This window comes from Rhizobium sp. PAMB 3174, assembly GCF_052908375.1.
On sequence record NZ_CM128608.1, the window covers coordinates 611,362 to 669,032 of the forward strand.

At 63.1% G+C, this 57,671-nt stretch carries 47 protein-coding genes (2 of these 47 only partly in view); 16 read left to right on the plus strand and 31 right to left on the minus strand.

What is annotated here, in order from left to right; genetic code table 11:
- The 6 genes from ACU5AY_RS02900 to ACU5AY_RS02925 form a co-directional block, all read right to left on the minus strand.
- Positions 1-1,094 carry the 5' portion of an extracellular solute-binding protein gene (locus ACU5AY_RS02900; RefSeq protein ID WP_446828928.1) on the minus strand. It extends 181 nt beyond the left edge of the window, so the window shows 1,094 of its 1,275 coding nt (coding positions 1-1,094); its start codon is at positions 1,092-1,094; its stop codon lies beyond the left edge, outside the window.
- Positions 1,095-1,169: 75 nt separating this feature from the next.
- Complete coding sequence (locus ACU5AY_RS02905) at positions 1,170-2,240, minus strand: ABC transporter ATP-binding protein (RefSeq protein ID WP_446827931.1); 1,071 nt, start codon at positions 2,238-2,240, stop codon at positions 1,170-1,172.
- 9 nt (positions 2,241-2,249) lie between these two features.
- Entirely contained in the window at positions 2,250-3,761 is a 1,512-nt protein-coding gene (gene arfA / locus ACU5AY_RS02910) for an arabinosylfuranosidase ArfA (RefSeq protein WP_446827932.1), read from the minus strand.
- A 126-nt stretch (positions 3,762-3,887) separates the two neighbouring features.
- Positions 3,888-4,817, minus strand: a complete 930-nt coding sequence (locus ACU5AY_RS02915; protein WP_446827933.1) for an ArsR/SmtB family transcription factor — start codon at positions 4,815-4,817, stop codon at positions 3,888-3,890.
- Positions 4,818-4,935: 118 nt separating this feature from the next.
- Entirely contained in the window at positions 4,936-5,685 is a 750-nt protein-coding gene (hutC, locus tag ACU5AY_RS02920) for a histidine utilization repressor (protein WP_446827934.1), read from the minus strand.
- Positions 5,678-7,021: a formimidoylglutamate deiminase gene (locus tag ACU5AY_RS02925; RefSeq protein ID WP_446827935.1), complete on the minus strand. Its 1,344-nt coding sequence runs from the start codon at positions 7,019-7,021 to the stop codon at positions 5,678-5,680. Before ACU5AY_RS02925 ends, hutC begins: the two co-directional genes overlap by 8 nt.
- 167 nt (positions 7,022-7,188) lie before the next feature.
- Between ACU5AY_RS02925 and hutI the strand changes: the two genes are divergently transcribed.
- The 6 genes from hutI to recQ all read left to right on the plus strand — a co-directional run bounded on the left by hutI (position 7,189) and on the right by recQ (position 15,015).
- Complete coding sequence (gene hutI, locus ACU5AY_RS02930; RefSeq protein WP_446827936.1) at positions 7,189-8,400, plus strand: imidazolonepropionase; 1,212 nt, start codon at positions 7,189-7,191, stop codon at positions 8,398-8,400.
- A complete protein-coding gene (gene hutH, locus ACU5AY_RS02935) occupies positions 8,397-9,932 on the plus strand; it encodes a histidine ammonia-lyase (protein ID WP_446827937.1) in 1,536 nt (511 codons plus the stop codon). The genes hutI and hutH overlap by 4 nt, the downstream gene beginning before the upstream one ends.
- Position 9,933: 1 nt before the next feature.
- Positions 9,934-10,734 (plus strand): N-formylglutamate deformylase, encoded by an 801-nt coding sequence (hutG, locus tag ACU5AY_RS02940; protein ID WP_446827938.1) that lies wholly within the window; start codon positions 9,934-9,936, stop codon positions 10,732-10,734.
- A gap of 10 nt (positions 10,735-10,744) precedes the next feature.
- Positions 10,745-12,418, plus strand: a complete 1,674-nt coding sequence (gene hutU, locus ACU5AY_RS02945; RefSeq protein ID WP_446827939.1) for a urocanate hydratase — start codon at positions 10,745-10,747, stop codon at positions 12,416-12,418.
- Positions 12,419-12,475: 57 nt separating this feature from the next.
- Positions 12,476-13,072, plus strand: a complete 597-nt coding sequence (locus ACU5AY_RS02950; protein WP_446827940.1) for a HutD/Ves family protein — start codon at positions 12,476-12,478, stop codon at positions 13,070-13,072.
- Between the two features lie 89 nt (positions 13,073-13,161).
- The gene (recQ, locus tag ACU5AY_RS02955; RefSeq protein ID WP_446827941.1) at positions 13,162-15,015 is read left to right on the plus strand and encodes a DNA helicase RecQ; all 1,854 of its coding nucleotides are present in this window, start codon (positions 13,162-13,164) and stop codon (positions 15,013-15,015) included.
- 22 nt (positions 15,016-15,037) lie between these two features.
- On the opposite strand, the gene ACU5AY_RS02960 is transcribed toward recQ, so the two are convergent.
- Complete coding sequence (locus tag ACU5AY_RS02960; protein WP_446827942.1) at positions 15,038-16,528, minus strand: NAD-dependent succinate-semialdehyde dehydrogenase; 1,491 nt, start codon at positions 16,526-16,528, stop codon at positions 15,038-15,040.
- Positions 16,529-16,832: 304 nt separating this feature from the next.
- Between ACU5AY_RS02960 and ACU5AY_RS02965 the strand changes: the two genes are divergently transcribed.
- A complete protein-coding gene (locus tag ACU5AY_RS02965) occupies positions 16,833-19,880 on the plus strand; it encodes a M10 family metallopeptidase C-terminal domain-containing protein (RefSeq protein ID WP_446827943.1) in 3,048 nt (1,015 codons plus the stop codon).
- 90 nt (positions 19,881-19,970) lie between these two features.
- Here the strand turns inward: ACU5AY_RS02965 and ACU5AY_RS02970 are convergent, their stop codons facing one another.
- Positions 19,971-22,532, minus strand: coding sequence for a GcvT family protein (locus tag ACU5AY_RS02970; protein ID WP_446827944.1), 2,562 nt, complete (start codon positions 22,530-22,532; stop codon positions 19,971-19,973).
- Positions 22,533-23,010: 478 nt separating this feature from the next.
- On the minus strand, positions 23,011-24,285 hold the full coding sequence (locus ACU5AY_RS02975; RefSeq protein WP_446827945.1) for an MgtC/SapB family protein: 1,275 nt from the start codon (positions 24,283-24,285) through the stop codon (positions 23,011-23,013).
- Between the two features lie 268 nt (positions 24,286-24,553).
- On the opposite strand from ACU5AY_RS02975, the gene ACU5AY_RS02980 reads away from it, so the two are divergent.
- A complete protein-coding gene (locus ACU5AY_RS02980) occupies positions 24,554-25,582 on the plus strand; it encodes a glycoside hydrolase family 25 protein (RefSeq protein ID WP_446827946.1) in 1,029 nt (342 codons plus the stop codon).
- Between the two features lie 19 nt (positions 25,583-25,601).
- Here ACU5AY_RS02980 and ACU5AY_RS02985 read toward each other — a convergent pair whose 3' ends face one another.
- Genes ACU5AY_RS02985 through ACU5AY_RS03000 form a run of 4 tightly spaced genes read right to left on the minus strand, consistent with a single transcriptional unit; the run spans position 25,602 to position 29,753 of the window.
- Positions 25,602-26,663: a LacI family DNA-binding transcriptional regulator gene (locus ACU5AY_RS02985; protein ID WP_446827947.1), complete on the minus strand. Its 1,062-nt coding sequence runs from the start codon at positions 26,661-26,663 to the stop codon at positions 25,602-25,604.
- 45 nt (positions 26,664-26,708) lie between these two features.
- On the minus strand, positions 26,709-28,205 hold the full coding sequence (locus ACU5AY_RS02990; protein ID WP_446827948.1) for a tripartite tricarboxylate transporter permease: 1,497 nt from the start codon (positions 28,203-28,205) through the stop codon (positions 26,709-26,711).
- Between the two features lie 25 nt (positions 28,206-28,230).
- On the minus strand, positions 28,231-28,650 hold the full coding sequence (locus ACU5AY_RS02995; protein ID WP_446827949.1) for a tripartite tricarboxylate transporter TctB family protein: 420 nt from the start codon (positions 28,648-28,650) through the stop codon (positions 28,231-28,233).
- A gap of 59 nt (positions 28,651-28,709) precedes the next feature.
- Complete coding sequence (locus tag ACU5AY_RS03000) at positions 28,710-29,753, minus strand: Bug family tripartite tricarboxylate transporter substrate binding protein (RefSeq protein WP_446827950.1); 1,044 nt, start codon at positions 29,751-29,753, stop codon at positions 28,710-28,712.
- 223 nt (positions 29,754-29,976) lie between these two features.
- Between ACU5AY_RS03000 and araD the strand changes: the two genes are divergently transcribed.
- The 3 genes from araD to ACU5AY_RS03015 are packed head-to-tail and all read left to right on the plus strand — an operon-like array spanning position 29,977 to position 33,365.
- The gene (gene araD / locus ACU5AY_RS03005; protein WP_446827951.1) at positions 29,977-31,713 is read left to right on the plus strand and encodes an L-arabinonate dehydratase; all 1,737 of its coding nucleotides are present in this window, start codon (positions 29,977-29,979) and stop codon (positions 31,711-31,713) included.
- An 18-nt stretch (positions 31,714-31,731) separates the two neighbouring features.
- Positions 31,732-32,631, plus strand: a complete 900-nt coding sequence (locus tag ACU5AY_RS03010; RefSeq protein ID WP_446827952.1) for a dihydrodipicolinate synthase family protein — start codon at positions 31,732-31,734, stop codon at positions 32,629-32,631.
- A gap of 23 nt (positions 32,632-32,654) precedes the next feature.
- Positions 32,655-33,365, plus strand: coding sequence for a ribonuclease activity regulator RraA (locus tag ACU5AY_RS03015; protein ID WP_446827953.1), 711 nt, complete (start codon positions 32,655-32,657; stop codon positions 33,363-33,365).
- A 30-nt stretch (positions 33,366-33,395) separates the two neighbouring features.
- Here the strand turns inward: ACU5AY_RS03015 and ACU5AY_RS03020 are convergent, their stop codons facing one another.
- From ACU5AY_RS03020 to ACU5AY_RS03050, 7 genes are all read right to left on the minus strand, one after another.
- On the minus strand, positions 33,396-34,484 hold the full coding sequence (locus ACU5AY_RS03020; protein ID WP_446827954.1) for an enoyl-CoA hydratase/isomerase family protein: 1,089 nt from the start codon (positions 34,482-34,484) through the stop codon (positions 33,396-33,398).
- A complete protein-coding gene (gene lpdA / locus ACU5AY_RS03025) occupies positions 34,468-35,859 on the minus strand; it encodes a dihydrolipoyl dehydrogenase (RefSeq protein ID WP_446827955.1) in 1,392 nt (463 codons plus the stop codon). The genes ACU5AY_RS03020 and lpdA overlap by 17 nt, the downstream gene beginning before the upstream one ends.
- A gap of 4 nt (positions 35,860-35,863) precedes the next feature.
- The gene (locus ACU5AY_RS03030; protein WP_446827956.1) at positions 35,864-37,129 is read right to left on the minus strand and encodes a dihydrolipoamide acetyltransferase family protein; all 1,266 of its coding nucleotides are present in this window, start codon (positions 37,127-37,129) and stop codon (positions 35,864-35,866) included.
- A 3-nt stretch (positions 37,130-37,132) separates the two neighbouring features.
- Entirely contained in the window at positions 37,133-38,146 is a 1,014-nt protein-coding gene (locus ACU5AY_RS03035; RefSeq protein WP_446827957.1) for an alpha-ketoacid dehydrogenase subunit beta, read from the minus strand.
- A gap of 2 nt (positions 38,147-38,148) precedes the next feature.
- Positions 38,149-39,381: a thiamine pyrophosphate-dependent enzyme gene (locus ACU5AY_RS03040; protein WP_446827958.1), complete on the minus strand. Its 1,233-nt coding sequence runs from the start codon at positions 39,379-39,381 to the stop codon at positions 38,149-38,151.
- Positions 39,382-39,452: 71 nt separating this feature from the next.
- The gene (locus tag ACU5AY_RS03045; RefSeq protein ID WP_446827959.1) at positions 39,453-40,580 is read right to left on the minus strand and encodes an acyl-CoA dehydrogenase family protein; all 1,128 of its coding nucleotides are present in this window, start codon (positions 40,578-40,580) and stop codon (positions 39,453-39,455) included.
- A gap of 25 nt (positions 40,581-40,605) precedes the next feature.
- Positions 40,606-41,796 carry an acetyl-CoA C-acyltransferase gene (locus ACU5AY_RS03050; protein WP_446827960.1) on the minus strand — a complete coding sequence of 397 codons (1,191 nt, stop codon included), beginning with the start codon at positions 41,794-41,796 and terminating at the stop codon, positions 40,606-40,608.
- Positions 41,797-41,939: 143 nt separating this feature from the next.
- On the opposite strand from ACU5AY_RS03050, the gene ACU5AY_RS03055 reads away from it, so the two are divergent.
- Entirely contained in the window at positions 41,940-42,398 is a 459-nt protein-coding gene (locus ACU5AY_RS03055; protein ID WP_446827961.1) for an Lrp/AsnC family transcriptional regulator, read from the plus strand.
- Positions 42,399-42,408: 10 nt separating this feature from the next.
- Here ACU5AY_RS03055 and argE read toward each other — a convergent pair whose 3' ends face one another.
- The 8 genes from argE to cyoA form a co-directional block, all read right to left on the minus strand.
- Complete coding sequence (gene argE / locus ACU5AY_RS03060) at positions 42,409-43,533, minus strand: acetylornithine deacetylase (RefSeq protein ID WP_446828929.1); 1,125 nt, start codon at positions 43,531-43,533, stop codon at positions 42,409-42,411.
- A 47-nt stretch (positions 43,534-43,580) separates the two neighbouring features.
- On the minus strand, positions 43,581-43,889 hold the full coding sequence (locus ACU5AY_RS03065; protein ID WP_446823319.1) for an ArsR/SmtB family transcription factor: 309 nt from the start codon (positions 43,887-43,889) through the stop codon (positions 43,581-43,583).
- Positions 43,886-44,959 (minus strand): cation diffusion facilitator family transporter, encoded by a 1,074-nt coding sequence (locus tag ACU5AY_RS03070; protein ID WP_446827962.1) that lies wholly within the window; start codon positions 44,957-44,959, stop codon positions 43,886-43,888. Before ACU5AY_RS03070 ends, ACU5AY_RS03065 begins: the two co-directional genes overlap by 4 nt.
- Positions 44,960-45,048: 89 nt before the next feature.
- Positions 45,049-45,813, minus strand: a complete 765-nt coding sequence (locus tag ACU5AY_RS03075; RefSeq protein WP_446827963.1) for an SURF1 family protein — start codon at positions 45,811-45,813, stop codon at positions 45,049-45,051.
- A 52-nt stretch (positions 45,814-45,865) separates the two neighbouring features.
- Positions 45,866-46,252, minus strand: a complete 387-nt coding sequence (gene cyoD, locus ACU5AY_RS03080) for a cytochrome o ubiquinol oxidase subunit IV (protein WP_446823322.1) — start codon at positions 46,250-46,252, stop codon at positions 45,866-45,868.
- Positions 46,252-46,881, minus strand: a complete 630-nt coding sequence (gene cyoC / locus ACU5AY_RS03085; protein ID WP_446823323.1) for a cytochrome o ubiquinol oxidase subunit III — start codon at positions 46,879-46,881, stop codon at positions 46,252-46,254. The genes cyoD and cyoC overlap by 1 nt, the downstream gene beginning before the upstream one ends.
- A gap of 3 nt (positions 46,882-46,884) precedes the next feature.
- Positions 46,885-48,891, minus strand: coding sequence for a cytochrome o ubiquinol oxidase subunit I (cyoB, locus tag ACU5AY_RS03090; protein WP_446827964.1), 2,007 nt, complete (start codon positions 48,889-48,891; stop codon positions 46,885-46,887).
- 101 nt (positions 48,892-48,992) lie between these two features.
- Positions 48,993-49,898, minus strand: a complete 906-nt coding sequence (gene cyoA / locus ACU5AY_RS03095; RefSeq protein WP_446827965.1) for a ubiquinol oxidase subunit II — start codon at positions 49,896-49,898, stop codon at positions 48,993-48,995.
- A 384-nt stretch (positions 49,899-50,282) separates the two neighbouring features.
- Between cyoA and ACU5AY_RS03100 the strand changes: the two genes are divergently transcribed.
- Positions 50,283-51,620, plus strand: coding sequence for an MFS transporter (locus ACU5AY_RS03100; protein ID WP_446827966.1), 1,338 nt, complete (start codon positions 50,283-50,285; stop codon positions 51,618-51,620).
- An 89-nt stretch (positions 51,621-51,709) separates the two neighbouring features.
- Here the strand turns inward: ACU5AY_RS03100 and ACU5AY_RS03105 are convergent, their stop codons facing one another.
- The 3 genes from ACU5AY_RS03105 to ACU5AY_RS03115 all read right to left on the minus strand — a co-directional run bounded on the left by ACU5AY_RS03105 (position 51,710) and on the right by ACU5AY_RS03115 (position 54,774).
- Positions 51,710-53,251 carry a tripartite tricarboxylate transporter permease gene (locus ACU5AY_RS03105; protein WP_446827967.1) on the minus strand — a complete coding sequence of 514 codons (1,542 nt, stop codon included), beginning with the start codon at positions 53,249-53,251 and terminating at the stop codon, positions 51,710-51,712.
- Between the two features lie 14 nt (positions 53,252-53,265).
- On the minus strand, positions 53,266-53,697 hold the full coding sequence (locus ACU5AY_RS03110) for a tripartite tricarboxylate transporter TctB family protein (protein ID WP_446823328.1): 432 nt from the start codon (positions 53,695-53,697) through the stop codon (positions 53,266-53,268).
- A 93-nt stretch (positions 53,698-53,790) separates the two neighbouring features.
- Positions 53,791-54,774 (minus strand): Bug family tripartite tricarboxylate transporter substrate binding protein, encoded by a 984-nt coding sequence (locus tag ACU5AY_RS03115; RefSeq protein WP_446827968.1) that lies wholly within the window; start codon positions 54,772-54,774, stop codon positions 53,791-53,793.
- A gap of 130 nt (positions 54,775-54,904) precedes the next feature.
- On the opposite strand from ACU5AY_RS03115, the gene ACU5AY_RS03120 reads away from it, so the two are divergent.
- The 3 genes in view from ACU5AY_RS03120 to ACU5AY_RS03130 are tightly spaced (each overlapping or abutting the next) and all read left to right on the plus strand, a layout consistent with a single transcriptional unit that may run on beyond the window.
- Entirely contained in the window at positions 54,905-55,588 is a 684-nt protein-coding gene (locus ACU5AY_RS03120) for a response regulator (protein ID WP_446823330.1), read from the plus strand.
- A complete protein-coding gene (locus tag ACU5AY_RS03125; RefSeq protein ID WP_446827969.1) occupies positions 55,585-56,997 on the plus strand; it encodes a sensor histidine kinase in 1,413 nt (470 codons plus the stop codon). The genes ACU5AY_RS03120 and ACU5AY_RS03125 overlap by 4 nt, the downstream gene beginning before the upstream one ends.
- Positions 56,994-57,671: the 5' portion of an ABC transporter substrate-binding protein gene (locus tag ACU5AY_RS03130; RefSeq protein ID WP_446827970.1), read on the plus strand. Its footprint extends 408 nt past the window's final position; the window shows 678 of its 1,086 coding nt (coding positions 1-678); the start codon lies at positions 56,994-56,996; the stop codon falls past the right edge of the window. Before ACU5AY_RS03125 ends, ACU5AY_RS03130 begins: the two co-directional genes overlap by 4 nt.

Below are 57,671 nucleotides of genomic sequence, written 5' to 3' on the forward strand. Positions count from 1 at the left end.
TTCGGTTCCATGCCCTTGTACTCGTCGCTTTCGGTGACGGGCTTGTAGGCCGGGATGTGGCCGGCTGAGGCCCACTTGATGGCATGCTTCTCCATCCAGCCGATCACTTCCATGACCGCCTTGCGCTTTTCGCCGGAAATCGTCTTGTCGCCCTCGTTCGGAATGGCGAAGGCGTGAGAATCCGCCCAGGTCGCGGGCTCGCCCATCAGCGGCGGGATTTCGACCGCGCCCCACTTGAAGCCGAGCTTGCCGCTGGATTCGAGGTCGTTGAAGGTCGGGACTTCCCAGACGCCGTTCAGCTGGAAGGCGGACTTGCCGGACGAAAACAGCGCGACGGAGGCTTCGTATTCGGCCTGCTGCGGCGCCCAGCCTTCCTGCTGCCAATGAGTCATGGTCTCGATCGCCTTGGCGGCCTTGGCGGCGTTGTCGCCCGGAAGGACTTGACCGTCGGCGATGAACTCGCCGCCCTGCTGCTTGAGAAGCGTATAGAAGACGCGCCAGACGCCGCCATCGCCACCGGTCTGGTAGGTCAGCGGCGTTTCCATGCCGTTGTCCTTCAGCCACTTCAGCGCGCCTTCGAAGTCGGCGAGCGTCTTGATGCCGGTCAGCTTGCCGTTGTCGTCGAGATAGGGCGAACCTTTCAGTGCGTCGGCATTGTAGTAGAGAATGATTGCGTGGATATCGAACGGCACGGCGTAGAGCTTGCCGTCATAGGTCGCCGCCTTGATCGGGGCTTCGAAGAAGTCGCTGCGGCTGAGGCCGGCATTCTTAAGGTCCTCGTCGGTGATCTCGCTCAAGACGCCTTCCTCGAGGCCGAGCGTTGCACGCGACAGGTGGTAGGTCATGATGTCCGGACCTTCGCCGACGGCAACGGATGTGCGGACCTTGGTATAGAAGGGGACGCCCCATTCCAGCGTCGTGCCGCTGATCTGGATGTCGGGATGCTCCTTGTTGAAGCCGTCGATCAGGGCTTTCATGCGCACGCCGTCGCCGCCGCTCAGGAAATCCCACCAGACGATGTTTTCCTGAGCCAGTGCCGGCAGCGCCGTCAGGCCGATGACGCTCGTCATCAAAAGTGCCTTCAGATATTTCATCATGCTTTCCTCCCTTGTTGTGACAAACCGCCAATCGCTCCCTCTGGCGGCTCCTGGTAATGAAACGAAAACGCGCTAGCGCAGCCGGCTGCCGTCTCTGGCAAACAGCATCAGGTTCTCCGGTTTGCAGGTGAGATGGATCGTCTCGCCGCTGCTCGCATCGCGCCGACCGCGGCGCTCGACCACGATTTCGCGGCCATCCTTCAGCCGGGTGTGGAGATAGGAGACGCCGCCGAGGTCCTCGGCCATCTCGATATTTGCGGCAAAGCCGCCGTCGCCGATGTTCAGGTGCTCCGGACGCATGCCGGCCGTCAGCTGCGTGCCGACGGCGAGATCGCCCGTGACGGCCGCACTCATGACGGCGCCGGTGCCATCCAGTTCGACCTTCAGGCCGGTTTCATCCCGTCCGCGCACCGTCGCTGACAGAAAGTTCATGGCCGGCGAACCGATGAAGCCGCCGACGAACTGGTTGTCGGGATCGTCGTAGAGCTGGAGCGGCCTGCCGGATTGCTGCAGAACGCCTTTTTTGAGCACGAAGATCTGGTCGGCGAGCGTCATCGCCTCGACCTGGTCATGCGTCACATAGATCATGGTGGCGCCGATCTGCTTGTGCAGGCGGGCAAGCTCGAGGCGCATCTGCACGCGCAGTTCCGCATCGAGGTTCGACAGCGGTTCGTCGAACAGGAACACCTTCGGCTGGCGGACGATCGCCCGGCCGATGGCAACGCGCTGGCGCTGGCCGCCGGAAAGCTGCGACGGCTTCTTCTGCAACTCCTCCTCGAGCTGCAGAATGCGGGCCGCCTCGTGCACCATCTCCTGCACCTCGGCCTTCGGCGCCCGCCTCAGCCGCAATGAGAAGGCCATGTTCTCGAAGACGGAGAGATGCGGATAGAGCGCATAGGACTGGAACACCATGGCGACGCCGCGGTCAGCGGGTTCCACATTGGTCACATCCTTGCCTTCGATCATGATCGACCCGCCGGAGGTTTCCTCCAGCCCGGCGATCATTCTCAGAAGCGTCGACTTTCCGCAGCCCGACGGTCCGACGAACACGGCGAAATCGCCTTTCGGGATTTCCAGCGACACGTCATGAATGACGCCGAGGCTCCCGTAGCTCTTCTTCACATTGCGAAGCTGAATGCTCATGATCCCGCCTCAGCTGACCTTGAGGCGCAGGACGTGGTAGGACAGAGGCGCAAGCGAACCCTTGAGCTTGCCGTCCTCCATGCCGACGCCCGAACCGTTGGTCGGCTTGACGTGATCCTGGCGGTCCGGGCCGTTGGTTTCCTCAAGGCCGTAGCCCTGCATGGCGAAGTGCTCGGCGAGCGACGGACTGGCAAAGCCGGTCAGCGAGACGTCGAGATCGGCCTTCTCCGTCAGGTGGCGGTTGACGATGAACAGCGTCAGCATGCCGCCTTCCTTGTCGTGGACCGCGGAAACGTCGAGATAATTGACGTCGTCGGCGACGCGGCAGTCATAGGTCGGACCGCTGACGGCGACGTTCAGCGCATCGCCGCGGCCATAGAGCGAGGCCATCTGGTAGGGATAGTAGATCGTCTGGCGCCAGGCCGGCCCGCCCTTTTCGGCGCGGATCGGGGCGATGACGTTGACCAGCTGGGCAATGCAGGCGATGCGGACGCGGTCGGAGCGGCGGATGAACTCGTTGAGGAGGCCGGCGACGAAGAGTGCGTCCTCGAAATTGTAGTCTTCCTCCAGCAGGGCGGGGGCTTCCGGCCAGTCCCACTGCTTGATGCGGCGACCGTCTTCCTCGCGGATGTGGTACCAGACGTTCCATTCATCAAAGCAGATATGGACGTCGTTCTTGGCGCGCTTCTTCGACTTCACGTAGTCGATGGTGCCGGCGATCGTCTGGATATATCGGCCGGTTTCGTCGATCTTGCCGAAGTAGTTCAGCGTGTCCTTGCTGTTGTTGCCGAAATATTTGTGCAGCGAGATGTAGTCGACGTTCTCGTAGCATTCCTCGAGAACCTGACGTTCCCATTCCGGATAGGTAGGCATGCCGTCGTTGGAACTGCCGCAGACGATCGCCTCAATGGTCGGATCGAAGCCCTTGAAGGCCTTGGCGGTCTCGTTGGCGAGGCGGCCGTATTCGGTGGCGACCTTGTGGCCGATCTGCCAGGGGCCGTCCATCTCGTTGCCCAGGCACCACATCTTGACGCCGTAGGGATCGTTGCGGCCGTTGGCGCGGCGGCGATCGCTCAAGGTCGTGCCGCCCGGGAAATTGACGTATTCGAGGAAGTTGCGGGCGTCTTCCAGTCCTCGTGAACCGAGGTTGACGGCGAGCATCATGTCGATGCCGGCCATTTCCGCCCAGATGGCGAAATCATCAATGCCGACCTGGTTGGTTTCCTTCGAGCGCCAGGCGAGATCGAGGCGGACCGGACGCTTGTCCTTCGGGCCGAGGCCGTCTTCCCAATTGTAGGCGGAGACGAAGTTTCCGCCCGGATAGCGGATCGCCGGGATCTTCAGATCCTGGACGAATTTCAGCACGTCCTTGCGGAAGCCGTTGGCATCGGCTTCGGGGTGCCCGGGCTCGTAGATGCCGCTGTAGATCGCCCGACCCATATGCTCGATGAACGCGGAATACAGTCGGTTGTCGATCGTACTGACACGAAAATCCCGATGGACAGCAACGCGTGCTTCCATTCTATCCTCCCAATTTGTATATCGATTAATCAGATATGCATCTGAATTGACGATAAACTCATGGCAAGCCGGCTTTTTGTCAACAGGCTTAATGTGCTGCAGCGCACAGAGGGGAAGGCGTTTCCGCTAAGCAACTGTATTCAGGCGCAAAATTATGTCCTGGTCGTAGTTGCCGAACCCGCGGCCGAAGATGTTGACGCCGCCCGGATGACGGCCGTCGGCCTTGACCTCGATCTTCAGCCGTATCGAACGGTGATTGTCGATATCGAGGTCGGCGATGACGACGTCGGAGATCTTCTGGCCGTCGACATAGGTTCCGTCCGGCCCGACCATCCAGGTCTTCAGCATGCCGTATTGCGAGCCCTTGAGCTTCCACCAGGTGGGGGTGAGCAGGCCGCGATGATCGCCGAAATCGCCGGGCGAGGTCCAGACGCCGATCTCCTTGCCGTTGATCGAGAGGAGGATGTCGGACGGCCAGTTGCTTAAGGTTCCCGGCACTTCCGAACTGATTTCCATAACGACTTCAAGGCTTTCGACGCCGACTCCCTTGAGCTTGGCATTGTTGGGGAACTGATATTCGATGAAGCCGCTGGTAAACCACAAAAGGTTCGCCCGCATCCGTTCCGGGTCCATGAAGGTGTCGGGAACGTCGAGCAGGCCGATGATGCCTTCGGTCGAACAGATGCCGCAGGGGCCGGTGACGGTGCTGCCGGTATAGAGCCCGAGCGGCATCGATACCTCGATCCGGTTCGGCATGATCTTGGTGGGCGATGGATTGAACGCCAGCACGAGTTCGTCATAGACGACATAGCAGACCTTCTGGCTGCCCTTGCGGGCCTTCTTCACTTCCGTGCGGATAAGCCCTGCGCTTTCAAGGCTCTGGAGGTGAGAGGAGGCGGAAGACTGCGGCAATCCGGCGGCCTCGGCAAGCTCGTTCACATTCATGCCCGGGTTCTTGGCCAGTTCCTGCATGAGCTGCAGGCGGGGCAGGGAGGCGACGGCCTTCAACAGGACGGCGTCCTTTTCCGGGTCGATGACGAGAAATTTCGGATTCATGCCGGCGTCCTGGCGTATTGATCGGATTCCCATGTCTATATCGTATTTTTCGATATTTACAAATCAATACAGGCTAGGCGCCGGAAATGCCTTTCGCCGCAGAGCTGGCCGGATATCCTCAGCCGGCGACCGGGGCGAAGGTCGCGGCGATGACGTGCTTTTCACCGGGATAGGTGAAGCGGACGAAGGTGACCGGGCCGACCTCGCTCCAGGTGCGGCGCTGGATCAGCAGGCAGGCAGTCCTTGCCGGAACCTGCAGGTGCCGGGCAGTCTCCGTCGAGGCGTTGACGGCGAAGATCTTGTGTTCGGCGGTGCTCCAGGGCACCTGCTTCAAAAGCCAGGCGCCGGATGGTCCATCGGCGAAGGTGGCTCCCTCGGCATCCGGCACGGTATCAAGGTTGATCAGCCGTTCCTCCATGCAGAAGGGTTCGCCGCCGGCCATGTGCAGGCCGCGTATCTCGATGAGGCCGGTTCCCTTGCGGACCTCGAGGGCGGCGGCGTCCGCTGCCGTCGCTCCGCGCTGGGTCCTGGACAAGAGCCGGTAGGCGTAGGGGAGTTTCATGGCGCGAACTTCGGCCTCGACGTCGGTGATCTCCAGTATTGCCGATTGCCCGCGCGGCTGGGCGACGAAGCTGCCCGACTTCCGGCGACGCTCGATGAGGCCCGATTTGGCCAGCTGCGTCATGACCTTGTTCATGGTCATGCGTGAGACATCGTAGGAGGCGGCAAGGTCGACCTCGAACGGCAGACGATGGCCGGGTGGCCATTCGCCGGAGACGATCTTGCGCTCCAGATCCCCCAGGATTGTCTTGTGGAGGGATGAGCGGGCGGGATCGTTCTTGCCGGTCGTGTCCGTCCTGTCAGCCATCGATCAGCTCTCTCATGGTGTTGCGGAATCGATCGGCGATGCGACGGCGGTCGATGTGCTGGCCGCCTGTTACACATTTGCGGCCGCTTGCCCAGACGCTGTCGACGGAGACGCCATCGGCGAAGATCCAGTGGTCGAGCAGCTGGTCATCCGTGCGCACGAACACAGTCTCCGCGTCAAGTGATACCAGGTCGGCGGGCGCTCCCGCGATCAATCCGGTTCCGCTTGCGAGTGCCTTCGCCCCGCCGGCAAGGGCCCCGTCGAAGAGCCGCCGCCCGGTGGACTGGCCGGCTGCGGCAATGACATTGCGGGCGCGCAGGCCGAGCCGCTCGGAATATTCGAGCTGGCGCAGTTCATGGGCGACCGAAATCGAGATATTGGAATCCGAACCGACCCCGAATTGGCCGCCATTCTGAAGAAAGGCCTCGACCGGAAAAATACCGTCGCCGAGATTGGCCTCGGTGATCGGGCAGAGGCCGGCGATCGCCCCACGCTTTGCCATCCCGGACGTTTCCGCATCGGTCATGTGGGTGGCGTGGATGAAACACCAGCGCTGGTCGACCGGGGCGTTGGCGAGCAGCCATTCGACCGGCCGCGCACCCGACCAGGTGACGCAATCCTCGACTTCCTTCACTTGCTCGGCGACATGGATGTGGATCGGTCCGTCGCCATGCGCCTTCACCAGTGTCTGCAGTTCATCCGGCGTCACGGCTCTCAAGCTGTGCAAGGCGAGGCCTAGCTCGCCGCCGTCCAGCCCGGCGGTCACCTTGCCGCTTGCTTCCATCAGCCTTGCAAAGCTGTCCAGTGAATTGACGAAACGCCGCTGGCCGTCAATCGGCGGCTGGCCGCCAAAGTTCGAGTGCGCGTAGAAGACGGGCAGGAGGGTGAGGTTGATGCCGGCGGTGGCGCTGGCCGCGCCGATCCGTTCGGCATGCTCGGCGATATTGGCGTAGGGCCGACCATCCTTCTGGTGGTGCAGATAATGGAATTCGCCGACGCGGGTGAAGCCCGCCTCCAGCATTTCCATGTAGAGCTGGGCCGCGACCGCTTCGATCTGGTCCGGTGTCATGGACAGTGCGAAGTCGTACATCACGGTCCGCCAGCTCCAGAAGCTGTCGCTTGCCGGGCCGCGCACTTCGGCGAGGCCGGCCATGGCGCGCTGGAAGGCGTGGCTATGGAGATTCGGCATGCCGGGAACGACTATGGCATGACGCTCGTCGCCGGCCTGCGGCGTCGCATCCGGTGTCACGGAGCCGATCAAGCGGCCGTCGAACGTGATGCGGACATTTTTTCTCCAGCCTTCGGCCAGCAGGGCCTTTTCGGCGAACACAGCCATTCGTGAGCCTCCTTGCGGTCCGGTGCCGGTAAAACTCAGCATCCGGGTTTCTCAAAATTCGCTTGCAATGCGATTTTTATGTATATACATATTTAGCACAAAGAAAAGCGAAAATGCGAGGCAACCCTCAGTCATGGGGCGTCTTGTAAGGCTGAAGAGGTGGAGAGATGTTGCTCAGGAATGCGCGGATCGCGACGCTTGACGATGCCGATGGTGGCCTCGGCGTGATCGACAAGGGAGCAGTCCTTTTGCGTGACGGCCGGATTGCCTGGGTGGGCGAAGAAAGCCAATTGCCGGACGGTGCTGCGGCCGATGTCGAGGTGAGGGACCTCGGCGAACGCTGGGTCACCCCGGCGCTGATCGACTGCCACACGCACATCATTTACGGCGGCAATCGCGCCCGCGAATTCGAAATGCGGCTCGACGGCGCGACCTATGAGGAAATCGCCCGTGCCGGCGGCGGCATCGTCTCCTCTGTCAACGCCACGCGTGCGCTCGACGTCGACGGTCTCGTTGAAACCTCGCTTGCCCGCCTCGATACGCTGCTTGCCGAAGGCGTTGCCACCATCGAGATCAAGTCGGGCTATGGCCTCAGCATAGAGGCGGAGCTCAACATGCTGCGCGCGGCCCGCGCCATCGAGAAAATCCGGCCGGTCCGCGTTGTGACCTCATTCCTTGGCGCGCATGCCACTCCGGCCGAATACAAGGGCCGCAACGGCGATTACATCACCGACGTCGTTCTGCCGGCGCTCCGTCAGGCGCACGCCGAAGGGCTGGTCGATGCCGTTGACGGATTCTGCGAAGGAATCGCCTTCCAGCCGGACGAGATCGCCCGGGTCTTCGATCTGGCAGTCTCGCTCGGCCTCCCGGTCAAGCTGCATGCCGAGCAGCTCACCAATCTCGGCGGCGCCAGGCTTGCCGCCTCCTATGGCGCACTGTCCGCCGATCACCTCGAATATCTCGATGCCGGCGGCGCCAAGGCCATGGCCGAGGCGGGGACGGTTGCCGTCCTGCTTCCGGGCGCCTTCTATGCGCTCAATGAAAAGCAGAAGCCGCCGGTGCAGGCGCTTCGGGATGCCGGAACCCGCATCGCGATTGCGACGGACAGCAATCCGGGCACTTCGCCGCTGACCTCGCTGCTTCTGACCATGAACATGTCGGCGACGCTCTTCGGACTGACTGTCGGCGAATGCATCGCCGGTGCCACCCGGGAGGCGGCCCGCGCGCTCGGCCTGCAGTCCGAGACCGGCACGATTGCGCCGGGCAAGTCCGCCGATCTCGCCATCTGGGACATCGATAGCCCGGCGGAGCTGGTCTACCGCATCGGCTTCAACCCGCTTCACGCAAGGATCTTCAACGGAGAATGGATCGCAAGATGACCATCGTTCTGAAACCCGGTCATGTCGCTCTCAGCGAGCTAGAAACGATCTACTGGACGGGCGAGCCCGCCCGGATCGAGCCGTCCTATCACGCCGGCATAGAGAAGGCGGCGGCGCGCATCGCCGAAATCGCCGCCGGCAACGAGCCGGTCTACGGCATCAACACCGGCTTTGGCAAACTCGCCTCGATCAAGATCGATGCCGCCGACGTTGCCACGCTGCAGCGCAACCTGATCCTGTCGCATTGCTGCGGCGTCGGTGCGCCGCTTGCGGAAAACATCGTCCGGTTGATCATGTCGCTGAAGCTCATCTCGCTCGGTCGCGGGGCTTCCGGCGTGCGCATGGTCGTCGTTCGGCTGATCGAGGACATGCTGGAGAAGGGCGTCATTCCGGTGATCCCGGAAAAGGGGTCCGTCGGTGCGTCCGGCGATCTGGCGCCACTTGCCCACATGGCCGCCGCAATGATGGGCCATGGCGAGGCATTCTTTGCCGGCGAGCGCATGAAGGCTGCCGCCGCGCTTGAAAAGGCCGGCCTGCAGCCCGTCGAGCTTGCCGCCAAGGAAGGCCTGGCGCTGATCAACGGCACGCAGACCTCGACCGCGTTGGCGCTTGCCGGTCTCTTCCGCGCCCACCGGGCCGCCAGCAGCGCGCTGGTCACCGGCGCGCTGTCGACCGACGCCGCAATGGGGTCCTCGGCGCCGTTCCATCCGGACATTCACACGCTTCGCGGCCACAAGGGCCAGATCGACGCCGGCAGCGCGCTGCGCAACCTGCTCGAAGGTTCGGTCATCCGCGAAAGCCACATCCAGGGTGACGAGCGCGTTCAGGATCCCTATTGCATCCGCTGCCAGCCGCAGGTCGACGGCGCCTGCCTCGACCTTCTGCGCATGGCGGCCCGTACGCTGGAAATTGAGGCGAATGCGGTCACCGACAACCCGCTGGTGCTCTCGGACAACTCTGTCGTTTCGGGTGGTAATTTCCATGCCGAGCCGGTGGCGTTCGCCGCCGACCAGATCGCCATTGCGGTTTCGGAAATAGGAGCGATCGCACAACGGCGTATCGCCCTTCTGGTCGATCCGGCGCTTTCCTACGGATTGCCGGCCTTCCTCGCCAAGAAGCCCGGCCTGAATTCCGGTCTGATGATCGCCGAAGTGACGTCCGCGGCGCTGATGAGCGAAAACAAGCAGATGACGCATCCGGCCTCCGTCGATTCCACGCCGACCTCGGCCAACCAGGAAGACCATGTCTCCATGGCCTGCCACGGCGCACGGCGGCTCCTGCAGATGACGGAAAACCTGTTCTCTATCATCGGTATCGAGGCGCTCACCGCCGTGCAGGGCGTCGAGTTCCGAGGTCCTCTGACGACCAGCCCGGAACTGATGAAAGCGATGAAGGTGGTGCGCGACGCGGTCGCGTCGCTCGAGGTCGACCGCTACATGGCTGACGATCTCGCCGCCGCCACCGATCTGGTTGCCACCGGCGCGCTGAACGCCGCGATCAGCCCCGGCATCCTGCCGGTTCTGGAGGCGTAAGATGGCTGTCGTCGACATCAAGCAGGGCACTTCGCCCGTCATCCTGGGCCTGCCGCATACCGGCACCGACGTTCCGGAAGCGATCTGGAACCGGCTGAACGACAATGGTCGGCTGCTCGCCGATACCGACTGGCATATCCATGATCTCTATGACGGGCTGCTTGCCGACGCGACGAGCGTCCGGGCGACCTTTCATCGCTACGTGATCGACGCCAACCGTGATCCGGCGGGAGGCAGTCTCTACCCGGGCCAGAACACCACGGAACTCGTGCCGACGACGGATTTTGACGGCAAGCCGATCTGGAAGACCGGGCAGGAGCCGACAGAGGCCGATATCGCCGAACGCGTCGCCGCCTTCCACGCGCCGTATCATGCGGCACTCGCTGCTGAAATCGAGCGGGTGAAGTCGATCCACGGCATCGCCGTCCTCTACGACTGCCATTCGATCCGCTCGGTGATCCCGTTCCTGTTTGACGGCACGCTGCCGGATTTCAATGTCGGAACCAATCTCGGGATCACCTGCGCGCCCGAAATCGAGGCGGCCGTGGAAAACGTCGTCGCTTCCGCCTCCGGCTACACCCACATCGTCAACGGCCGCTTCAAGGGCGGCTGGACGACGCGGCACTACGGCCGGCCGCAGGATGGCGTCCACGCCATCCAGATGGAGCTTGCGCAGTCGACCCATCTGGCGACGGAAGCGCCGCCGTTTGCCTATGACGCCGACAAGGCCGCTCGCCTTTGCATTCACCTGAAAGACATTCTGGAGCGCATCGAGAGGATCGCGCTTTCCGCCCGGATCTAGGAGGATCATCATGGACAATCCGCGCCATAACATTCGTGACGTCCGCAGCCCGCGTGGCACCGAACTCAACGCCAAGAGCTGGATGACGGAAGCGCCGCTCCGCATGCTGATGAACAATCTCGACCCGGAGGTCGCGGAAAACCCGCACGAACTGGTCGTCTATGGCGGCATCGGCCGCGCCGCGCGCACATGGTCGGATTTCGACCGTATCGTCGCCAGCCTCAAGGACCTGGAAGAAAACGAGACGCTGATCGTGCAATCCGGCAAGCCGGTCGGCATCTTCAAGACGCACAAGGACGCACCGCGCGTGCTGATCGCCAATTCCAACCTCGTGCCGCACTGGGCGACCTGGGATCATTTCAACGAGCTCGACAGACGAGGCCTCGCCATGTACGGCCAGATGACGGCCGGCTCCTGGATCTACATCGGTTCGCAGGGCATCGTGCAGGGTACCTACGAGACCTTCGTCGAAGCCGGACGCCAGCATTACAACGGCAGCCTGAAGGGCAAGTGGATCCTGACCGGCGGTCTCGGCGGCATGGGTGGCGCCCAGCCGCTCGCCGCGGTCATGGCCGGTGCCTCGTGCCTTGCGATCGAATGCAATCCGGATTCCATCGATTTCCGCCTGCGCACCCGCTATCTCGACGAGAAGGCGGAGACGCTGGACGAGGCCATGGAAATGATCGACCGCTGGACGAAGGCGGGCGAGGCGAAGTCCGTCGGCCTTCTCGGTAACTGCGCCGACATCCTGCCGGAAATGGTCAAGCGCGGCATCCGCCCCGACATTGTCACCGACCAGACCTCGGCGCACGATCCGATCAACGGCTACCTGCCGAAGGGCTGGACAATGGCCGAGTGGCGGGCCAAGCGCGAAAGCGATCCGAAGGCCGTCGAGAAGGCTGCCCGTGCCTCCATGCGCGAGCACGTCGAGGCCATGCTCGCCTTCTGGGATGCCGGCGTTCCGACGCTCGACTACGGCAACAACATCCGCCAGGTGGCCAAGGACGAAGGGCTTGAAAACGCCTTTGCCTTCCCGGGCTTCGTGCCGGCCTATATCCGCCCGCTGTTCTGCCGCGGCATCGGCCCGTTCCGCTGGGCCGCTCTCTCGGGCGATCCGGAGGACATCTACAAGACCGACGCCAAGGTGAAGGAGCTGCTGCCGGACAACACGCACCTGCACAACTGGCTCGACATGGCGCGCGAGCGCATCTCCTTCCAGGGCCTGCCGGCGCGCATCTGCTGGGTCGGTCTCGGCGACCGTCACCGCCTCGGCCTCGCCTTCAACGAAATGGTCCGTAACGGCGAGCTGAAGGCTCCGATCGTGATCGGCCGTGACCATCTCGACAGCGGCTCGGTCGCTTCGCCGAACCGCGAGACGGAAGCGATGAAGGACGGTTCGGACGCCGTGTCCGACTGGCCGCTCCTCAACGCGCTCCTGAACTGCGCTTCGGGCGCGACCTGGGTGTCGCTGCATCACGGTGGCGGCGTTGGCATGGGCTTTTCGCAGCATTCCGGCATGGTCATCTGCTGCGACGGCACGGATGATGCCGCCGCCCGCGTCGGCCGCGTTCTCTGGAACGATCCGGCGACCGGCGTCATGCGCCATGCCGATGCCGGCTACGACATCGCGCTCGATTGCGCCCGCGAGCAGGGCCTGCGCCTGCCGGGCATTCTCGGCAACTGAGGCTCGTCATTGAGGCCCCGGACGATGGTCCGGGGTCTTCCCTTCTGGAGGTCTGCCATGGCTGCCAACGTCGCTAGAATCCTGCGTCCTGATGACTACCGCCGCATGCCGTGGAAGAACGGCGGCGGCGTCACCGTCGAGGTTGCCATCCATCCGCCCGGCGCGACACTCGACACGTTCGACTGGCGTGTCAGCATGGCAAGCGTCGTCGAGGACGGGCCTTTCTCACGCTTTCCCGATATCGATCGGACCTTGTCGGTCCTGACCGGCCACGGGCTTGAGCTCTTCGTTGCCGGCGATGCCGCCGTCACGCTTACGTCCGAGAGTGCGCCGCACAGCTTTGCCGCCGACGCAGAGACCCGTGCGCGGCTGATCGACGGGCCACTCACTGATTTCAACATCATGACGCGGCGTGGCCGTTGTCGGCACATGGTTTTGGCCATTGCGGAGGGCTCGAGGGATATCGAGCTGCCGGAGGGTGCTTGTCTGCTGGTCTACTGCTGCGAAGGCTCGGCGGACGTCGTCATCGGCGGCCAGACCTTCGCTCTTGCTGCCGATGAAACGCTGCTGCATCCGGCCGATGGCATCGGCTTGGCGCGTGTTGATGCCGGGATGGATAGCCATATTCTCGCGGTGGTCATCGCGCCGGCCTGAGGACTGTTCTTGGGAATGATGGCGGCAGGGGTCACGCCCAAGGGATCGCTGTGCCATAATGGCGGAAATTCTCCCACGAAAGCGATTCCATGCCGCAGTCTCCCCACCGCATCGAGCCCTTTTTCGACGACGATCCACATAGTCCGCTTGCCGTCCTGAAGCGGGTTTACGGCTATCCGGCCTTTCGCGGCCGGCAGGCGGAGGTCGTCGAACAGGTGGTGTCCGGCGGCAATGCCGTCGTGCTGTTTCCGACCGGTGCCGGCAAGTCGCTCTGCTTTCAGGTGCCCGCCCTCTGCCGCGATGGCGTCGGCATCGTCGTCTCGCCGCTGATCGCGCTGATGCGCGACCAGGTGGAGGCATTGAAGCAACTCGGCGTGCGCGCCGCAGCCCTGAATTCATCGCTGTCACGCGAGGAGTTCATGGATGTTCGGCGAGCGATCGGCGAGGGCGAACTCGATCTCCTGTACGTCACGCCGGAACGCATCGCGACGCCCGGCTTCAAGGACATGATCGGCAACGCCCGGATCGCGTTGTTTGCGATCGACGAGGCGCATTGCGTATCGCAATGGGGCCACGATTTTCGCCCGGAATACCGCGAGCTCGGCAAGCTCGCCGAGGACTATCCCGGTGTGCCAAGGATGGCGCTGACAGCGACCGCCGATCCGCATACCCGCGAGGATATCATCGCGCGGCTCAATCTGTCGTCCGCCAAGGTCTTCACCACCTCCTTCGACCGGCCGAACATCGCCTATGAAATCGTCGAGCGTGACCAGCCGCGCCAGCAGCTCCTGCAGTTCCTGTCGCGGCACAAGGGGGCGAGCGGCATCGTTTATTGCCTGTCGCGCGCCAAGGTCGAGGAGACGGCGGAGTGGCTGAACGGGCAGGGCATTCGCGCGCTTGCCTATCATGCGGGCATGGAGCGCGAGGTTCGCGACGCCAATCAGGACGCGTTTCTCAAGGAAGAGGATCTTTGCCTGGTGGCGACCGTCGCCTTCGGAATGGGGATCGACAAGCCGAACGTGCGTTATGTGGCCCACCTCGACCTGCCGGGCTCGGTCGAGGCCTATTACCAGGAGACGGGACGCGCCGGCCGCGACGGTCTGCCGTCGGAGGTATGGATGGCCTACGGCATGGCCGATGTCATCCAGCGCGGGCGTATGATCGACGGCGGCAATTCCGCGGTCGAGATCAAGCGTGTCGAACGGGCGAAGCTCAATGCGCTATTGGCCATCTGCGAGACGCCGGGATGCCGGCGGCAGGCGATCCTGGCGCATTTCGGCGAGCCGCATCCAGGGAATTGCGGCAATTGCGACACCTGCCTGAAGCCGGTCGAGACCTGGGACGGCACGGATGCGGCGATCAAGGCGCTTGCTGCTGTCTACCGCACCGGCGAACGCTTCGGTGCCGGCCACCTGATCGATGTGCTGATGGGCAACGAGAACGAGAAGACCACCCGCTTCGGCCATGTCGACATGCCGGTCTTCGGCGCCGGCAAGGATGTGCCGGCGAAAACCTGGCAATCGGTTTATCGGCAATTGCTGGCAGCCGGTCTCGTCAGCGTCGACCACGAGGCCTTTGGCGCGCTGAAGCTGGAGCCGGAAGCGCGCGCCGTCTTCAAGCGCGAACGCCAGGTCCTGTTCCGCAAGGACCGCCCGACGCGCGGCAAGGCCTCCAAGGGGGGCTCGGCCCGCGCGGCGACCGCCAAGGCGGCGCTGGAAGGGCGTGACATGGAACTGTTCGAGGCGCTGAGGGCTGCGCGGATGGAAATTGCCAAGGGGCTCTCCGTGCCGCCTTACGTCGTCTTTCCGGATACGACGCTCGTCGCGTTTGCCACTGAGCGGCCGACCGACCGGGAGGCATTGCTCGGCATTTCCGGCGTCGGCCAGTCGAAGCTGGAACGCTTCGGAGACGAATTCCTCGCCGTCATCCGGGCGCACGAATAACGGCGGGGCGGGCGGCTTTGTCTCAAATGCCGCCCATGCAGAGATATTTCATCTCCAGATAATCCTCGAGGCCGTGGCGGGAGCCTTCGCGGCCGATGCCGGACTGCTTCATGCCGCCGAAGGGGGCTGCTTCCGACGACATGCGGCCGGTGTTGATGCCGACCATGCCGTATTCCAGCGCCTCGGCGACGCGCCAGACGCGTTTGAGGTTGGAGGCATAGAAATAGGCGGCAAGTCCGTAGATCGTATCGTTTGCCTCGCGCACCACCTGGTCCGGGTCCTCGAAGCGGATGATCGGGGCGAGCGGACCGAAGGTTTCTTCCTGCGCGACCCGCATCGCCCCCGAGACCTCCGTCAGCACGGTCGGCTCGAAGAAGGTACCGTCATTGCCGATCCGCTTGCCGCCGGACAGGATCGTGCCGCCCTTCGACACCGCGTCGGCGATATGGCCTTCGATCTTGGCGAGCGCCTGCGTGTCGATCAGCGGGCCGATCGCCACATCCGGGACAAAGCCGTCGCCGACCGTCAAGGTCTTCACCCGGGCGGCGAATTTCTCGGCGAATTCGTCATGCACGCCGGCCTGCACGTAGAGCCGGTTGGCGGAAACGCAGGTCTGGCCGGCATTGCGGAATTTCGCCTGGATCGCGCCGTCCACGGCTGCGTCGACATCGGCGTCGTCGAAGACGATGAAGGGCGCGTTGCCGCCAAGTTCGAGGCTGACTTTCTTGATCTGCTCGGAACACTGGCGCATCAGCAACCGGCCGACCTCCGTCGAGCCGGTGAAGCTGATCTTGCGCACCTTGGCATTGGTGCAGAGTTCATGGCCGACGGCAGCCCCTTCCGACGCATAGACGAGGTTCAGGACACCTTCCGGAAAGCCGGCCTTCTCGGCGAGCGCGAACATGGCGCCGGCAACGAGCGGCGTCTGTTCGGCGGGCTTGAGGACAATGGTGCAGCCAGCGGCAAGCGCCGGAGAAATCTTGCGCGCGACCATCGAGGCCGGGAAGTTCCACGGCGTGATCGTGCCGACGACGCCGATCGGCTGCTTGATGACCATCATCCGGCGATCGTTTGACGGCGCCGAAATCGTCTCGCCATAGATCCGGTTCGCTTCTTCCGCATACCATTGCAGATAGGCGGCGGCGTGGCTGACCTCCGACTTCGCTTCGGCGAGCGGCTTGCCCATTTCGGCGGTCAGGATGGCGGCGAGATCGTCGGTATGGTCGACGATCAACTGGTGCCAGCGCCAGAGTACGTCGCTGCGCGCCCGCGCCGTCAGCCCGGCCCATTCCGCCTGCGCCTCATAAGCCTTGTCGATCGCTGTCGTCGTTTCCTTGACGCCCATGTCCGGCAGTTCCGCGAGAAGCTCGCCGGTCGAGGGATTGTAGACCTTGAACGTGCGTTCGCCGGCGACCGGTCCAAGCGCCTGGATGCGTACCAGGCTGCCGAAAAGGTCGGGGTTTTTCAGATGGCGGGTGAGGGCAGAGGTCAGGGTCACGCGTGTATGCTCCATGAAACAGACGGGCCTCCCGAACCCGACCGGGGGCATACGCCTTGCATGAATTGCGGCAAGCGACAACCGCGAATTTGTCTCTGAGACAATGCCTTGGCCAATGGTGGGGGAGGCACATGCTTTGACCGCCGGGGAATTGCCGGTGTCTTTCAAAGTCACCCTGGTCCGGCGGTTGTATGGAAGCGGCAGAACTCGCGTTGATTCATAAAGATTTTCCAGGGTCGAGAGACGAATAATTCACCAACTTTGCTAACCGGAAAACAAGGCTGGTTCCAGCAATATGGTGCAATGGGTGAAGACCCTGTTGTCGAAGCAAATGAATGGGAATGCGATGGCACTGTCCTCCTGGTCTGATCAGCAAGTAATCGCCCAGTTGAATTCCGGCTCGCGCTGGACCTCGTCGGTCATCACCTACTCCTTCGCAACGTCAGCCAGCGGTATCGCAACCTACTCGGGCGAAGGGTCGGGATTTTCCGCCTTCAGCTCGACACAGCAGTCACGCGCGCAACTGGCGCTGACGCTCTGGGACGACATCATCAAGCCTTCGGTCCAGCAGGTGGCAGCCGGCTCGTCGTCCACCACCTCGAATATCGAGTTCGGCAATTCCAGCACCGGCGTCAGCTATGCCCATGCCTATTACCCATCGGTCGGCAGCGTCTGGCTGAGCAGCGCCTACAATTCGACGACCGGCGTCAATGACCTGATGACGCCGAAGATCGGCGCGCACGGCTTCATGACCTATATCCATGAGATCGGTCATGCCTTCGGCCTTGATCACATGGGCGACTATAACGGCTCCGCCGAAACGCCGTCGTCCTACCAGGATTCGACGGTCTACTCGGTGATGTCCTATTTCGGCCCGTCCTGGGGCTCGGGCAGCGCCAACGGCCAGGGGCTGGTCGCCTGGGCGGACTGGGTCGGGGCCGACGGCAAGCTCTATTCGCCGCAGACGCCGATGATGAACGACATCATGGCCATGCAGGCGATGTATGGCGCCGACACGACGACGCGCACCAGCGACACCGTCTACGGCTTTTCGTCGAACATCACCGGCGTAACGGCGGCGATCTACGATTTCAGCCAGAATCTGCACCCGATCATCTGTATCTGGGATGCCGGTGGAAACGACACCCTCAACCTGTCAGGCTGGAACACCGCCAGCACCGTCGATCTGGCGCCGGGCAGCTTCTCGTCCGGCAATAGCATGACGATGAACATTTCCATCGCCCGCAACTGCTATATCGAGAATGTCGTCACCGGCAACGGCAACGATACGGTTTCCGGCAACGAACTGGCCAACGTCATCACCACGAATGGCGGCAATGACGCCGTCTACGCCCTGGCCGGCGACGACACAATCTCGGCCGGTTCAGGCAATGATACCGTTGACGGCGGAGACGGGACGGATACGGTCCTCTTTGAAGACAGCTGGGCGAACATCAGCTGGACCTATGATGTCACCACGGTGACCTTCACCTTCATGAGCACCTTGATCGGCTCGGATACGATTACGGCCGTCGAACGCTTCATCGATAGTCTGAATGTCGTGCGGACGTTCAGTTCCCTGCTCGATCCGGCTCTTTTCGATCCTGCCGCCTCCGTTTCCGCCGAAGCTTCCACGGTTGCGGAGGGCGATGAGGGCACCAGTTCCGTCACGTTCAACGTGACGCTGAGCAGGGCGGCAGACACGGAACAGCAGGTGAGTTGGACGCTGGCGGGAACCGGCGCCAATGCTGCCAACAGCAGCGATTTTTCCGGTGACACGAGCGGTGTGCTGACATTTGACGCCGGCGAGACGTCAAAGACCATCACTGTGTTCGTCCGCGGTGATACGGTCTACGAACAGGACGAAACGTTCCGCATCGTGCTGTCCGATCCGACATCCGGACTGGATCTGGGTGTTGCCACGGCTGATGTCACGATCATCAATGACGATGTTCAGCCAGTCTACAACGAAATTGCTGGTACCAAGAGATCCGAGTTGCTCCAGGGCACCGATGATGCGGATCGTATCGTCGGCAATGGTGGCAACGACAGGCTGCTTGGCGCAGCGGGCAACGACATCCTGATCGGCGGATCCGGCAACGACTATCTCGACGGCGGCAGCGGTGATGATCAGCTCAACGGCGGCAGCGGAAATGATATCTACGTGGTCGACAGCGTCGGCGACGTCATCATGGAGATCGCCGGCAAGGCGGGCGGGACGGATACGGTCTACACGACCTTGGAAAGCTTCGTCCTCGGCGCCAGGCTCGAGAACCTCAATTTTCAGGGCGACGGAGACTGGACCGGGACGGGCAACGAGCTTTCGAACGGGATCACCGGCGGCAGCGGTGATGACCAGCTATTCGGCGGCGCCGGAAACGATACGCTGAACGGAGGCATCGGCAACGATGTTCTGGACGGCGGTTCCGGCATCGACCGGATGATTGGCGGCGCGGGTGACGATGTCTACTATGTCGACAATGCGCGGGATGCGATTGTCGAATACAGCAACGGCGGAACCGACACGGTCCTCGCCAATGTGAGCAGCTACAAGCTCTCCGCCAATGTGGAGGATCTGACCTATGTCGGGACATCCTCTTTCAAGGGATACGGTAATGGTTCAGACAACACGATCACTGGCGGCGACAATGGAGATTATCTTGACGGCGGCAATGGCAACGACACGCTGATCGGTGGCGCGGGCAATGATCAGCTCATTGGTGGCAAGGGTAATGATATCCTGATCGGCGGTACCGGCGACGACAAGATGTACGGCGGTGCCGGAAATGATACCTACTACGTCGACTCGACCGGTGATCTGGTTTCCGAGGCGCGCGGCGCCGGCACGGATACGGTTCACGTTACGCTCCAGAGCTACACGCTGGGCGCCAATCTCGAAAATCTCATTTACGATGGCGACGATGACTTCCATGGGACGGGCAACACGCTCAACAACAGCATTTCAGGCGGCGCAGGAAGCGACGTGCTGAACGGCTCTGCCGGAAATGACTGGCTGGCAGGCGGTGCCGGCAACGACATCCTGATCGGCGGATCGGGCAAGGACAGTTTCTTCTTCCAGCATATGGGCAGCGAGAATGCCGATACGCTGGCGGACTTCTCCAGTGCAGATGACACCATCCTGCTTGATCACGGCGTCTTCGCCGACCTTCCGTCTCTGGGTGAACTTCTGGAAAGCGCCTTCGGGACAGGAGACGCGGCCACGACGGTCGACCAGCGGATCATTTATGACGATACTGCGGGAACGCTTTCCTACGATAGCGACGGCAACGGAGCGAATGCCGCCGTGGTCTTCTCGCATGTGGCTTTGGGCACGGTTCTTCAGCATCAGGATTTTGTCGTGGTCTGAGCCCGACAGATCGGCAGATTCTGATATCTTCAAGCAAAAGGCCCGCTCGACGACGAGCGGGCCTTCTTTCATTTTCCGTCCGATAGCCGATCAGGTGCGCGGCTTGAGGTTTTCCGGGTCGTAGAGCGGCTTGTAACCGACGGCGGCGACTTCGACGGGGTAGGTCTCGGCGAAGTATTCGACGTTCAGCTTGCGGCCGACCTGGCAGTATTCCTTCGGCAGATAGGCGAGCGCGATGTTCTTGCCGATCGTCGGGCCGAAGGCGACCGAGGTGGTGTAGGAGATGCGGCCGAGTTCATCCACCAGCGTCTTGCCGGTTTCGGGATCCATGACCGGCATGGAGCCGACCGGGTAGCGCTTGACGCCGTTGGCATCGGTGTTCTCGGTCATCACCAGCGTGCAGAGCATGGCAGGCTGCTGATCGCGGGCCTTGTATTCCAGATGCTTGGCCTTGCCGCGGAAGTCGGCTTCCTTGACCTTCGGACGGGCGAGATCGGCTTCCAGCAGGTTGTACTGGGTCAGGAGGTCGGCGTTCTGCAGGCGCAGGCTCTTTTCCATGCGGCGCGAGTTGGCATAGGTCTCGACGCCGATCGCCATGACGCCAACGCCACGCAGTGCATCCCAGACGGCCAGGCCGTCCTCGTACTTCATGTGCAGTTCCCAGCCCTGTTCGCCGACGTAAGAGATGCGGAAGGCAGAGACCGGCTTGCCGGCGATCTCGATCTGCTTGATTGCCGCGAAGGGGAAGTTTTCCGGATCGAGGGCGGCCGGGTCGGCAACGACCTTCTTAAGGTTTTCGCGCGCGTTCGGCCCCCAGATGCCGAGCGTCGTGTACTTTTCCGAGACGTCGGTGACGGTGACGTCGAAGCCCTTGTCTTCGGCGATGCGCTTCACATAGTGGAAGTCACGCGGGCCGGCATCGGCGCCGTCGATGACGCGGCAGCGGTCAGACATGCGGATGACGGTCAGGTCGGCGCGCACCATGCCCTCGTCGTCGAGGAAGTGGGTGTAGATGCCCTTGCCGATGTTGTTGTCGCCGCCGATCTTGGCCGCGCACACCCATTCCATCAGCTCGACATGATCGGGTCCCTCGACGTCGAACATGTAGAAGTGCGAGAGATTGATGATCGCGCAGTCCTCGCTCATCGCCAGGTGCTCGGCATTCGAGACGCGCCAGAAGTGGCGGTTGTCCCATTCGTTCTCGCGGACCGGAACCTTGTCGCCGTATTTCTCTAGCAGGTGCTCGTTGGCGGCGTAGCCGTGGGCGCGTTCCCAACCACCGAGTTCCATGAAGTAGCCGCCGAGTTCCTTCTCGCGCTCGTAGAAGGGCGAGCGCTTGACGTTGCGGCTCGATGCATAGGGTTCGCGCGGGTGGACGGCGGGGAAGTAGATCTTCTGGGCTGCCTCGAAGCAGCGGTTCTCGATGAACTCTTCCGTCAGCTGGTGCGGGTAGAAGCGTGAATAGTCGATCGAGTTGTGATCGATCTCGGTGCGGCCGTCGGTGATCCAGTCGGCGATCAGCTTGCCGTAGCCGGGGCCGTCCTTGACCCAGATGGCGACGCAGTACCAGAGGCCGCGCACCTTCTGGCTTTCGCCGCAGGACGGACCGCCGGCGGCCGATACCTGCAGCAGGCCGTTGAAGGAGTGACCTTCATTGTAGCCGAGCTCGCCGAGGATCGGCGTCAGCTCCATGGCGCGTTCGAGCGGCTCGATGATCTGTTCCATCTCGAGGTCGCGCTGCGAGGGCGAGAGGCGGGCCTCGTGCTTTTCGAGGAGTTCGCGCGGATGGCAGAGACGCGGATTGGTCGTCTCGTAGTAACCCCATTCGATCTGGCCGCCTTCGGTCGTCTTCGGGTCGCCGGTGTCGCGCATATAGGCGGAGTTGCCCTGGTCGCGCAGCAGCGGGAAACCGATTTCCTTGCCGGTGCCTTCGAACTCGTTATAGGGGCCGAAGAAGGTCAGGGGATGGTCGACCGGCATGACCGGCAGGTCTTCACCGACCATCTCGGCGATCAGGCGGCCCCAGAGGCCGGCGCAGACGATGACGTGGTCGGCATAGATGGTGCCGCGATGGGTGACGACGCCCTTGATGCGGCCGCCCTCGACGATCAGCGACTTGGCCGGCGTATTGCCGAACATCTGCAGCTTGCCGGACTTCTCGGCGGCATCGACGAGCTTGCCGGCAACCGTCTGCGAGCGCGGGATGACGAGGCCGGCGTCGGGATCAAACATGCCGCCCTGCACCATGTCTTCCTCGATCAGCGGGAACTTTTCCTTGATCTCGGCCGGGGTGACGAGATGGGCGCGGGTACCGAAGGCCTTGGCCGAGGTCACCTTGCGCTTGATTTCCTCCATCCAGGTATCGTCGCCGGTGCGGGCGACTTCCAGGCCGCCGATGCGGGCGTAGTGGCCCATCTTCTCGAAGAAGTCGATCGAGTACTGCGTCGTCCAGACCGACAGGTAGTCGTGGCTGGTGGTGTAGCAGAAGTCGGAGGCGTGCGCGGTCGAACCGATGTCGGTCGGGATGCCCGACTTGTCGATGCCGACGATATCGTCCCATCCCCGTTCGATCAGATGATGGGCGATCGAGGCACCGACGATGCCCCCCAGACCCACGATGACGATCTTCGCCTTGTTCGGAAACTCTGCCATTTCTTGCGACCCTGATTGGAAGTTTTGCCAAATCATAATTGCTGGCGCGACACGACCAAAGCCTGTCTACGACATTCTCCGCATACTGTACGACGAGCGGAATTTGGTCCTCCTCCATCGACAGCCATCGTTACCGGGGCGAACGGCGGGAACCTGCGCCTCTACAGGGCGTGGAACCTTTCCGGCGGATCGCGCGTTAACAGGTCACAAGAAAGGGAGACACTGTCATGGACACGCAAAGCATTCTTACCGTCTGCATCATCGCAATGGCAATCATTCCGATCGTCTGTGCCGGCTGGTACGCCAACGTCAGGCACTGATTCATTCTATTCGCATCCGGTCCGGGCCCGGCCGCTTCGCGAACCCGCTTTTTCGGCTCGGCCGGCATCAGCCGCCGAGGGCAATCGCCGCCACATCCTACGTCAGGATCCATCCCGCAGGTTCAGTTCCTCCTTGGACCATTCGGGCCGGACGATCCTCAGGCTCCTCCAATTCCTGCAGAATAAGCCAGAAAACCTGCGCCCCCGCATGCGATCGCGATTGCCGTAACCGCGGCAAGGCTTGCGCCGTAAAGCCGTGTGCCGGACGTCAGCGCCAGAACCGCTTTGGTGAAGAGATTGACCGCGGCGGCAATCAGTATGGCAAGGGCTGCGGTCTGAAGCGCCACTGTCGACTGCGACAACTGCGCGGCGGACAGCGTTATCGCGTCCAGGTCGGCGATGCCCGAGACGGCGGCAACGCCCAGCAGGCTCGCCGATCCGAGTTTGGCTATCAGGAACCGCGAGACGAAGCTGACGACAGCCAGCAGGGCGCCGAATTTCAACACCATTCCGAGCTCGAACGGGTTGCTCAGGTTTACGGCGGGCACGCCGCCCGTCGCGACAGATCTGCGGACCATCAGCGCGGTCGCCAGAAGGAAGACGACCACTGCCGGCGCGGTGGCGCTTGCGACCGGCAGCAGCAGGCCGGGCGCGATTGCCGTGGCGATCACCGTGGCGCGGCTCAAGGACAGGGCGCCGGCAATCGTTGCGCCGGCGGCAAAGCGGCGCGAAAATGCCGGTGTCTCCGCCGCCATGCGGGCGAAAGACAGGGTGACGGCGGTCGAGGACACGAAGCCGCCGGCGGCACCGGCGAAAAGGACCCCCGCCTGCGGCCCGGCGATGCGGATTGCCAGATAGCCGACATAGGAAATCGCCGCGATCAGGATCGTCAGCAACCACAGTTCGAACGGATTGAACCCGCCCCAGGGATCGATGGCCCTGTTCGGCAGCAGCGGCAGGGCGACGAAGGTCATCGCCAGCAAGACGAGCGCGGCCCGGAGCTCCAGCCATGTCATGCGCCGCAGGAAGCCGTGCAGGCTGTGGCGTGCGGCAAGCAGAGTTGCGGTGACGACACCGCAGGCTGCGGCTATCTTCATGTCGGAAAGCACTGCGAGAATACCGAGGGCAAAGACCACGAAAGCGGAGACCACATTGGTCACGGAGTGATTGTTCTCCTGCTCCGCCTCCATCTTCTGGAAGACGACGAAGGCGAGGCCGAAGCAGAGCACGATGGCCGCCGGCAGAACCCAGCCCGTCGTCTGGCCGATGAGGGCGGTCAATCCACCCAGGAGGCCGGCAAGCGCGAAGGTTCGGATCCCGGCGGTCCGACCGCCCGCCGGCTGGTCACGCTCCTGCCAGCCGCGCTCGATGCCGACCAGAAGGCCGATCGCGAGCGCCAGCGCCAGACGCTGGAAAACGTCTAATGTCTCCATCCCTCAAGCGTCCTTTCCCGGACTGCAATATGGATGCCATCATAAGCCATGGCGCAGCGATGGAATTGACTTGTGTCATGTCCTCAGCGGCCGTTCGTGCGTGATCGGCCACGCGTTAACACTTTTTCGCGGAATCACGCTTGCGAGCGCGGATCGGTAAAGATTCAATTTATCTTTTTCCGGTAAATCTTTGTTAGCAATTCCGTTCGGCGTGGCTGTAAGGCCGGGCGGGAGCACTCCTGAACCCCTTGTATCGAGTTTTGTGTTCATGCGCTTTAAGGCTTTTTCCCTCCTGATCCTCGCCAGTGTCGCGCTCGCCAGCTGCAGGGCGACGTCCGGCCCCACGGAGGCCTTGAACATCGTCGCGCCGCAGGACGTGACCGGGTCGATCACGCCGCCGGAACCGGTCGGCAATGTCCCCGTCAAGGCGGTCGCGCAATCCGCCGATCCGCAGCCGCATGAACTTGCCTGGGCGGGCGACGTACCGGCATCGGGTGCCGTCGAAGCCTCGACCGTTGCCATCAGCATGCCGCTTCCCAGCGAACGTCCGCCGGGCGGTGAGAGTTTCGACGCGACGCCGTCGCCGGCGGTGCTGAAAGGCTCGCGCGTCTACAGCAGCCGCTTCCGCGATGCCAAGCCGATCAATTTCGGCAAGCGCTCGCCGCATAAACACGCCGTCCACGGCGTCGACGTGTCGCGTTGGCAGGGCGATATCGACTGGCCGAAGCTCAGGACCCAGGGCGCCAATTTCGCCTATATCAAGGCCACCGACGGCGGCGACCATCTCGATCCGATGTTCAAGACCAACTGGCGCAATGCCAAGGCTGCGGGCCTGAAGCGCGGCGCCTATCACTTCTTCTACTGGTGCCGCACGGCCGGCGAACAGGCTGACTGGTTCATCCGCAACGTGCCGCGTGATCCGGATGCCTTGCCGCCGGTCATCGATGTCGAGTGGAACCACCAATCGAGCTGCAAGCGCCGCCCGTCGCCGGAAAAGATTCGCGAAAAGATGCAGGTCTTCATGGACATGCTCGAACGCCACTACGGCAAGCGGCCGGTCATCTATACGGCGCCGGACTTCTACCAGGACAACCTGCAGGGCGCGTTCAAGAGCCATCCCTTCTGGCTGCGTTCGGTGGCCGCGCATCCGTCCAAGGTCTATCCGGGCCGTGACTGGATATTCTGGCAGTATTCGGGTTCCGGCCTGTCTCACGGCGTGGACGGACGCATCGATCTGAACGCCTTCCATGGCAGCGAAGCCGAGTGGCGGCGTTTCTCGGGGTCGGGCCGCAGCTGAGGTCTGACGGAACGGCCGCTCAGGCGGACCTGCGGCGGATGATCTCGAAGCCGAGATCCGTCACCTTGTCCGGCAACGGCCCGCCCTCGCAACGGGCCAATACGGCCGCCGCCGCCGCGTGTCCCAGTTTCGTGCGATCGACGCGGACCGTCGTGATGGCGGGTTCGACATGGGCGGCGAATTCCTGGTCGCCGAAACCGATGACGGCAACGTCTTCCGGGATTTTCAGGTTTCGGGCGTTGGCCTCGATGATGAGACCGTGAGCCAGAATGTCGGAACTGCAGAAGATCAAGCCGTCACGAAAACCCTCTTCTTCGATCAGCCGTCGCATTGCGTCGCGACCATGCGAAAGCCTTGCAATTTCCTCGAAGTTGATTGCGGCCGTCGTCTTGCCGCTGAGACGAGCGATTTCACGGATGAACGCATCCCGCCGACGCGTGGCGCGCTCGTCGCCTGCGCTGACGGTGGCGAAGTTGCGGTAACCGGCGTTGACGGCGAAACCGGCGGCGGCTCGACCCGCCTCGACATGGGAAAAGCCGACGCAAAGATCGATCGGGCTTTCCGTGATGTCCCACAATTCGACGACAGGTATACCGGCGGCCAGCAGCATCCGGCGTGCTTCCGCCGTGTGATGGATGCCGGTCAGCAACATGGCGTCCGGCCGGCGTGAAAGATGCGTCATGATCAGCTTCTCTTCCTCGGCCGGGTCGAAGCCGGTCTCGGACAGCAGGATCTGGTAGCCGTGGCCGCTGATGCCCTCGGTGAAGGCCTTGATCATCCAGGAATAGACGATGTTGGTGATCGACGGCACCAGCGCCGCGATCAGCTTGCTCCGGCGCGAGGCCAGCGCGCCGGCCAGCGCGTTGGGCACGAAGCCGGTGGTCTCTATCGCCTGTTTGATCTTTTCCAGAGTCGCCGGCGAAACCTTCGATGGATCGCTGAGCGCACGGGACACGGTGACCTGCGACACGCCGGCCAGCCGGCCGACGGTCTCCATGGTGACGGATCGACCCGCCGCCGGTCGCGCCCCGACGCCGTCTCCCTTCTGCCTTACCCGCGTCCCCGAACCGGATTTTGCCATTCCGAGCCTGACCCTTCATGTTTTCGGATTCGGCTCATCCTAGCATCAGCCGTTGCCGTTTGCCTTGTTCTTGCGCGATAGAATGACGGAAACCCAGACAGACGCCGCGATCAGTATCCACAACAGGACGGCAATCCAGCTCTTGGTGAAGAAGATCGTCAGATCGCCGAAGGATTCCAGGCTCTTGACGAAATAGATTTCTGCGGACGGGCCCAGAATGAAGCCGATGATGAAAGGGGCGATTTCGATGCGGATCTTCATTGCCAGCCAACCGAACAGGCCGAAAATCAGCAGCGTCCAGACGTCGAACATGACGCCGTAATTGGTGGTGTAGGCGCCGATCGTGCACATCATCAGGATCAGCGGAAACAGGATGTGCTTCGGCACGGTTACGATGAGCGCCAGATAGCGAATCGCCAAGTACATGATGGCGAACATGGCGATGTTGGCGATCAGCATCGCGACAATCATCGCGTCCCATGTGCCAGGATTGTTGCCGATGAAAAGCGGCCCCACCTGCACGCCCTGCAGCGTGAAGGCGCCGATCAGCAGCGCGGTCGTCGAATCTCCCGGGATGCCGAGCGAGAGCAGCGGGATGAGCGCGCCGCCGGTCAGGCCGTTGTTGCCGGATTCCGATGCGATGATGCCGGCGGGTTCTCCCTTGCCGAAACGCTCGGGCGTGCGCGAAAAGGTCTTGGCGTTTGAATAGGCGAGGATGGAGGCCGCCGACCCGCCGACACCGGGCAGGATGCCGACGAAGGTGCCGATGCCGGAGGAGCGGATGAGATTCCAGATCTGGCCCTTGAACAGCGACAGCTTGAATGTCGAATCTCGGCCGACCTTGATGTCGCGGATGCTCTGACCTTCGGGTACTCCCTTTTCCGCCTCGTCGAAGACGGCGGCGATCCCGAAAAGGCCGATCAGAACGGGAAGCAGTACGAAGCCGTCCTGAAGCCAGTATTCCAGGCCGGGCGGGATCAGGCGAAACTCGCCGTTGCCGCCGTTTTCGATCGAATAGGTGCCGATGAGGCTGATGAAGATGCCGAGAAAGCCGGAAAATATGCCCATCAGCATATTGGAGCTCAGCGCGCCCATGACGGTGAGCGCGAAGAGGATGATGAGAAACTTCTCGACATAGGAGAACTTGATCGCGAAATCCGCGAGCGTCGGGGCAAAGAGGTAGAGGATGAGCAGGCTGAACAGGCCGCCGAAAACCGACGAGATGATGCCGATCCGCAGCGCCTTCTCGCCTTCGCCCCTCTGCGCCATCGGATAGCCGTCGAGCGTCGTGGTGATCGAGGAGGGCGTGCCCGGTATGCCGATCAGCACCGCCGGCACCAGTCCACCGGAAATGCCGCCGACGTAAAGGCCGAGCAGCAGCGCGAGACCGTTGTTGAGGCCGAGCGAATAGGTGAGCGGCAGGCAGACGGCGACCGCCATGGTCGCGGTCAGGCCCGGTATGGCGCCGAAGATGATCCCGATGAAGGTCCCGGCGACGATGAGTACCACGAAGAGCGGGGTGATGAAGTCGAAGATTTCCATGAGATGATGTCCGCGAGAGGTCGGATCAGGGCAGCGTCAGGTAGAAGATGTCGTTAAAGAGCCACCAGGAAAGAACGGGCGCCACAAGCGCCATGATGACGACCGGCACGAGAGACCTCACCGTGCGGTGGTGCATGAAGAGCACCGACGTCAGGAAGACGAACGGAATGGAACAGGCGAGGAAGCCGAAACCGGTATTGGGGATGAGTTCTCCGACCGGCTCGAGCAGCCAGAAATAGATGAAACAGAGGGCGATCACACCGAAGAAACGGAACTTGTCCATCTGCGAGACGATCTCGCGCCAGTAGCCGACGGATCCGGCCAGCGACCGCCGCCGCTGAATGACGATCGCCAATCCCAGGATGACGAGAACGGCTCCGATCACCGTCGGGAAGATGAGGTGCGATGTTGCGAAGTTGATCTTGACGTGGGTCAGACTGCTCATGCCGGCTTCCTCAAAGAACAAGGCGGGTTGGGCCGGAGACGAACTCCGGCCCGCACTGTTTAGTTGCCGGTGATCTTCTGGATGATCTTTGCGTAGGCGGCGTTCTTTTTCTCGATATCCTTCGAAGACTCAGCAGAGGGCTTGAAGTCAGGAATGAAGAAGGCCTCCTTCTGGCGTTCCTGGATCTTGCCGTCGGCGTAAATGTCCTTCATCGCGACATCGATCGCATCGACCAGATCCTGTGGCATGTCCTTGTTGTAGATGAAGAAGAATTCCTTATCGAAGACAAAGTCCTTCTTGCCATCTTCCGTCACGCTGGTCTTCGGGCTCGTATATTTCAGCATGTCATCACGCGAGGTGTTGCCCATGCCTTGTGCGGGGGCCTGTTCGATGGTCTCGGGCCGAGCCGTGATCCAGATGAAGCGCATGGCCTTCTGATCGGATTCCGGGAGTTGAGTGAACTGCTCGTTTGCCTGGATCGAGCCGTTGATGACGTCCGCAAGGTCGTCGAACATGGCCTGGTTCTTGTCGGACTGGCTGCCGGTATTGACCGGAACCAGATTGGCTTCCGAGCCGGGCGAGAGAATGCTCGCTGCATTCTTCATGGCGGAAAAGCCGATTTCCGAGACGCCGCCCGGCTGGATCGCCACCCGGATCTTCTTGCCGTCTGCGGCTGCCTTGAAGATGTCGTCCATCGTCTTGTAGGGCGAATCCTTGGATACCAGGTAGGCATTGCCGGGATTGATAGCGATGGTCGGGCCGACCTTGTATTTCGCGAAGAGGTCGTCGTAGCCGCGCACGCCATAAAGGTGACCCAGGAAGGCCTGGTCGTGGAAGATCATGATCGTCGTGCCGCGTTTGTCACGCTCCAAGGCCTTGAAGCCTTCGCTGAAGCCGACGGCGTCCACCTTCATGTTCACGCCGAGCTTTTCCGACAGCGCATCGGCGATGATCGCGGAGTTCTGATAGGTGTCGCCTCCCGTCGAGGTGGAGCCGATCACCACACGAATGTTGTTTGGCAGGTCCACCGCCCAGGCGGTGATCGGCTGGGTGAGGGCCATTACGGCACCGGCGGCCAGAATCATTCTACGGGTTAGCTTCATGTTTTCCTCCCAAGCACCGCCGTGAGGCGGTTGGTTTTTAAGTCAATCAGGTGATAGCGGTGCGCAAACGCTCCCATGAATGCGCATACATAAATTTGGTCAGTTGTTGTCGCCTTTGTCAACCCAATACTTCCGCGTATTTTCGCGATTAATCCACATGTGATGGCGGTTGACATGAATTTATGAAAGCGCATACATAACTTGCATTGTCAGGGAGGTGCCGATGCACGACAAGAAGAATCCGGAAAAACTCCGTAGCGCGCGCTGGTTCGCGCCCGATGACCTGCGGTCGTTTGGTCACCGCTCGCGCATGATGCAGCTCGGCTATTCCGAGGATGATTTTCGCGGCAAGCCGGTGATCGGCGTGCTCAACACGTGGTCGGAACTCAATTCCTGTCATTCGCACTTCAAGGAGCGGGTGCAGGACGTCAAGCGCGGTGCCCTGCAGGCCGGCGCCTTCCCCGTCGAGATGCCGTCGCTTTCCGTCGACGAGAGCTTTACCAAGCCGACCTCCATGCTCTACCGCAACATGCTGGCGATGGAGACGGAGGAGATGATCCGTTCACATCCGCTCGACGGCGTGGTGCTGATGGGTGGCTGCGACAAGACCACCCCCGGTCTGGTCATGGGCGCGCTGTCGGCCGGCGTGCCGATGATCTACCTGCCGGCAGGACCGATGCTGCGCGGCAATTATGCCGGCAAGTATCTCGGTTCGGGGTCGGATGCCTGGAAGTTCTGGGACGAGCGGCGCGCCGGCAACATTTCCGATTCCGAATGGCTCGGCATCCAGGGCGGCATCGCCCGTTCGGCCGGCACCTGCATGACCATGGGCACCGCCTCGACGATGACGGCGATCGCCGATGCGATGGGCCTGACATTGCCCGGTGCCTCCTCGATCCCGGCGGTCGATTCAGGCCACCAGCGCATGGGCGCCGACTGTGGTCGGCGGATCGTCGAGATGGTCTGGGAAGAACTGACGCCGGACAAGATCGTGACGGAAGCCGCCTGCCGCAACGCCGCGATCGTCGCCATGGCGACCGGCTGTTCGACCAATGCCGTCGTCCACCTGATCGCAATGGCACGCCGCGCCGGCGTGCAGATGACGCTCGACGATCTCGACGCGCTCGGCCGCGTGACGCCGCTGATCGCCAATGTCCGGCCGTCCGGCAAGGACTACCTGATGGAGGATTTCTTCTATGCCGGCGGCCTGCGGGCGCTGATGAAGCAGATCGAGGACCGTCTCGATCTTTCCGCGCTGACGGTGACCGGCAAGACCATGGGCGAGAACCTCGAAGGCGCCAAGGTCTACAACGACGACGTCATCCGGCCGCTGTCGAACCCTGTCTACCACGAGGGCTCGCTTGCCGTGCTGCGCGGCAATCTCTGCCCGGACGGCGCCGTCATCAAGCCGGCCGCCTGCGATCCGAAGTTCCATGTCCACGAAGGCCCGGCGCTGGTCTTCGACAGCTATCCGGAAATGAAGAAGGCGATCGATGATGAAAATCTCGACGTGACGCCGGATCATGTGCTGGTGCTGCGCAATGCCGGCCCGCTCGGGGGGCCGGGCTTCCCCGAATGGGGCATGCTGCCGATCCCCAAGGCGCTGATCAAGAAGGGGCATCGCGACATGTTGCGCATCTCTGATGCCCGCATGTCCGGCACGTCTTACGGCGCCTGTGTGCTGCACGTCGCGCCGGAAAGCTATATCGGTGGACCGCTGGCGCTCCTGAAGACCGGCGACATCGTCCGTCTCGACCTGCCGAACCGCAAGCTGGACATGCTGGTCAACGAGGAGGAACTTGCCGCCCGCAAGGCGGCATGGCAGGCGCCCGAACCACATTTCGAACGCGGCTGGGGCTACATGTTCTCCAAGCACGTCACGCAAGCGGACCAGGGCTGCGATTTCGACTTCCTGCAATCCGATTTCGGTCGCCCGGTCGGCGAACCGGACATTTACTGAGCGCGAGAGGACAACCGCATGGCTCACGATCTCGACAAGGCCCTCAAGGGCATCTCCGGCATTCTGGTCACGCCTTATGACGAGAGCGGCGACATCGCGCCGGCCCGCCTTAAGCCGATCATCGATCACGTGCTTGGCGCGGGGATGCATATCCCGGTCGTCAACGGCAACACCGGCGAGTTCTACGCGCTGACGACCGATGAAGCCTGCGCCATGGCGACGGAAGTCACTGGCATGGTCGACGGTCGTGCGCCGGTGCTGGCCGGCGTCGGCCGTGGCATTCGCGATGCCTGCCGGCTCGCCAGAGCTTCCGCCGATGCGGGGGCGGCGGCGCTGATGATCCATCAGCCGCCGGATCCTTTCGTCTCGCCGCGAGGCACCGTCGACTACATCAAGGCAGTCAGCGACGCATCCGGCGGGTTGCCGATCATGCTCTATCTGCGCAACGACGCGATCGGAACGAAGGCGATCGCCGATCTTTGCGCCGTGCCGGGCGTCAAGGGCGTCAAATGGGCGACACCCAATCCGATGAAGCTCGCCGAGGCGATCGCCGCCTGCGATCCCTCCATCGTCTGGGTCGGCGGTCTCGCCGAAGTCTGGGCCCCGGCCTTCTACGCGGTGGGTGCGCGTGGCTTCACCTCCGGCCTTATCAATCTCTGGCCGGAGCGCTCCATGGCGATCCATGCGGCGCTGGAGGCCGGCGACTACGCCAAGGCGCGCGAACTGATCGCCGCCATGCGGGCCTTCGAGGAGGTTCGCGCGGAAGAGCTGAGCGGCACGAACGTTACCGGCGTCAAGGCGGCGCTGAAGGCGATTGGCAAGGATTGCGGCGCGACGCGGCCGCCGTCCGCCTGGCCGCTGACTTCGGCGCAACAGGCCAAGATGGAAGGTTTCCTGCGGGCCAATGGCCTGATCTGACGCATCTGTTTGAGGACAACGAGATGAAATCCGAGACGAAAGAAAAACTGATGGGCGTCTCCGTCGCGACGCTCGCGACGGCACTCTTCAAGCGCGGGCTGCGCAACCAGGTGATCCAGGGCGTGCATCCGGTGAAGATGAAGGGCAAGAACATGGTCGGCCCGGCGTTTACGCTGCGCTACATGCCGGCCCGCGAGGACCGCAACCAGCTGACCGAGTTCCGCAATCCGCAGCACCCGCAGCGCGTCGCGATCGAGACCTGCCCGGAAGGCCATGTCATGGTCATCGACAGCCGCAAGGATGCGCGCGCGGCAAGCGCCGGCGATATTTTGGTGACGCGCCTGATGGTGCGCGGCGGGGCGGGGATCGTCACCGATGGCGGCTTCCGCGATGCGGTGACGATCGGCGAGCTCGACATTCCGGCCTATCACACGCGCCCGTCCAGCCCGACCAATCTCACCCTGCACGAGGCGATCGAGATCAACGGTCCGATCGGCTGCGGCGACGCGCCGGTCTTCCCGGGCGACATCATCGTCGGCGACGACGATTGCGTGATCGTCATCCCGGCGGACATCGCCGATGAGGTCGCCGACGAGGCTGCGGAAATGACGGTCTACGAGGACTTCGTCGTCGACCAGGTGAAGGCCGGCGAGACCATCATCGGTCTCTACCCGCGCACCAAGGACGAGCACCTGGCGACCTTCGAGGCCTGGCGCAAGAAGAACGGTCGCTAACCGGCCGTTTCTTCGGACGGAGAGCGAGGCCTATTTGAAGAGCCTGCTCTCCGGCTTCGGGAAGAAGGCATCCACCTCTTCAGCCGTCACTTCTGCAAGGCTCGCGGCCTGCCAGTGCGGATTGCGGTCCTTGTCGATCACCGCTGCGCGGATGCCTTCGTAGAAGTCGTCGCTTTTCAAGACGGCGGCGGTGGCGGCGAACTCGCGTTCAAGGCATTCCTGGAGAAGGGTGGTATGGCGACCGAGCCGCAGGAGCTTCAGCGTCACCTTGAGGCTTAGCGGCGACTTCGACTTCAGCACCTTCAGCGTCTCGATCGTAAAGGGGCTTTCGTTGCGCTGCAGGACGGCGAAGATATCCTCCATCACATCGAAGGCGAAGGCCTGGTCGATCAGCGTCTTGTCCTGTTCGAGCCTGCCGCGTGGCAGGTCGGTTTCGAAACCGCGGATCAGGGCGGAGATGTCGGCGCGTGTGCTGCCGGCGGGAAGGGCGGCAAGGGCGTCGAGCACGTCGGCAATCCGTCCGCTTTCGACGTAGAAGTCGGCAAGGCCAAGCGTGATGACGTCGGCGGCGGCAAGCTGGCTGCCGGTCAGGCCCGCATAGGTGCCGAGTTCGTTGCGCTGGCGGCTCAAAAACCACGATCCGCCGATATCCGGGAAGAAGCCGATGCCGGTTTCCGGCATGGCGAAGCGGGTGCGCTCGGTGACGATGCGATGGCTGCCATAGACGGAAACGCCGACGCCGCCACCCATGACGATGCCGTCCATCAGCGCGATATAGGGCTTCTTCAGCCGGTGGATGCGCGCGTTCATCCGGTATTCCTCGGCCCAGAAGGTCGCAGGCAGATCGGAGCCGGATTTGCCGCCGTCGTAAAAGGCGCGAATGTCGCCGCCGGCACAGAGCCCGCGCTCGCCTTCGCCGGTGATCAGGATCGCGGCGATCCCGTCATTGGCCTCGAATTCATCCAGCGCCGCCTCGATATCGCGCACCATGGAAAGCGTCAGGCTGTTCAGCGCCTTCGGGCGGTTCAGACGGATGCGGCCGATGGCGCCAGCGCGTTCCGTCAGCACCAGCTGTTCCGGCTCTGCCGGCGATGTCCGCGTCTCAGATGTGGATTGCATGACCGAGTGCCTTCAATGCTGCCTCCTGCAGGGCTTCGCCGCGGGTCGGGTGGGCGTGGATAGTAGCGGCGATGTCTTCCAGCCGCGCACCCATCTCGATGGCCAGCGCGAACGTGCTCGACAGTTCCGAAACGCCGCTGCCGACCGCCTGGATGCCGAGTACCACGTTCGTTTCCGCCTGCGCCATCACCCGCACGAAGCCTTCCTCCGCTTCCGTCGTCATTGCCCGGCCGTTCGCGGTGAACGGGAACTGGCCGATGCGTATGTCGGAGCTTAACGCCCGAGCCTCGTCGGGCAAGAGGCCGGCGGAGACTATTTCGGGATCGGTGAAGCAGATCGCCGGAATGCAGCGCTTGTCCCATTCGCGTTTCAGGCCTGCGACGATTTCCGCCACCATTTCGCCCTGCGCCATGGCGCGGTGGGCGAGCATCGGTTCGCCGGTCACGTCGCCAATGGCATAGACCCCGCGCATGGAGGTGCGGCAGCGTTCGTCGATGCGGACGAAGGGACCGGCGCGGTCGAGGTCTAGCTCCTCCAGCCCGCTGCCTTGCGTGCGCGGACGCCGGCCGACGGTGACCAGCACCTTCTCCGCTTCCAGCCGTCGTTCGCTGCCATCGGCGGCCTCTATCAGCAGGGTATTGCCGTCGAGCCCTTTGGCCATTGCTCCGGTCAGGACTTCGACGCCCAGCTGTCTCAGTCGTGCCAGAACCGGGCGGACCAGGTCGCCATCGTAGAGCGGCAGTATCTGTCCGGTTGCTTCGATGATCGTGACTTTGGCGCCCATCTTGGCGAAGGCGGTTCCGAGTTCGACACCGATATAGCCGCCGCCGACGATCGCCAGCGTCTGCGGCACTGCCTTCAGCGACAGGGCTTCCGTCGAAGAAATGACATTTCCACCGAAGGGCAGGGAGGGAAGCTCGACCGGCGCGGAGCCGGTGGCGATCACAACGGTCTCGGCGCGGATCAACTGAGCGCCGGTTTCGGTTTCGACCTCCACCGTCTTGCCGTCGCGAAAGCGGGCTGTGCCTTCGACGACCCTGACCTTCGCCTTGCGCAACAGACCGGCGACGCCGCCGGTCAACCGGCCGACGATGCCGTCCTTCCACTCGACCGTCTTCTCAAGATCGAGCTTGGGTGCGTCGAGGCTTATGCCGATGCGGCTTGCGCCGGCGGCCATGTTCCGGACCTTTTCGAACTCATCGGCGGCGTGGATCAGCGCCTTCGACGGGATGCAGCCGATGTTGAGGCAGGTGCCGCCCGGCTTGCCGGCATCGACGATGACGGTGTCGATACCCAGCTGCCCGGAGCGGATGGCGCAGACATAACCTCCGGGGCCGGCGCCGATGACGAGAAGTCTGCAGGTCATTTCCTTCATCGCATCAGTCCTCGATAAAGATCAGCGCCGGGGTTTCAAGAAGTGCCTTCAGCCGCTGGATGAAGGTCGCCGCGTCCCAGCCGTCGACAATGCGATGATCGAAGCTCGACGACAGGTTCATCATCTTGCGGGGCACGAACTGGCTTCCGTCCCATGCCGGGCGGGTGGCGATCTTGTTGACGCCGATGATCGCGACTTCCGGATGGTTGATGACCGGCGTCGAGACGATGCCGCCGAGCGCGCCGAGCGACGAGATGGTGATGGTCGAGCCGGTCAGTTCCTCGCGCGCGGCGGTATTGGTGCGCACCGCATCGGCAAGGCGCGCGACTTCCGCCGCGCAGTCCCAGATGCTGCGCGCCTCGGCATGCCTGACGACTGGAACCGTCAGTCCCGTCGGCGTCTGCGTCGCCACACCGATATGCACCCCGCCATGGCGGGTGATGACATTGGCGTCGTCGTCGACGGTGGCATTGATCGCCGGCTGCTCGGCGATCGCCTTCACCATGGCCCGCATCAGGAAGGGCAGGACGGTCAGCTTCGGCTGGCTCGCCTTGCGGCCGTTGTTCATGGTAGCGCGCAGTTCCTCAAGATCGGTCATGTCGACTTCCTCCACATAGGTGATGTGGGGGATGCGCGAGGTGGCAAGCGTCATCTTCTCGGCGATGCGGCGGCGAAGGCCGGTAAGCTTCACCTGCTCGCTGCCGGTGTTGCGCTTGAGACCCGCCGGGGCGGCTGCCGACCCTTCGCCGCGGGAGAGAAACTGCTCGATGTCCTCATGGGTGATCCGGCCGGCCGGGCCGCTGCCCCGGAGTTGGCGCAGGTCGATGCCGGCGTCGCGCGCCCGCTGGCGTACGGCGGGTGAGGCGAGAGGCTTTGCGGCATGCGGCTGTGGTTTGGGGGCTGCAACGATGGGCTGCGTCGTCTTCGGTGCTTCGGCCTTGGTGGGCTCTTCCCGCGCGATAGGCTTTTCCTCCTCCGGCGGCCTGGACGGCGTGTCCCGCGGCGGCTCTTGGTCCGTGGAGGCCGATGCGTCTGTCTCGATCTTCAGGAGCGGCGCCTTGACGGCGATCGTCTCGCCGACCTCGGCGCCGAGCCATGTCACGATCCCGGCGACGGGCGAGGGGATCTCGACGGTCGCCTTGTCGGTCATCACGGCAGCGAGCACCATGTCCTCGCGGACCGGATCGCCGGGCTTCACATGCCATTCGACCAGTTCCGCCTCGGCGATGCCTTCGCCGACATCCGGCATCTTGATGGTGTATTCGCTCATGGCTCAGCCCTCCATCACCTGTTGCAGGGCGCGGCCGACGCGCTCGGGACCAGGGAAATAGCTCCACTCCTGCGCGTGCGGGTAGGGCGTATCCCAGCCGGTGACGCGGATAATCGGCGCTTCGAGGTGATAGAAGCAGGTCTCCTGCACCAGAGCGGCAATCTCGCCGCCGAACCCCGACGTCAGCGTCGCCTCGTGGACGACGACGCAGCGGCCGGTCTTCGACACCGACTGAACGATCGTCTCCAGGTCGAGCGGCACCAGCGAGCGCAGGTCGATGACCTCGGCGTCAATGCCGGTCTCTTCGGCGGCGGCCAGCGCCACATGCACCATGGTGCCATAGGCGATGACGGTGACGGCCGCACCTTCGCGGCGGATTTCCGCCTTGCCGATCGGGATGGTGTAATGGCCCTCCGGCACTTCGCCGAGCGGATGCTTCGACCAGGCGACGACCGGGTTCTCATGATGGCCGTCGAAGGGGCCGGAATAGAGCCGCTTCGGTTCGAGGAAGATCACCGGGTCGGGATCCTCTATTGCCGCGATCAGCAGCCCCTTGGCGTCGTAGGGATTGGACGGCACGATGGTCTTCAGGCCGCAGACATGGGTAAACAGCGCCTCGGGGCTCTGGCTGTGGGTCTGGCCGCCGAAGATGCCGCCGCCGGTCGGCATGCGCACGACGATCGGGCAGGTGAAATCGCCGTTCGACCGATAGCGGATGCGGGCGGCTTCCTGGGTCAGTTGGTCATAGGCCGGGTACATGTAGTCCGCGAACTGGATTTCGACGCAGGGCTTCAGGCCGTAGGCGGCCATGCCGATCGCCGCGCCGACGATGCCGGATTCGGAGATCGGCGCGTCGAAGCAGCGGGTCTTGCCGTATTTTGCCTGCAGGCCCTGCGTGCAGCGGAAGACGCCGCCGAAATAGCCGACATCCTCGCCGAAGACGACGACATCGTCGTCACGCTCCATGGAGACATCCATGGCGCTGCGGACGGCTTCGATCATGGTCATCCTGGCCATCGTCAGTACCCCGCCTGCTGGCGTTGACGGCGGATATGCGGGGGCATCTCCTGATAGACGCCCTCGAAGATGTCGCGCGCCGAAGGCTTGGCGCCGGCATGCAGCGTGCCGTGGCTTTCGGCCTCCTTCTGCGCCTGGATGACGCTGTCCATGATCTCGGCTTCCGCCTGCACGTGGCGTTCCTCGGACCAGACGCCGCGGACGATCAGGTGCTTCTTCAGCCTGAGGACCGGATCGCCGAGCGGCCAGGCTTCGGACTCGGTCTTTGGCCGGTAAGCGCTCGGATCGTCAGAGGTCGAATGGGCGCCGACGCGGTAGGTGACGTATTCGACCAGCGTGGGCCCGAGATTGCGTCGCGCCCGCTCTATGGCCCAATGGGCAACGGCATGGACGGCGAGATAGTCGTTGCCGTCGACACGCAGCGAGGGAATGCCGAAGCCGAGGCCGCGGGCGGCAAACGTGCCGGAGCCACCGCGGGCAATGCCCTGGAAAGTCGAGATCGCCCATTGATTGTTGACGATGTTGAGGACGACCGGGGCCTTGTAGGTCGAGGCGAAGACGAGTGCAGAGTGGAAATCGGATTCCGCCGTCGAGCCGTCGCCGATCCAGGCGGCTGCAATCTTGGTGTCGTTCTTGATGGCCGACGCCATGGCCCAGCCGACCGCCTGGACGAACTGCGTGGCGAGATTGCCGGAGATGGTGAAGAAGCCATGCGCCTTTGACGAATGCATCACCGGCAGCTGGCGGCCATGCAGCGGGTCGGCTTCGTTGGAGAATATCTGGTTCATCATCGTCACGAGCGGGTAGCCGTCGGCGATCAGGAGGCCCGCCTGCCGGTAGGTCGGGAAGTTCATGTCGCCCTTCGACAGCGCCTTGCGGAAGGCGCAGGAAACGGCCTCTTCGCCGAGATGCTGCATGAAGAAGGAGGTCTTGCCCTGGCGCTGCGCCATCAGCATGCGGGCATCGAAGGCGCGCAAGGTCATCATGTGGCGAAGACCGGCGAGAAGCTCGTCGTCTGTGAGCAATCCGGCCCAAGGGCCGACGGCCTCGCCGTCGCGGTTGAGCACGCGGATGATCGAATAGGCGAGGTCGCGGATCGTCTCCGGCGCCGCGTCGATCTCGGGCCGCGGCACACTGCCGGCCTTCGGGATCTTCACGTTGGAGAAGTCCGGCTCCCCGCCGGGGCGCACCGCGGGTTCCGGAACATGCAGGCTCAGGTGACCGTGATCACTCATGCGTCATTCTCCTCCTCTTTCAAATTCAGGCTTCCGCCGCGGCCCCTCTTCCGGCGACGGAAGCCCGCCCGCTACAAGGCGCGGGCGATGACCATGCGCTGCACGTCGCTCGTGCCTTCGTAAATCTGGCAGATGCGGACGTCGCGATAGATGCGTTCCACCGGGTAGTCGGCCATGTAACCGTAGCCGCCGTGGATCTGGATGGCGTCGGAGCAGACCTTCTCGGCCATTTCCGAGGCGAAGAGTTTTGCCATGGAGGCTTCCGACAGGCAGGGCAGGCCGGCTTCCTTCAGCGCTGCGGCATGCAGGACGAGCTGCCGGGCGGCCTCGATGCGGGTCGCCATGTCGGCGAGGCGGAAGGCGACGGCCTGATGGTCGAAGATCGGCTTGCCGAAGGCGTTGCGCTCGCGGGCGTAGTCGCGAGCGGCTTCGAAGGCGGCGCGGGCCATGCCGACGGCCTGGGCGGCGATGCCGATGCGGCCGCCTTCCAGATTGGCGAGCGCGATGCGGTAGCCTTCGCCTTCCTCGCCAAGACGCAGGTCGGCCGGAATGCGCATGTCGGTAAAGGTGATCTGGCAGGTGTCGGAGGAATGCAGGCCGAGCTTTTCTTCGACCCGTACGACCTCGTAGCCGGGCGTATCGGTCGGCACGATGAAGGCGGAAATGCCCTTCTTGCCGGCGGCGGGATCGGTGACGGCGAAGACGATGACCATCTGGCCGTTCTTGCCCGACGTGATGAACTGCTTGGCGCCGTTAATAACGTAATGGTCGCCGTCGCGCACCGCCTTGGTTTTCAGGTTCGAGGCGTCGGAGCCGGCCTGCGGTTCGGTCAGCGCAAAGCCGCCGATCCATTCGCCGCTGCTAAGCTTCGGCAGGAAGCGTTCCTTCTGGGCGTCGGTGCCGAAGTTGAGGATTGGAACGCAGCCGACGGAACTGTGAACGCTCATTATGGTGGAGCAGGGGCCGTCGCCGGCGGCGATCTCTTCCAGCGCTATGGCATAGGCGACCGCACCCGTCTCCGAGCCGCCATAGGTTTCGGGCACCAGCATGCCGAGGAAGCCGAGGTCGCCCATCTCTTTCAGTTCGTCCTTCGGGAAGCGGGAGTGCCGGTCACGCTCGGCGGCACCCGGCGCCAGGCGCTCGCGGGCAAAATCGCGGGCCATGTCGCGGATCTGTTCTTGTGCTTCCGTCAGGATCATGCGCGGGTCTCCTCCCAATTCCTTTTTATCGCGGGCGTTCGATCGCGATGGCGGTTGCCTCGCCGCCGCCGATGCAGACCGCCGCCATGCCGCGTCTAACATCATAGCGCTCCATCGCCGCCAGCAGGGTCACGATGATGCGAGCACCGGAGGCACCGATCGGATGGCCGAGCGCGCAGGCGCCGCCATGGACGTTGACCTTGTCATGCGGCAGGTCAAGGTCACGCATCGCGGCCATGGCGACAACCGCGAAGGCTTCGTTGATCTCGAACAGATCGACATCCTTCAGGCCCCAGCCGGTCTTCGCGGACAGCTTTTCCAGAGCGCCGATCGGGGCCGTGGCGAATTGAGCGGGGGCCTGCGAATGGGTTGCGTGGCCACGGATCACGGCAAGCGGCGTCAGGCCGCGGCGGTCCGCCTCCGACCGCCGCATCAAAACGAGGGCGGCCGCGCCGTCGGAAATGGAGCTGGAATTGGCCGCCGTCACCGTGCCGCCGTCGCGGAAGGCCGGCTTGAGGGTCGGGATCTTTTCGGGCTTCGCCTTGCCCGGCTGTTCGTCTATGGCGACGAGCGTTTCGCTCCTGCCGTTCCGCATAGTGACCGGAACGATCTCGCTTTCGAACAGGCCGTTGTCGATGGCGCTTTGGGCACGGTTCAGCGAAGTGATGGCATAGTCGTCCTGCATCTCGCGGGTGAACTGGTAGGCTTCGGCGCAGTCCTCGGCAAAGGTACCCATCAGCCGGCCCTTGTCATAGGCGTCCTCCAGCCCGTCGAGGAACATATGATCGATGACCCGGCCATGGCCGAGGCGGTAGCCGCTGCGGGCCTTTTCCAGAAGGTAGGGTGCATTGGTCATGCTTTCCATGCCGCCGGCAACGCAGGTGGCGACCGAACCCGCCGCTATCAGGTCATGGGCGAGCATGGCGGCCTTCATGCCGGAGCCGCACATCTTGTTGATGGTGGTTGCGCCGGTGGAATATGGAATGCCGGCGGCAATGGCGGCCTGTCGGGCCGGCGCCTGTCCGAGACCGGCCGGCAGCACGCAGCCGAAGATGACTTCGTCGATCGTATCGGCGGAAACATGGCCGCGTTCCAGGGCGGCGCGGATCGCGCTGGCGCCGAGTTCTGGCGCGCTGGTGCCGGCAAACTGCCCCTGCAGGCCGCCGATGGCGGTGCGGGCGGAGCCGACGATCACGACCGGATCTTCCGTTGTCATTTCCACCTCCCAATGAAACTGACTTGATGTATTGGATAATAGCACTCTTGTGGCCGCGTTTCATCGCTAATTCGATTGACGAAGTTGGTCGAGATGATAGCTTTGATCTATTATTATTGAGTTTTTGGGATCATATGATCTAGATGGACGATCTCGACGGCTTCGACCGAAAGATTCTCAAGGTTCTGAGCGAGGAGGGGCGCATCAGCTGGCGCGATCTCGCCGCACGCATCGGCCTGTCCTTCTCGCCGACGCTGAGGCGCGTGCGCAAGCTGGAGGAGAGCGGCGCCATTCAGGGCTATGCCGCGCTGCTGGACGAAGGGCGGATGCTCGGCACGCTCGGCGTCTTCATCTCCGTCACGCTGGAACGCCAGACCAAGGACGTGCTGCTGGCCTTCGAGAGTTGCGTGACCGAAATCCCCGAGGTCGTCGGCGGCTATCAGACGAGCGGCAATTCCGACTATCTGCTGCATGCCATGGTGCGCGATCTGGAACACTACCAGCGGTTGCTCGATATCCTGACGGCGGCGCCGGGTGTGGCCCGCATCCAGTCGAATTTCGCGATCAAGACCTTCGTGCGGCGATCGGCCTTTCCCGCCTGAATGCCGGCGGTCAGGCGGCGCAGCGGTCGCCGAGTGCGCGGATCATCGTCAGGCAGGCTTCGAGCTCGCTGATCAGCACATATTCGTCCGGCTTGTGGGCGCGGCCGATGTCGCCGGGACCGCAGATGATGGCGTCGATGCCGGCCTGCTGGAACAGCCCCGCTTCGGTGCCATAGCTGACGGCGGCGAGGCTTTCGTTGCCGCTGAGTTCCTCCACAAGGTTTTTGAGCGGCGCATCTGCGGGAAGCGAAAGGGCCGGATAGGCATTCAGTTCCGTCCACTCGACGTCATAGCCGTCTTTCGCCAGCGCTTCGGCAGCTTGCCTCACCGGCGCCAGGAGGCCGGCCGGATCGACGCCGGTGATGGCGCGCGCTTCGACCTTCATGACGGCTTCCTCCGGAATGATGTTGAGCGCCTGGCCGCCCGAGATGGTGCCGGCCTGCATGGAGGAGTAGGGCGGCTGGAAGGCTTCGTCGAAGGGGCCGGCCGCCAGGTTTGCCGCCTGCGCGATCGTCGCGTTCAGCACGTTTGCCATGGCATGGATGGCGTTGCGGCCAAGATCGGGGCGCGACGAATGGCCCGCAAGTCCCTTCAGCGTGACCCGCGCCGCCGCCTTGCCCTTGTGGGCCCTGACGGCGCGCATACCGCTCGGCTCGCCGATGATGGCGCCAAGCGGCGTGGCGCAGAGATCCGGGAGCTTGGCGATCATGTGCGGCACGCCGCGGCAGCCGGCTTCCTCGTCATAGGAGAAGGCGATGTGGATGGGTTGCTTCAGTTCCCGTTTGGCGAACTCGGGGGCGGCGGCGAGGACGGTTGCCAGAAAACCCTTCATGTCGCTGGTCCCGCGGCCGAAGAGGCGATCGCCGTCCCGGCGCATGGCAAACGGGTCGGAGGTCCAGTCCGGTTCTCCTGCCGGCACCACGTCCATGTGACCGGAGAGGATATAGCCCGGCCGGTCGGCGGGTCCGAGCGTCGCAAACAGGTTCGAACGATCGCCCTCGGGGCCGGGGATCAGCGTGATCTTGGCGCCGATCTTTTCCAGATAGTCGGCAATCCAGGCGACGATCTCGCCGTTCGGCGTTCCGACGACGGAGGGGAAGGCAATCAGGCGTTCGAGGATATCGGCGGGGGTCATTGTCATTCTCTATTCGTGTTGGTGGTCCGGCACGTAGTCGGATGCGGCTATTCCTCCGCCTCCTCGGCGGCGTGTTCGGTGATGTCGGCCAGCATGTGGCGGACATGCTGGTCTGCGGCCTCGTAGAAGACCTGCTTGGCACGCCGTTCGCTGCGCACCAGGCGGGCGGCCCGGAGCAGGCGGAGATTGTGGCTGACCAGCGACTGGGATGCGCCGACGCGGGCGGCGATGTCGCCGACCGACATCGGCTCGTTCAGACAGCATAGCAGGATGCGCAGGCGCGTCTGGTCGCCGAGCAGGCGGAACGTTTCGGCGATGATGGTGATGTCGGCATCATCGGGTGTTGCGGTCGTCAATGCGATTGCCCTCCCACGGCGTGCCCGTGCCCGTGGTCCGCATGGTCATGACCGGCGTGATCGTGCCCTGCATGATCCTGCCCCGTGGCGTCCTGCTGCTTCTTGCCGCCGCCCTGACCATTGATCGGGCACGTGTTCCGTCTGCCGTCCCAGTCGATCTCGATCGTCGAATGGCGGATGTCGTATTCCGCCGCGAGTTCCGATTTCAGCCGCCGCTGGGTGCCGGCCGGGTCGGCGCCATCGGCAAGGGTGATTTCCATGGTCGCGGTGGTCTGGCCGGAGGTGATCGACCAGACGTGGATGTGGTGGACGTCGGCGATGCCCTCGACCGACTTGCAGAGATGAGACCGCATCGCTTCGGGATTGGCGCCGTGCGGCGATCCTTCCATCAGGATGTTGAGCGAATTCTTCAGGAGAACCCAGGCGCTGCGCAGCACGAGGGCGGAAAGCAGCAGCGACAGGATCGGGTCGATCGGCATCCAGCCGGTGAAGTAGATGACGATGGCGGCGACGATGGCGGCCACCGAGCCGAGCAGGTCGCCGAGTACGTGCAGCATCGCGCCCTTGATGTTCACATGGTCGCTGTCGCCCTTCATCAGCATCATGAAGACGCCGATATTGACGAGGAGCCCGAGGACGGCAATCACGAACATCGGGCCGGCAAGCACGGAGGAGGGCGAGAGGAGCCGCATGACCGCCTCATAGGCGATCCAGACGACCAGCAGGATCAGCGCCATCGCATTGATGAAGCCGGCGAGCACTTCAAAACGCATGTAGCCGAAAGTGCGCTTGTTGTCGCCGGACTTCCGGCCGAAGTAGAAGCCGGCCCAGGCAAGAGCCAAGGCCGCCGAATCCGTCAGCATGTGACCGGCGTCGGCGATCAGGGCCAGCGAACCCGAAAGGAGGCCGCCGGCAGCCTCGGCGATCATGAAGCCGAAGGTGAGGAGGAAGCCAAACAGCACGGCGCGTTCATTGTTGTTGTTGACGCTCGGTGCGTGGCTATGGCCGCCGGAATGGGCGTGTTCATGCTTTCCGTCCGGCGTCTGGTGTGCGTGGTCGTGCGCGGCCATGGCCTGCTCCTCAAGACTCAATCATTACTCAAATGCATCATATGAAAAATTGTTCATATGTAAATGTGAGATGTTCGAGCCAAGGGCTTTTAGTCTTCCTCGACGCCATCCGGCTTGCGCCGATAGCGAAGCGCGATGTAGCCGCCCGCAAAAGACATGAGCGCCATGACGTACCAGGTTATGGCGTAGGAGAGATGGCTGTTGCGGAATTGGACGACGGTGAGGCCGCCGATCGGCAGTCCGCCGGGATTGGGCGTCGCATCGGCATCGATGAAGAAGGGGGCCGCGTCCCCGAGATCGCGGGATGCCGCCATGGCCCCGACATCGCGCGAATACCAGCGGTCGTCCTCAGGGGCATTGGAACGCAGCAGCGTGCCCTTCGGCTCGTTCATGCGCAGGAGGCCGGTGACGGTGACATTGCCATCCGGTTCGCCCTCCATGCGGCTCGCCCGGTCCTTGCGGTCGAGCGGTACGAAGCCGCGATTGACGAAGACGATGGAACCGTCGTTTTCCTCAAGCGGCGTCATCACCCAGTAGCCAGGCCCGCGTTCCGTCGAGGCATAGACCAGTGCTTCCTTGTCGTTCAGGAAGCGTCCGCTCGCCGTGACGTGGCGATATTCGTCCTTCTCGGCGGTGACTGACGGCCAGTCGGCTTTCGCCGGAACAGCCGCAGCGGGCGCATGCACCCTTGCGTCGACGCGGGCAATCAGGTCGAGCTTCCAGTAAAGCCGCTGGACCTGCCAGGTGCCGAGCGCCGTGAAGACGGAGAAGAAGAGGAGCGTCAGGAAGCCGACGGTCAGCCATTTGCGGGCGCTGATGGGTTTCGGCGCTTGGCTCTGCACGGCATGCTTCATCTTTCTATCCCATATGTGCGAAGCGGCCCCGCAGGGCCGCTCCCGTCTGCCCTCAGGGCAGCTGCTTAATCATGTCTTCCATCTGCGGCATCATGTTCGCATTGAGGTGATGCATGACCCACAGTGATCCGGAGAGCGCGATCAGGACGAGGATGACGGTGAAGATCAGCGCCATCATGGTCCAGCCGCCCTGCGACTTCGTGTCCATGTGCAGGAAGTAGATCATGTGGACGACGATCTGGACGAGACCGAGCGCCATTATCAGCGTGGCGGTGACCATGCGGTCGCCGATGACGTCGCCCATGACCAGCCAGAAGGGAATGGCCGTCAGGATGACCGAGAGGATGAAGCCGGTCAGGTAGGACTTCAGCGTGCCATGGCTGGCATGGGTTTCGTGATGGTCGTGGCCGTGATGGCCGGCGTGGTGTTCGGCGCTCATCAGAGAACTCCCATGAGATAGACGAAGGAGAAGACGCCGATCCAGATGACGTCGAGGAAGTGCCAGAACATCGACAGGCACATCAGGCGGCGCTTGTTGTCGGCGATCAGCCCGTGCTTGGCGACCTGCAGCATGAGCACGACCATCCAGACGAGGCCGGAGGTGACGTGCAGGCCGTGGGTGCCGACGAGCGTGAAGAAGGCCGACAGGAAGGCGCTGCGGCCGGGGCCGGCGCCTTCATGGATCAGGGTCGAGAACTCGTAGAGTTCGATGCACAGGAAGGCGAGACCGAACAGGCCGGTGATCGCCAGCCAGCCGAGCACGCCGTTGCGGTTGCCCTTTTCCATCTCCAGCATGGCGACGCCGTAGGTGATCGACGAGAACAGCAGCATGGCGGTGTTGACCGCCACCAGTGGCAGCTCGAAGATTTCCTTCGGGTTCGGGCCGCCGGCATAGCTGTGGCCGAGAACGGCGTAACTCGCAAACAGCATCGCGAAGATGAGGCAGTCGCTCATCAGGTAGATCCAGAAGCCGATCGCGGTGCCGTTTTCCGAATGATGCTCTTCGGTCGTGTAGAAGGCGTAGCTTTCGCCGTTCGCCGGGTGCTTTTCCATTGCAGTATCCGTCATGGGTCAGGTCTCCAGCGCAGCGAGCTTGCGCGTGCGCTCGGCCTCGACGCGAACCACGTCTTCCGCGGGGATGTAGTAGTCGCGCTTGTAGTTGAAGGTGTGGACAATGGTGACGCCGAGGATCGCCACGAAGGAGACGACCGCCAGCCACCAGATGTGCCAGACCATGGCGAAGCCGAAGGCGATGCTGAGGCCGCCGAGGATGATACCCGTCGGAGTGTTCTTCGGCATGTGGATCGGGATGAAGCCTTCCTGCGGCCGCGTGTAGCCGTGCCTCTTCATGAACCACCACGCGTCGTGATCGTATACGATCGGCGTGAAGGCGTAGTTGTAGGCCGGCGGCGGCGACGAGGTCGACCATTCCAGCGTACGGCCGTTCCACGGATCACCGGTCTCGTCCTTCAGCGCTTCGCGGTTCTTGAAGGAAACGTAGAGCTGGACGAGGAAGGACAGGATGCCGAGCAGGATCAGGAAGGCGCCGAATGCGGCGATCTGGAACCAGATCTGCAGCGACGGATCCTCGAACTGGCTCACGCGGCGCGTCACGCCCATCAGGCCAAGCACGTAGAGCGGCATGAAGGCGAAGTAGAAGCCGATCAGCCAGAACCAGAAGGACATCTTGCCCCAGAACGCATCGAGCTTGAAGCCGAAGGCCTTCGGGAACCAGAAGTTGATGCCGGCGAAGACGCCGAACACCACGCCGCCGATGATCACGTTATGGAAGTGGGCGATCAGGAACAGCGAGTTGTGCAGCACGAAGTCGGCCGGCGGGACGGCGAGCAGGACGCCCGACATGCCGCCGATGACGAAGGTCACCATGAAGCCGATCGTCCAGAGCATCGGCACTTCGTAGCGGATGCGGCCGTGGTACATGGTGAAGAGCCAGTTGAACATCTTCGCCCCCGTCGGGATCGAGATGATCATGGTCGTGATGCCGAAGAAGGCATTGACCGAGGCGCCCGAACCCATGGTGAAGAAGTGGTGCAGCCAGACGATGTAGGAAAGGATGGTGATGACCACCGTCGCATAGACCATGGAGGTGTAGCCGAACAGCCGCTTGCCGGAGAAGGTGGCGACGACTTCGGAGAACACACCGAACAGCGGCAGGATCAGGATGTAAACTTCCGGGTGGCCCCAGATCCAGATCAGGTTGACATAGAGCATGGCGTTGCCGCCGTCGGCATTGGTGAAGAAGTGCGTGCCGACGTAACGGTCCAGCGTCAGCATGGCGAGCACGGCGGTCAGGACCGGGAAGGCGGCGACGATCAGCACGTTGGTGCAGAAGGAGGTCCAGGTGAAGACCGGCATCTTCATCATCGACATGCCGGGCGCGCGCATCTTCAGGATGGTCACGATCAGGTTCACGCCCGAAAGCAATGTCCCGATGCCCGCCACCTGCAGTCCCCATATGTAATAGTCGACCCCCACGTCCGGACTGTGGATGATGCCGGAGAGCGGCGGATAGGCAAGCCAGCCGGTCTTGGCGAACTCGCCGATGAACAGCGAGATCATCACGATCACCGCGCCGGCGACCGTCATCCAGAAGGAGAAGTTGTTGAGGAAGGGGAAGGAGACGTCGCGGGCGCCGATCTGCAGCGGCACGACGAAGTTCATCAGGCCGGTGACGAAGGGCATGGCCACGAAGAAGATCATGATCACGCCATGGGCCGTGAAGACCTGGTCGTAGTGGTGCGGCGGCAGGTAGCCTTCCGATCCGTTGAAGGCGATCGCCTGCTGCAGGCGCATCATCAGCGCGTCGGCGAAGCCGCGCAGCAGCATGATGACGGCGAGCACGATGTACATGATGCCGATCTTCTTGTGGTCGATCGAGGTGAACCATTCGTTCCAGAGGTAGCCCCACAGGCGGAAATAGGTGAGGGCACCAAGCACCGCGGCACCGCCGAGCGCCACGACGGCAAAGGTCGCGACGAGGATCGGCTCGTGGTAGGGAATGGCGTCAAGCGTCAGCTTGCCAAAGAGGAATTTCATCAAATCCGGATCGGAAAACATCGGATTTCCTTTGAGTTTTCTTTCTAACTGTCAATGCGTCCGGCGCTTCTGGCGCCCGGTCCGGCTTCGCGCAGAGGCGAAGCCGCAGCAGCGGAGGCGGATCATCCCTCGGGGCGGATCGCTTTCTTTTCGTCGAGCGCCGCTTTCTCGAGCAGGCCGTCGGGCGCCCGGCAGACCAGCCCGGCGTCAATCATCGCCATTTCGCTCATGCAGGTCTCGGACGGATCCGCGCACATGTCGAGGATCTTGCCGTAGAGGTCTGTGTCGGCACTGGCGTAGTAGCGGGTCGGTTCCTTCTCGCTCGGCTTGGCGAGATCGAGATAAGCCGCGCGGGTCAGGCTGTCATTGCTGGCCTTGACCTTGGCGACCCAGTCGTCAAAGCCGGCCTGATCGAGACCGAGAAACTTGAAGCGCATATGCGAGAAGCCGGCGCCGGAATAGTTCGCCGAAAGGCCCTCATAGTCGCCGACCTTGTTGATGACGGCGTGCAGCTTCGTCTCCATGCCGGCCATGGCGTAGATCTGACCGGCCAGCGCCGGCACGTAGAAGGAATTCATGACCGAGGCGGAGGTGATCTTGAAATTGATCGGAACATCGACGGGGGCCGCGAGTTCATTGACAGTGGCGATGCCGTAATCGGGATAGAAGAACAGCCACTTCCAGTCGAGAGCCACGACCTCCACGGTCAGCGGCTTGACGTTCGGATCAAGTGCCTTGTCCTCGGCAATCCGGTCGAGCGGGCGATAGGGGTCGAGAGTATGCGTGCTGATCCAGGTGATTGCACCGAGCGCAATGATAATTGCCAGTGGTGCTGCCCAGATGACGACTTCGAGGCCCGTGGAATGATCCCAGTCGGGTTCGTAGCGGGCGGATTTGTTCGATTGGCGGTAACGCCAAGCGAATATCAGCGTGAGAGCAATGACGGGCACGACGATCAACAGCATCAGAATCGTTGCGATGACGATGAGATCGCGTTGCTGGTTGGCGATATCGCCGGAGGGCGCCATGACGACCCACTTGCATGAGGCAAGCATCATGCAAAGGAGGGACGCAGCTCCAAATCTCCAAATTTTCTTCACGGTTATCCCTTGCGTAGCGTTGTCTTTCTTTCCCCCACTCCTCTTGGGTACGAGCCGGTAAATGATCCAGATCAAAATGCCTATGAGGTGATGTGACGCAGTGCAGCAAAAATTCGACAAGAATGCGCCAACAAAAAGGCGGGATCTATGGCAACCGGGCTCACGCGGCGCGGGGGCCTTTCATACAGGTCCATTTGACGCAGGCAGCCCTCGCGCGCATATTTGGCGGGCGAGGAGCGGAATCGCAGGCCGAGGGCCCTTGGGCCGGCCGGCGGAGAATCAAAGCTCGATGAAGCTTGGAGGAGTTAATTAATGAGTGTTGCAGGTCAGATCAGCGATCATCCGAGTTCCGCCGGACTGGAGCGAGACGCGCGCGGTATGCATGCCGATCGCGGAACGGATGCCGGCAAGATCGCGCTTGGCGTGATCTTGGGTCGGTCGTCGGAATTCTTCGATTTCTTCATTTATGCGATTGCGTCGGTACTCGTCTTCCCGTCGCATTTCTTTCCGAATTTCCAGCCGCTTGAGGGCATCCTCCTGTCGTTCGCGATCTTCTCGCTGGCCTTCATCGCCCGCCCGGTCGGCACGATCGTCTTCACCATCATCGACCGCCTCTACGGCCGTGGAACGAAGCTGATCATCGCGCTCTTCGTGCTTGGCGGTTCGACTGCGGCGATGAGCTTCCTGCCGGGCTATGCCGAAATCGGCTACTGGGCGGCGGCCATGCTGATCGTGCTGCGCCTCGGCCAGGGCTTTGCGCTCGGCGGCGCCTGGGACGGTCTTGCCTCGCTGCTCGCGCTGAACGCGCCGAACAACCGTCGCGGCTGGTATGCGATGATGCCGCAGCTCGGCGCGCCGCTCGGCTTCCTGCTGGCCGCCGGCCTGTTCACCTATTTCGTGCTCGCACTGAAGACGGAAGACTTCCTCGAATGGGGATGGCGCTATCCGTTCTTCGTCGCCTTCGCGATCAACGTCGTGGCGCTGTTTGCCCGTCTGCGGCTGGTGGCTACCCGTGAATTCGGCGAGCTTCTGGAGCGGGCCGAACTGATGCCGGTGAAGACCATAGACCTCATCCGCAATCGCGGCGTGGACGTGGTGATCGGCACCTTCATCCCGCTCGCCAGCTTTGCCATGTTCCACCTCGTCACGGTGTTTCCGCTGAGCTGGATCACGCTTTACTCGGATCACCCGGTCCACAGCTTCCTGCTCGTCGAAATGTTGGGCGCCTGCATCTGTATCGGCACGATCATCCTGTCCGGCATGCTGGCCGACAAGATCGGCCGCCGTGGCCAGCTGACGGTCTCGGCCGTGCTGATCGCCATCTTCAGCTTGACCGCACCGATCCTGCTCGACATGGGCCGCAGCGGCCAGGATGCCTTCGTTTTGATCGGCTTTGCGCTTCTCGGCCTTTCCTTTGGACAGGCTGCCGGCGCTGCGGCATCCCGTTTCGGCCGGGTCTATCGCTATTCGGGTGCCGCGCTGACGTCGAACCTCGCCTGGCTCATCGGTGCCGGCTTCGCGCCGCTGGTCGCGCTCAGCGTCGCTCAAGCCTTCGGCATCGCCTATGTCGGCATCTACCTGCTGTCGGGTGCGATCTGTACGCTGGTGGCGCTCTACTTCAGCAAGACGGTGGAAACCGCCGACGACTGAGCCAGGGCAGGGTTTTCGAACCGAGAATGGGAAAGGGCACCGGATCGTTCCGGTGCCCTTTCTGTTTGTGATGATCGAGGGACGTAGCCTCAGTCGGCTTCGGTTTCGGCGACTTCCGGGACCGTTGGCTTTGCGCGGCGGAGGTATTTACCGGCGATGATCGGCAGGACGAAGCCGGCGACGGCCAGGGTCCAGATCGAGATCGACAGCGGCGAGGCGACGAGCGCCGACCAGTCGCCGTTGGAGATGGTCATGGCGCGCCTCAGGTTGACCTCCATGGCGTTGCCGAGCAGGACCCCCATGATGACGGGCACCAGCGGCACGTCGAGCTTGCGCAGCACCCAGCCGAGCACGCCGAACAGGATCATGACCATCAGGTCGAAGGTCGAGCCGGAGATGCCGTAGATGCCGACGAAGGAGATCATCGCGACCGCCGGCATCAGATACCGCGTCGGGATCATCAGGATGCGCACGAAGATGCCGACCAGCGGGATGTTGAGCGCCAGGAGCATGACGTTGGCGATGATCAGCGCCGCGATCAGACCCCAGACGACATCCGGGTTCTTGGTGAACAGCAGAGGGCCGGGGGTGATGTTGAGCGCCATCAGCATGGCGAGCAGCACCGCGGTGGTGCCGGAGCCGGGAACGCCGAGCGCCAGCATCGGCACCAGCGCGCCGCCGGCAGCGGCATTGTTGCCGGCCTCGGGGGCCGCGACGCCGCGCGGATCGCCCTTGCCGAAGGTCTTGTCCTTGTCGGAGATCTTCTTCTCCAGGCCATAGGCCATGAAGGAGCCGAGCGAGGCGCCGGCACCCGGCAGGACGCCGGCCAGGAAGCCGACGACGGTCGAGCGCGAGATGGCGCCGAAACAACCCTTCAGCATCGCCCAGGACGGCAGCATGCGGCCGATCTTGACCTTGCTGTCCGGATTGCCGTCGGTCGCCTCGTTGCGGTGCTCGAGGAAGATGAAGACTTCCGACAGCGCGAACAGGCCGACGATGGCGACCAGGAAGTTGATGCCGTCGTAGAGATGGACATTGCCGAAGGAGAAGCGCGGCACGCCCGTCTGTCCGTCGACGCCGACCATGGCGATGCCGATGCCGAGGGCGGCGGCAAACGCCGCCTTGCCCTGGTTGGCGCTGGCAATGCCGCCGAGCGTGGCAAAGGCGAGCACGTAGAGGGCGAAGTATTCGGCCGGACCGAACAGGAGCGCCAGCTTGACGAGCTGCGGGGCGAGGAAGGCAAGGCCGATGGTGGCGACGAAGGAACCGACGAAGGAGGCGATGCCGGAGAGCGCCAGCGCTTCGCCCGCCTGTCCGTTCTTGGCCATCGGATAGCCGTCGAGCGTGGTCATCACCGCCGGCTCGTCGCCGGGGATGTTCAGGAGGATCGACGAGATGCGGCCGCCATACATGGCGCCGTAGTAGACGCTCGTCAGCAGGATCAGCGCCGGCGTGGCGCCGAGGCCGAGCGAGAAGGCGAGCGGGATGAGGATGGCGACGCCGTTCGACGGCCCGAGACCCGGCAGCGCGCCGATGATGGTGCCGAGGAAGCAGCCGATGAGGGCCAGAAGCAGGTTCTGCCAGGTCAGCGCGACCGCAAAACCGTCGGCAAGGGCGAATAGGGTATCCATGACTGTTCCTTCCCTTAGAAACCGAACGGTCCCTTGGCGAGCGAGAGGCCAAGGATGAGATGGAAGATGGCGTAGATGCCGACGGAAATGCAGAAGCCGGCGATCAGCGATTCCAGCGGCGTGGCGCCGAGACGCCAGGCGAGGAAGGCCGATGCGAAGATGGTCGCGATGACGAAGCCGGCTTCCGGCAGCGCGTAGGTGTAGGCGATCATCACGGCGACCGACAGGCCGATCTCGAACAGGCGGCTCATGGCCGGCCAGTGGGGATCGCTATCGGGGAGAAAGAAGATGGCGACGCTGGCGATGGCCAGAACGATGCCGACGATGATTGGAAATGTCTTGGCGCCCACCGGATCGGTGATGAAGCTGGTTTCGATCAGGGTCGCCTGCCAGATGTAGAAGCCCGCCAGCAGAAGCCCGACGACGCCGAGAACGCGGTCGCTCATGTTGCCTCCCACGATATGTCTCCCTTGTTTCTTCCTACAAGAAGTCCGGGCGAGGAAAGACCTGCCCGGACCGTTGATAGTTACCCAAAAGGGTTACTTGATCAGGCCGATTTCCTTGGAAATCGAGGTGATCTCGTTGACCGATTCCTGGACGAATGCCTGGAAGTCGGCACCGCGCTTGTCGAGCGGAGCCAGGCCGTTCTGGGCCATGACGTCCTTCCATTCCTTGGAATCGTAGACCTTGCCGATCGACTCGACCCAGTAGTTGTAGGCTTCGTCGGACATGTTGCCCGGCGCGTAGAAGCCGCGCCAGTTGGCGCCGACCACGTCGATGCCCTGTTCCTTGGCGGTCGGGAAGGACGCGAAGTCGCCTTCCAGGCGCTCGGGAGCGAGAACGGCAATCACCTTGATGTCGCCGGAGTCGACGAAGCCCTTGGCTTCGGACGCGTCGCCGGTGAAGGCCTGAACGCTGCCGGCCAGGAGCTGGGTCACGGCTTCACCGCCGCCATCGAAGGCGACGTACTTAATCTGGCGAACGTCCGCGACGCCGGCCTTCTTGGCAGCCATAAGAACCTTCAGGTGGTCCCAGCCGCCAACGGCGGAGCCGCCTGCGACAGCGACGCTGGTCGGATCGGCCTTGATCTTGTCCATCAGCTCGGGAAGCGTCTTGATCGGCGAATCCTTGGCAACGGCGATGATGCCGTAGTCGGCGCCGACGGACGCGACCCAGCGGACCTGGTCCATGGTGTTGCCCGGGAATGCGCCCTGGGCGAGGCGGGTCGAGGTTGCGGAGGACGCGGCGACGATCAGGTTGGAATCGTCGTTACGCTTGCCGACCACGAAGGCATAGGCCACACCGCCACCGCCGCCTGCCATGTTGGCGACCTGAACGGTGCCGTTGACCAGCTTGAGGTCCTGGAGCGCCTTGCCGACCTGACGGCAGGTGAAGTCCCAGCCGCCGCCCGGGTTTGCCGGCGCGATGCACTCCGGAGAATCCGGTTCAAAGGCAAAGGACGGTGCAGCGAAGGTTGCGACCGTCATGACGGCAGCAAAGGTTGTCGTTATCAGTTTTTTCATGAATCCCTCCTCAGGAATGAATGGACGACGCGGGATCTGCCTCCGAACAGAATCCGCGATCGGCGTTTACGCTAGCCGAGAAAGCTGTCATTAACCTGTCACTCTACTGGTGGGCCCGGGAGGCCGCGCGATGCGGTTCTTGCTTGTTGAAGATACGTTGGATGTCGCCGAGGCCATCGCCGGCCGGCTGGGCAATGCCGGCCATGTCATCGATCTCGCGCAGACCCTGGAAGATGCCTGGCATTTCGTGGTGACCAACGACTACGATCTGGTGATTCTCGACATGAACCTGCCGGACGGCTCGGGCCTCGACTTCCTGAAGCGCCTGCGTCAGGAACGGATCGTCTTCCCCGTGCTCGTCCTGACCGCGCGGCTTTCCGTCAATGACAAGATCGGCGCGCTCGACTACGGCGCCGACGACTACATGGTCAAACCCTTCGATTTCGGCGAGCTGGAAGCGCGCATCCGGGCGATCGTCCGGCGCGGCAGCACGCAGAGCGACCGGTCGATTTCGGTCGGCAACCTCGTCTTCGATATGGCGGAGCGCTCCCTGACGATCGACGGCAGCGAGGTCGAGCTGACGCGACGGGAAACGATCCTGCTCGAAATCTTCCTGACCAATCGCGGCCGCGTATTGGAGAAGGAGGAGCTCCTGAAGCGGCTGTTCGGGCTGGAAAGCAACAGCAATGCCAATGCCGTCGAGCTCTATGTCGCCCGGCTGCGGCGCAAGCTGGAGGGCTCCGATCTGGAGATCCGTACGCTGCGCGGCATTGGCTACCAGGCGCGAGACACCGTGCAGGGGAAGGCCGTTTGACGATCTCAGCCCTTTCCGCACGGACTTCGCGCGGCCCGTCGGTTGCCACCCGGCTGGCCCTGCTTCTGACCGTCCTGCTTCTGCTTGCCTCGACGGTCGCGATCTATGCTGCCTACAGCTATGGCCGGGCGGCGGCGGACGAAACCTATGACCAGCTTCTGACCGGAGCGGCGCTGCAGATTTCCGAACGCATCTCGGTAAGCAACCGGCAGTTCGAGGCGGACATTCCGCTGTCGGCCTTCGAGCTTCTGGCGCTCGCGAAGGACGACCGGATCTTCTATCGCATCTTCGATTCGACCGGCGAGACGGTGACCGGTTATGACGATTTTCCCCTGCCGCCGGACGGACGGCAAAAGGGCAACCGCCCCGTCACCTATGAGACCGTCTATGCCGGAGCGCCGGTCAGGGCCGTCATGCTCACCCGCTACCTCGCCGAAAAGGGCGTCAGCGGGCCGGTCGGCATCATCGTCGCACATACGACGGAGGCGCGCACGGCGCTCGCCCGCAGCATTGCCCGGCGCGCCATGCTGCTCGTCGTCCTTGCCGGTGTGACGGTCATCTTTCTCGCCATTCTCGCGATGCGGCTTGCGCTCAGGCCGCTCGACCGGATCGAGCGGGCGATCATCGCACGCGATCCGCTCGACCTGTCGCCTTTCACCTCCACGACGCCGCGCGAGGTCGAGGCGCTGGTCGGCTCAATCAACCGCTTCATGGAGCGGCTGTCGCGGCGCGTCCACGCGCTGCAGGATTTCGTCGCCGACGCGGCCCACCAGATGCGCACGCCGATCACCGCCATCCGCGCGCAGGCGGAACTCGCAGTCGAGGAAGACGATCCGGAACGGCTGAAAATGCTGGTGCGGCGCATCCGGGCGCGCGCCATCGGCGTCGGCAGGCTGACCGACCAGCTGCTATCGCATGCGCTTGTCACCCACCGGTCCGACACCGCCGTCCTCACGCCGCTCGACCTGCGTCGCGTCGCACTCGAAGCCGAACGCGAGTTCCGCTCCATCTCGTTCCAGCAGAACTCGTCGATCGATCTCGACCTGCCGGAAGAAGAAGTGCGGATGACGGGGGATGCCTTCTCGCTGAAGGAGGCGATCAAGAACCTGATTGCGAACGCCTATGCCCACGGCAAGCCGCCAGTCGGCCTCACCGTCCTGCAGGAGGGTGGCAAGGCGATCGTCAAGGTCTCCGACCACGGCGAGGGGTTTGTCGCCGCCGATCCGTCCGAGATCGGCAAGCGCTTTGCTCGCAATGAAAACAAACCGGAAAGCGCCGGTCTCGGCCTTGCCATCGTGCGCGAGGTGCTGGTCTCCCACAATGGCGAGATCATCACCGGCACCGACGCGACCGGTTTCTGGATCGGCATGCGCTTCGACGTCGTCGACAATGAGGGCGCAGTCCAATGAGCAGGCTTTCCGCCGTCTTCTCACGCCTGTCGCGCGCCGCCGGCGTCTGCTGTCTGGTCATGACAAGTGCGTCTGCTGCAGGCGCGGCCGACACGGATTTTCCGGCGATGTCCGGCAATCCGTCACAGACGCTGGTGATTGCCAGCATCACCGACCTGCAGGCTTTCCGGCCGCTGATCGAAGGGTTCCAGAAGCACCATCCCGACATCGCCATCGACTACAACGAGACCACCAGCGAATATCTCGATGCGGCCATGGCGTCGGCCTGCAAGCAGAAGCAGTTTGCCGCCGACCTCGTCATATCCTCCTCGATCGCCGCACAGGTTCAGCAGGTCAACAATGGCTGCGCCCAGAAGATTAGCGGCACGGCGGCGGCCAGCCTGCCGGACTTTGCCAAATGGCGGGGCGAACTTGTCGGCGTCACCTTCGAGCCGGCGGTGATCGTCTACAACAAGGCGGGAATTGTACCCGCCGAGGTGCCGCAGGACCGGTTCTCGCTGATCGATCTCCTCCGCGATCCCGGACGTTTCGAGGGGCGGATTGGGACTTACGACATCGAACGTTCGGGTGTCGGCTACATCTTCGCCTTCGAGGATGCGCTGCAGGCGAGCACCTGGGGGCGCCTCATCGAAAGTTTCGGCCGCAACCGGGCGAAGACCTTCTGCTGCACGTCG

What these genes read in the sequence shown, in the direction of transcription:
- ACU5AY_RS02905 (WP_446827931.1), bottom strand. Translation starts at nt 2,240, where the DNA reads ATGAGCATTCAGCTTCGCAATGTGAAGAAGAGCTACGGGAGCCTCGGC.
- arfA (WP_446827932.1), bottom strand. Translation starts at nt 3,761, where the DNA reads ATGGAAGCACGCGTTGCTGTCCATCGGGATTTTCGTGTCAGTACGATC.
- ACU5AY_RS02915 (WP_446827933.1), bottom strand. Translation starts at nt 4,817, where the DNA reads ATGAATCCGAAATTTCTCGTCATCGACCCGGAAAAGGACGCCGTCCTG.
- hutC (WP_446827934.1), bottom strand. Translation starts at nt 5,685, where the DNA reads ATGGCTGACAGGACGGACACGACCGGCAAGAACGATCCCGCCCGCTCA.
- ACU5AY_RS02925 (WP_446827935.1), bottom strand. Translation starts at nt 7,021, where the DNA reads ATGGCTGTGTTCGCCGAAAAGGCCCTGCTGGCCGAAGGCTGGAGAAAA.
- hutI (WP_446827936.1), top strand. Translation starts at nt 7,189, where the DNA reads ATGTTGCTCAGGAATGCGCGGATCGCGACGCTTGACGATGCCGATGGT.
- hutH (WP_446827937.1), top strand. Translation starts at nt 8,397, where the DNA reads ATGACCATCGTTCTGAAACCCGGTCATGTCGCTCTCAGCGAGCTAGAA.
- hutG (WP_446827938.1), top strand. Translation starts at nt 9,934, where the DNA reads ATGGCTGTCGTCGACATCAAGCAGGGCACTTCGCCCGTCATCCTGGGC.
- hutU (WP_446827939.1), top strand. Translation starts at nt 10,745, where the DNA reads ATGGACAATCCGCGCCATAACATTCGTGACGTCCGCAGCCCGCGTGGC.
- ACU5AY_RS02950 (WP_446827940.1), top strand. Translation starts at nt 12,476, where the DNA reads ATGGCTGCCAACGTCGCTAGAATCCTGCGTCCTGATGACTACCGCCGC.
- recQ (WP_446827941.1), top strand. Translation starts at nt 13,162, where the DNA reads ATGCCGCAGTCTCCCCACCGCATCGAGCCCTTTTTCGACGACGATCCA.
- ACU5AY_RS02960 (WP_446827942.1), bottom strand. Translation starts at nt 16,528, where the DNA reads ATGGAGCATACACGCGTGACCCTGACCTCTGCCCTCACCCGCCATCTG.
- ACU5AY_RS02970 (WP_446827944.1), bottom strand. Translation starts at nt 22,532, where the DNA reads ATGGCAGAGTTTCCGAACAAGGCGAAGATCGTCATCGTGGGTCTGGGG.
- ACU5AY_RS02975 (WP_446827945.1), bottom strand. Translation starts at nt 24,285, where the DNA reads ATGGAGACATTAGACGTTTTCCAGCGTCTGGCGCTGGCGCTCGCGATC.
- ACU5AY_RS02980 (WP_446827946.1), top strand. Translation starts at nt 24,554, where the DNA reads ATGCGCTTTAAGGCTTTTTCCCTCCTGATCCTCGCCAGTGTCGCGCTC.
- ACU5AY_RS02985 (WP_446827947.1), bottom strand. Translation starts at nt 26,663, where the DNA reads ATGGCAAAATCCGGTTCGGGGACGCGGGTAAGGCAGAAGGGAGACGGC.
- ACU5AY_RS02990 (WP_446827948.1), bottom strand. Translation starts at nt 28,205, where the DNA reads ATGGAAATCTTCGACTTCATCACCCCGCTCTTCGTGGTACTCATCGTC.
- ACU5AY_RS02995 (WP_446827949.1), bottom strand. Translation starts at nt 28,650, where the DNA reads ATGAGCAGTCTGACCCACGTCAAGATCAACTTCGCAACATCGCACCTC.
- ACU5AY_RS03000 (WP_446827950.1), bottom strand. Translation starts at nt 29,753, where the DNA reads ATGAAGCTAACCCGTAGAATGATTCTGGCCGCCGGTGCCGTAATGGCC.
- araD (WP_446827951.1), top strand. Translation starts at nt 29,977, where the DNA reads ATGCACGACAAGAAGAATCCGGAAAAACTCCGTAGCGCGCGCTGGTTC.
- ACU5AY_RS03010 (WP_446827952.1), top strand. Translation starts at nt 31,732, where the DNA reads ATGGCTCACGATCTCGACAAGGCCCTCAAGGGCATCTCCGGCATTCTG.
- ACU5AY_RS03015 (WP_446827953.1), top strand. Translation starts at nt 32,655, where the DNA reads ATGAAATCCGAGACGAAAGAAAAACTGATGGGCGTCTCCGTCGCGACG.
- ACU5AY_RS03020 (WP_446827954.1), bottom strand. Translation starts at nt 34,484, where the DNA reads ATGCAATCCACATCTGAGACGCGGACATCGCCGGCAGAGCCGGAACAG.
- lpdA (WP_446827955.1), bottom strand. Translation starts at nt 35,859, where the DNA reads ATGAAGGAAATGACCTGCAGACTTCTCGTCATCGGCGCCGGCCCCGGA.
- ACU5AY_RS03030 (WP_446827956.1), bottom strand. Translation starts at nt 37,129, where the DNA reads ATGAGCGAATACACCATCAAGATGCCGGATGTCGGCGAAGGCATCGCC.
- ACU5AY_RS03035 (WP_446827957.1), bottom strand. Translation starts at nt 38,146, where the DNA reads ATGGCCAGGATGACCATGATCGAAGCCGTCCGCAGCGCCATGGATGTC.
- ACU5AY_RS03040 (WP_446827958.1), bottom strand. Translation starts at nt 39,381, where the DNA reads ATGAGTGATCACGGTCACCTGAGCCTGCATGTTCCGGAACCCGCGGTG.
- ACU5AY_RS03045 (WP_446827959.1), bottom strand. Translation starts at nt 40,580, where the DNA reads ATGATCCTGACGGAAGCACAAGAACAGATCCGCGACATGGCCCGCGAT.
- ACU5AY_RS03050 (WP_446827960.1), bottom strand. Translation starts at nt 41,796, where the DNA reads ATGACAACGGAAGATCCGGTCGTGATCGTCGGCTCCGCCCGCACCGCC.
- ACU5AY_RS03055 (WP_446827961.1), top strand. Translation starts at nt 41,940, where the DNA reads ATGGACGATCTCGACGGCTTCGACCGAAAGATTCTCAAGGTTCTGAGC.
- argE (WP_446828929.1), bottom strand. Translation starts at nt 43,533, where the DNA reads ATGACCCCCGCCGATATCCTCGAACGCCTGATTGCCTTCCCCTCCGTC.
- ACU5AY_RS03070 (WP_446827962.1), bottom strand. Translation starts at nt 44,959, where the DNA reads ATGGCCGCGCACGACCACGCACACCAGACGCCGGACGGAAAGCATGAA.
- ACU5AY_RS03075 (WP_446827963.1), bottom strand. Translation starts at nt 45,813, where the DNA reads ATGAAGCATGCCGTGCAGAGCCAAGCGCCGAAACCCATCAGCGCCCGC.
- cyoD (WP_446823322.1), bottom strand. Translation starts at nt 46,252, where the DNA reads ATGAGCGCCGAACACCACGCCGGCCATCACGGCCACGACCATCACGAA.
- cyoC (WP_446823323.1), bottom strand. Translation starts at nt 46,881, where the DNA reads ATGACGGATACTGCAATGGAAAAGCACCCGGCGAACGGCGAAAGCTAC.
- cyoB (WP_446827964.1), bottom strand. Translation starts at nt 48,891, where the DNA reads ATGTTTTCCGATCCGGATTTGATGAAATTCCTCTTTGGCAAGCTGACG.
- cyoA (WP_446827965.1), bottom strand. Translation starts at nt 49,898, where the DNA reads ATGGCGCCCTCCGGCGATATCGCCAACCAGCAACGCGATCTCATCGTC.
- ACU5AY_RS03100 (WP_446827966.1), top strand. Translation starts at nt 50,283, where the DNA reads ATGAGTGTTGCAGGTCAGATCAGCGATCATCCGAGTTCCGCCGGACTG.
- ACU5AY_RS03105 (WP_446827967.1), bottom strand. Translation starts at nt 53,251, where the DNA reads ATGGATACCCTATTCGCCCTTGCCGACGGTTTTGCGGTCGCGCTGACC.
- ACU5AY_RS03110 (WP_446823328.1), bottom strand. Translation starts at nt 53,697, where the DNA reads ATGAGCGACCGCGTTCTCGGCGTCGTCGGGCTTCTGCTGGCGGGCTTC.
- ACU5AY_RS03115 (WP_446827968.1), bottom strand. Translation starts at nt 54,774, where the DNA reads ATGAAAAAACTGATAACGACAACCTTTGCTGCCGTCATGACGGTCGCA.
- ACU5AY_RS03120 (WP_446823330.1), top strand. Translation starts at nt 54,905, where the DNA reads ATGCGGTTCTTGCTTGTTGAAGATACGTTGGATGTCGCCGAGGCCATC.